The organism is Streptomyces sp. NPDC014891, assembly GCF_043081085.1.
GTDB lineage: Bacteria > Actinomycetota > Actinomycetes > Streptomycetales > Streptomycetaceae > Streptomyces.
On record NZ_JBIBWF010000002.1, the window covers coordinates 1 to 57,211 of the forward strand.

The window sequence follows — 57,211 nt, forward strand, 5'->3', positions numbered from 1 at the left end:
CGCGGCTTCTCGATGGCGCTGGGACGGCTCGGCGACCCCCGGGACGGCCGCTGCGTGATGCTGGAGTGCACCGACGAGCAGGGCGAGCTGCGGGCCGTGCTGTCGTTCGTGCCGTGGGGTCCCAAGGGGCTGTCGCTCGACCTGATGCGCCGGGACCGCGACTCCGAGAACGGCCTGATGGAGTTCATGGTCATCGAACTCCTCCAGCGGGCCAAGGAGATCGGGATCACTCAGGTCTCGCTGAACTTCGCGATGTTCCGGTCCGTCTTCGAGCGTGGCTCGAAGCTCGGGGCGGGGCCCGTGCTGCGCATGTGGCGTTCGCTGCTCAGTTTCTTCTCCCGCTGGTGGCAGATCGAGTCGCTGTACCGCGCCAACGCCAAGTACCGACCGATCTGGGAGCCCCGATTCATGCTCTTCGAGAAGAGTGCGGACCTGCTGCGCATCGGCCTCGCGGCCGGCCGGGCGGAGGGGTTCCTGGAGGCGCCGGGGCTGCCGAAGTGGCTGCACCGCCGGCACCTGGAGAGCGGCCGTTGAGCCGCGCCCTCCGGGAGTTCGCCCGCCGCGAGTGGGGGCCGCTGTTCGGCACGGTGCGGACGGCCCTCCTCGCGAAGCGGTGGCGGGCGGTCCCCATGACCCTCGCCGCCGTCTGCCTCACCGCCCTCTTCCAGCTGGTGCAGAACCAGGACTGGGGCTATCAGCCGGTCCAGGACATCGGCTCGGTGCGGGCCGAGGACCCGTTCTGGCTGGCGCTGCTCCGGACCCCGCCGTCGCTGTTCGTCCCCGCGCTCGACCTGCCCGTGTGGGGCGCGCTCGCCCAGGTGCTGCTGGTCTTCGGGATCTCCGAGATCTGCCTCGGGCGGTGGCGGACGCTCGCCGTCGCCTATCTGGCCACGCTCTGCGGGACGCTGTACGCGCGCCTGGGCATCGCCCTCGGCCCGGACGGCCCGTTCGGGCTGCCCGCCGCCGACGCGCAGGTCGTCGACACCGGGCCGTCGGCGGCCGTGGTCGGCCTCGCCGTCTACGTGTGCTGGCGGTACGGGGCCCGGTGGACGGGCGCGCTCGTGGTCGTGGCGATGGTGGTCGAGGTGATCGTGAAGCCGAACCTGGCGGGCAAGGAGCATCTGGCGGCCATCGCCGGGGTCCTCGTCCTGATGGGGGTCCAGGCCTGGCGCGGGCGAGGTCAGGAGGGCGTGGAGCCGCCCCGCCCGGGGACCCGCTCCTGGAAACCGCCGATCAAGTCCTGAGCACGGCGCCGGATCCTGGTCCAGCGCTTGTCGTGGCGGTAGGTGCGGATCCTGGAACGGGCCCGGGCCCGGTGGCGGCGCCCGTAGAACCGGCGGGCCCACCAGGAGCCGGGGCGGGCCAGCCGGACGGCGCCGACGATCGCCACGAACGGGATCAGGGTGCCGATCACCGCCATCCGGAACTTCCCCTTCACCAGGGTGATCAGGATGAGGAGGAAGTTCAGCGCGAGGGTCAGGACGAAGGTGAGCCGGTCCTGGCGTTCGTCGGCTGTCATGTCGTCGACGCCCAGGGGCGAGAAGCCGCTCAGGGTGAGTCCGACCAGGGCCGCGGTGAGGACGACCACCTCGACGCTCTTGCGGCCCTCGTCGGACCAGTACACGTCGTCGAGATGGAGGATCAGCGCGAACTCGTCCAGGACGAGCCCCGCGCCGACGCCGAAGACCACGGCGAAGAGGGCGGCGCCGAAACCGTGCCGGTCGCTGCCGACCGCGCCGAAACCGCCGATGACGGTGAGGACCACGCCGGGCACGACGTGATGGATGTGGAGGCCGCCGGAGGAGACGTTCCCGAAGGGCCCCTTCCCCGCCCGGATGAGGCGGACGATGGTCCGCGTGACCAGGAACGTCACGATGAACGAGGTCAGCGCGAGGAGCATCGGGAGCTTGCCCGGCTCGACGATGTTGCGGGAGAACCAGTGACCCATGCCACCCCGTTCCGGAATACGCGAAATGCCCGGTACGCGCAATCTACCGTCCGGAGGCGCCGATTACCCTGCCCGGATGGACGGCCTGCGTTTCGCCTTCGGCACCCTCACGGTGTTCCCCGCCCGCATCACCCGCTGGGACCGGGACGCGGCGCGCGCCGGCATGCTCTGCGCCCCGCTGGCGGGTCTGGTCGTCGGGTTCCTCGCCGCCGGGCTGGGCGGCGCGTTCCTCGCCCTCGGCTCGGGGCCGCTGCTCGCCGCCGTGGTCTCCACCGCGGTGCCCGCCGTCCTCACCCGCGGCCTCCACCTCGACGGCCTCGCCGACACCGCCGACGGCCTCGGCAGCGCCAAGCCCGCCGAGGACGCGCTGCGCATCATGAAGCAGTCGGACGTCGGCCCCTTCGGCGTCATCGCGCTCCTCCTCGTCCTCCTCGGCCAGGTCGCCGCCCTCTTCGAGCTGTACGGGGAGGGCTGGGCGCACGGCGCGGTCGGCACCGCCCTGGCCGCCACCGTCGCCCGCCTCGCCCTCACCCACGCCTCCCGCCAGGGCGTCCCGGCGGCCCGCCCCGAGGGCCTCGGCGCGATCGTCGCCGCGACCGTCCCCGTCCGGTCCGCGACGTTCTCGACGGCGGTCGTCCTCGTCCTGCTCGCGGCGACGGGCCTGCTGTTCTCCCCGTACGACGCGGTCCGCAACGTCCTCGCGGCCGGCGCCGCCCTGGGCGCGGCGGCGGCCCTCCTGCGCCGGTGCGTACGCCGGTTCGGCGGGGTGACGGGCGATGTGTTCGGAGCGGTGGAGGAGACGGCCGTGACGACGGCGCTGGTGGTCCTGGCCCTCGGCTGAACCCCTGGCCGTGGGCCGCCGGGTCAGCGGGCGGGTTCCGGGAGGTCCGGGAGGGTGCCCCAGGGGTGGGCCCCCGTGCCGGGGACGGCGCAGTGCACCGGGGTGACCGGCCGGACGCCGGGCGGAGCCGCGTACACCAGGTGGCAGTAGTGGGGCGCGACCGGCAGGTCCAGCGTCCGGTACGTGTCCCAGGGGCCCTCGAACGTGACGAGCAGGTCGGCGAACTCCTCGTAGCCCGGGTCCGGATGGGCGCCGTGGTTGAGCACCAGGGTCGCGGCCCCGGCGGACCGGGCCGCGACCGCGAGCCGGCGGTAGTGGGCCAGGGCGCCGGGCGCGGTGGAGACCTGGTCGAGGAAGGCGCCGTCGGTGCCGTACCAGTCGCGGTGGCGGAGCAGGTCGGTGACGACCTCGGCGTGCGGGCGCCGCCCGTAGTCGGTGTCCGCGTAGCCCAGGAGCCGCACCCCGGCCGCCCGAAGCCGGTCGGCGGCCGCCGCGAACGCCGGGTCGGGGGCCTCGCCCGCGCCGCTGGCGGGGTTGACGACGACGCCGTACAGCGACGGCGCCGCGTCGACGAGGGCCGACCAGGCCTCGGGCCGGTCGGCCGGGTGCTCGTAGAACGGCACCAGGAGGAGGTGGTTCACGGGGTCCCTCGGAGGCGGTGGGCGGTCAGACGCGGTGGGCGGTCGGCCGGACCAGCAGGACGCAGGTGAGGACGGCGAGCACGGCCGCCGCTCCCCCGGCGGCCACCGGGCCCGCCGCGGGTTCCAGCGTCTGCGTCGCGACCGCGAGGAGGCAGACGGCGGCCGCGCTGAGGACCGCGCCGAAGGCCTGGAGCAGCAGCCCCAGCCAGAGCACGGTCCCGACCAGGAGCAGCGCGACGAGCCGCGGGCCCGTCGGCCAGGGCGCCCCGGGCCAGGCCAGGGTGACGGCGAGGGTGAGGGCGACGAGGACGGCGAGATATCCGCCCAGGCAGAGGACGAGGGTGCCGGTGACCGCGCGGCGGAACTCGCGCGCGGTGGACTGGGTCCGCAGCCGGGTCAGGCTCTCGCCCCGGAAGCGGTGCAGCAGCCACTCGGCGGGCCCCATGGAGAGGGTCAGCGCGATGACGGCGCCCGCGCCGCTCACCGGTGTGTCGCCGAAGCCCGCCTGGAGCACCAGCAGTCCGCTGCCCAGACCGAAGAGGCCGTACGGCAGGGAGGCCGCGCGCGGGGGTCCGCCGCGTCCCGCCGCGTGCCGCCGTGCGCCCGGTGCGAGGACGAGCCCCGCGAAGGCGACGCTCGCGGTGAGCGCGGTGAGGAGGAGGCCGGCGCGCAGGAGGTCGGGCAGGTCCCAGCGGAAGGCGGGGACGGCTCCCGCGAGCGGCGCCAGGGCGCAGAGCAGGGCGCGTTCGCGGCCGAGGACGAGGAGCACGGTCGCGGCGGCCAGGTAGAGCGCCTGCCCGGCGGCGAACAGGGCCGCCGGGGTCTCGCCGGGCGGGGCCGCCGCGAACGCGACGGCCGTGCCGGCGAGGGCGCCGGCCGGGGCCCCGAGGAGCAGGGTGCGGGCGGCCGCGCGCCGGTCGCCGAGGCCGAGCCAGGTATACGCGCGATGGGCGAGTGCCTGGTTCCAGACCCAGCCGGTGACGGCGCCGGCGAGCAGCGGAACCGTTCCGCCCGGAAGCCCGGACCGGCCCGCCTCCCCGGCGAGCAGGGGGGCGGCGAGGACGTACGCCAGCCCGGGGAGGGCGAAGACGAGCCCGCGCAGGAGGCAGCCGGCGAGCCCGGTGTGCCAGGCGCCGCCGGGCGGCGCCTCCGGTGCGGGGTGGCGCCGCTCCACGCGCGCGTAGAGGTCCTCGGCGAGCGCGAAGGAGTCGGCGCGGCCGTAGGTGAGGCGGATGTGGTCGTCCGTCATGCCGTCGGACTCCAGGACGGCGGCGATCTCGTCGGGGTGCACGGCGACCGCGACGAGCCCCCCGAGCCGCGCGGCGAGCTCGTCGAGCGGATCGTCGGCGAGGCCGCCGGGCGGTGCCGGGGCCACGGCGGGGTGCGCCGGATCCCCGAGCGGGTGCGGCGCGCCTCCGGCGGACCTGGGCGGATGCCCGGCCGAGGTCGCGGTTCCCGCGGAGGCCGGCGAGTGGTCGACCGACGGGGTCGGGCCTCCGGCGGGGCCGGCGGGTCCCCCGGCGGAGGCCGTCCGGTCGCCGTGGCCAGCCGACGGCCCGGGGACCTTCGACCGCCCGGCGGCGGGCGCCGTGGTCGACCCCACCGGGGTGGCCGGACTCCGGTCGGACGTCGCGGGCGCCGGTCCGGGGTGGGTCGGTGGTGGGCCGGCCGGGGTGTCCGCGCGTCTCGGGCGCGGGATCGCCGGCAGCGGTGTCTCGGTGCGCGGGGGCTTCAGCCACAGGGAGCCGCTCATACGGGGGTGCCTCCCGCCACGAGGGCCGGGGTGGCGATCCGGCGCGGGGCCGGGAGCCGGGCGGGCCAGAGCTTCGTACGGATCCGGGGACGGGCCGCCGGGCGCACCCGGTCACCTGCCAGTTCGCGGTAGATCTGGCGGAAGCCGTCCACCGAGCGGTGCAGGGTGAACCGGTCGACGACCCGCTGCCGGGCCCGCCGGCCGAGTTCGGCGCGGCGGGCGCCGTCACGGAGGAGGGCGGTGACGGCGGCCGCCATCACGGCGGGTTCGCGGGGCGGCACGACGATCCCGGCGTCGCCGACGGCCTCCCGCACCCCGCCGACATCGGTGGAGACGGTGGCGCGCCCGCAGGACATGGCCTCGATGAGGGAGAAGGGGAAGCCCTCGCTGATGGAGGAGAGCATCACCACGCTGCCGGCCGCATAGGCGCTGGGCACGTCGGAGATCCGGCCCTCGAAGGTGACGCCGTCGGTGACGCCGAGTTCGGCGGCGAGCTTCTCCAGCCGGGTGAGGTAGTCCTCGTTCCCGGCGGGCACCGGACCGAACAACCGCAGCCGCAGCGCCGGGAGTTCTGCCCGGCAGACGGCGTACGCCCTGATCAGGGTCTCCAGGTCCTTGATGGGGTCGACGCGGCCGCACCAGCTGAGCGTGGGGGTCTCGGGTTCGGGTCCGGCCTCGGGGAAGAGGGCCGGGTCGACGCCGTTGTAGACGGTGCGGATGCGGTCGGCGGGGGCGCCGCCGCGCTCCTCCCAGCGCCGGTTGTACTGGTTGCAGGGGGTGATGAGGTCGGCCTTGCGGTAGCCGAGGGTGTTCAGCTCCCGGTAGAAGCCGAGCATGAGGGCCTTCACGGGCCAGCGTTGCGCCTCGGTGCGGTACCCGAGGTAGCGCTCGCGGAGGTAGATGCCGTGTTCGGTGAGCAGGAAGGGCACTCCTTCGAAGTGCTGTGCGGCGAGCGCCGGGAGGGTGGCGAGGCCGCTGGAGACGGCGTGGGCGACGCCGTCGCCGGCTATCCGGGCGGCGAGCGGCCGCAGGGCGTGTTCGAGCAGGTCGGTGGCGGTGAGGGCGTCGTGGACGGTGGGCCGGGCCGCGAGGGTCGGCAGGTGCGGCATCGTCCAGATCCACATCAGGGAGCGCAGGGCCGCCTCGGAGCGCAGGGCCTGGGTCAGCCGTCCCTGCCGGGCGAGTTCGGCGAGTTCGTACAGGCCGGCGCCGAAGTCGCAGCCCGCCTCGGGGTCGAGGAGCGCCAGCAGCAGGCGCTCGTAGGCATCGAGGAAGCGGCGGCGCGCCGGCCCCCGCAGGGGCCGCCGCGCGGCGGCCAGGAGGCCGGGCGCGGTCGGTCCCTGCGGGATTCCCCAGAGCGGGAAGGCGGTGTGCCGGGTGACGTTGGGCGGCAGCTCCCAGGTGACGGGTTCGCGGCCGCTGCCGGTGAGGGCGAGGATCTCGAAGTCGACCTCGGGCATGCCGCGGACGAGCTGGTCGCACCAGGTGCTGACGCCGCCGTGGACATGCGGGTAGGTGCCTTCGGTGAGCATGGTGACGTGACGGCCACTGCTCGACATGTGCGGTTCCCCCCAGAACGTGCCGGTCAGGCGGTCGGCAGTGTGAGTGTGACGCTCGTCTGGAGCGCTTCGGGCGCGGTCCAGGCGGACCGGGTCCCGGCGTACGGCGTGCCGAAGGCGGCGGTGCCGAGGACGAGGCGCTTGCGGGTGCCCTCGGGGGCGGTGACGGGCGCGCTGACGCCGGCGGGTGCCTTGACGGTGACCGCGGTGCCGATGCGGTAGGCGGTGACCTTCCCGGCGGCGAGGGCCTGGTCCCAGGCGGCGCGGCGGGTCAGCTCGGTGCCGACGTCCCGCTGGGCCGGGTTGACGAGGGGCGCGCTGGGGGCGAACAGGCCCCGGTAGTCGGCCAGCACCCGGTCGAGGACGGGGTAGAGGAGGCGTTCCTCGGCGAGGTTCGACTGGTGCACGTAGTGCGGCCGGGGGTCGTTGCCGAGGACGTGGGAGAGGGCGGTGCGGGCCTCCTGCGGCACGATGTGGTCGGCGTAGCCGGTGGCCGTGGGGAGCGGGGCGGGCAGGCAGGTGGAGGCCGGGTTGGACTCGCAGACGCCGCTGCCGCCGTCGGCGCGGGAGGTGTAGATCCAGTTGTACTCGTCGGCCATCTCGGCGGCGGTGCCCACGTTGTAGTACACGTTCATCGGGTGGCGGGGCACGGTCTTCGCGGCGCCGGAGCCGGTGCCGACCGCGCGCTGCCGGGGTTCGCGGGAGTTGTCGCTCGCGGTCCACTTGACGCCGTTGTCGGCGAGGGCGCCGGCCAGGTGGGGGTTGTCGACGGGCTGCTGGGGCAGGGTCCTGAGGCCGGAGTGCTCGCCGGTGACCAGTTCGGAGCGGTCGACGGCGATGCCCTTGCGAACGGCCCAGTCGTGGTTGTCGCGGATCTGGGCGGACAGTTCGGCGCGGCTGACCCAGAGGGTGTTGCCGCGGGTGTCCTTGGCGCACTGCCAGGGGACGACGGTGTTGTCCTGGACGCAGCCCAGGAAGGGGTGGGTGTAGGTGTGGTTGATCCACCGGTACTGGGCCCGGTCGGCGACGAGCCGGTCGGTGAGCGGGTCGGAGCCGCCGTGCTCGGTCTTCCACTGCTCGCCCTGGCCGCCGTTGTAGACCATGTCGAGGGTGAAGCCGGAGGACTTCTGCCAGGCGGCCGCGTACTGGGCGTCGGCGACGGTCATCCGGATGGGGTTCGCGCCCTCGCCGTCGTCGCCGACGCAGTCGAAGTCGCCGGGCGTGCAGTCGAGTCCGGTGTCCCAGCGGGCGTCGGGGGCGAAGACGTCGTCGACGTGCACGGAGAGGTAGTTGCGGCTCTGGCCGAGATGGACGCCCTGGGTGAGCCATTCGACGATACCCCGGGCGAGGGCCCGGAACTGCCGCTGGTACTGGTTGTAGGCGAAGGTGACGACCAGTTCGCGGCGCCCGTCGGCGGTGTACTCGCCGACGATGCTCGCCCGGCCGCCGGCCGCTCCGCCGACGGGGACGTCCACGTAGCTGGTGTAGCCGGCCCGGGGGCGGCCCGCGTAGCCGTAGCTCTCGGCGATGGCGGGGTCGTTGTCCTCGAAGGTGAGGGACCCGGCCAGGTACCGGAAGGGGCCCGCCGTCCCGGCGGCCGTGATGCCGGCGGTGGTCCCGTCGAGGACGCCGGACCACCCGCCCTGGTCGGTGTAGTCGAGGCCGACGCCGGGGTGCGACCAGGTGTAGGCGTCGACCTGCGGGATCCCGAAGGTGCGCTCGTACGTCTGGAGGGCGGTGTGCTCGGCCGAGCCGGCGCCGAGGGCGCTCTCGTGGGGCAGGACCACGCCCTGGTACTTGGCGCGGGGGCGGCCGTCCACCGTGTCGCTGAGGAAGGACGTGCTGAGGACCGGCCGGTTCGGGTCGTTCAGGTCGATCGTGCGGTACGGGACGCCGGCGCCCTTGAGCTCGGCGGCGATCGCCCCGACGGCGCTGCCGCCGTCGTCCACGACGAGGACGGTCAGGTCGATCCGGGGCGCGGGGGCCGCGAGGGCCTGCGCGGACGGGACGACGGTGGCGAGCAGCGCGGCGGCGGCGAGGGCCGCGACGCGGGCGGTGCGGGGCGCGGTGCGGGTGCCGCCGCGGGTGCGGCGGGCGCTTCCGGGCATACGGATTCGGCCGGAGTCCATCAGGTGGTGTCCCCCCTCGGCAGGTCCCCGCGCACCGGGGGCCGGGGCGGCGAACCTGTGGAGATGATGCAGATGATGCGAAGACGAGCGGGTCGTCCTTGCGTGACTGAGGTGAGTGTGGAGGAGCACTCCGGGCCGGAACGGTAAACATGAAAGAGACACCACGGATGAGTGAACCAACGCCGCCGTGAGCGAACCGGGCGAGCGAGCGTAGGCTCGTTCTCGGCGCTCTCCGGGCCGAAATACGATGCGGCGGGCACGGTCGGCCCATCCCTCGACCGCCACAGAACTCAATGGAAGCGAGATTTCACCACCGTGACTGCTCTCACTCTCAGCACTGCCGGCGCGGCGACGCTGCGCGCCGACGCCCTGGTCGTCGGCGTCGCGAAGTCCGGGAAGACGCTCGTCGTCGCCCCGGGCGCCGAGGCCGTCGACAAGGCCTTCGACGGCCGGCTCGCCGCCGTCCTGGAGACGCTGGGTGCCTCCGGTGCCGAGGGTGAGGCGACCAAGCTGCCCGCCCCCTCCGGCCTCAAGGCCCCCGTCGTCCTGGCCGTCGGCCTGGGCTCCGCCCCCGAGGACGGCGAGGCCTACGCCGCGGAGACCCTCCGCCGGGCCGCGGGTGTCGCCGCCCGCGTCCTGACCGGCGCGAAGAAGGCCGCGTTCGCGCTGCCGATCGAGGACGCCGAGGACGCCGGCGCCATCGCCGAGGGCGCCCTGCTCGGCGCGTACGCCTTCACGCAGTACCAGGACGCCGGCAAGGACGCGAAGAAGCCGCTGGGCGAGGTCGCCCTGCTCGGCGCCAAGCCGCGCGACAAGGCCCACAAGGCCGCCGCGGAGCGCGCCCTGGCCGTCGCCGAGGAGATCAACCGCGCCCGCGACCTGATCAACATGCCGCCGAACGACCTGACCCCGGCCGCCTTCGCGGCCGCCGCCCAGGCCGCCGGCAAGGAGCACGGGCTCAAGGTCCAGGTCCTCGACGAGAAGGCCCTCGCCAAGGGCGGCTACGGCGGCATCCTGGGCGTCGGCAAGGGCTCCGAGAACCCGCCGCGCCTGGTCCGGGTCGCCTACACCCACGCGAAGGCGGAGAAGACCCTCGCCCTGGTCGGCAAGGGCATCACCTACGACTCGGGCGGCATCTCCCTCAAGCCGGCCGGCCACAACGAGACGATGAAGTGCGACATGAGCGGCGCCGCCGCCGTGTTCTCCACCGTCGTCGCCGCGGCCCGCCTCGGCCTCCAGGTCAACGTCACGGGCTGGCTCGCCCTCGCCGAGAACATGCCGTCCGGCTCCGCCACCCGCCCGGGTGACGTGCTGCGCATGTACAGCGGCAAGACCGTCGAGGTCCTGAACACCGACGCCGAGGGCCGGCTCGTCCTCGCCGACGCGCTGACCCGCGCCTCGGAGGAGCACCCGGACGCGATCGTCGACGTGGCGACCCTGACCGGCGCGATGGTCCTCGCGCTGGGCAACCGCACCTTCGGCATCATGGCCAACGACGACGAGTTCCGCTCCTCGATCCACGAGATCGCGGAGGAGGTCGGCGAGGCGTCCTGGCCGATGCCGCTCCCCGCCGACCTGCGTAAGGGCATGGACTCCCCCACCGCCGACATCGCCAACATGGGCGAGCGGATGGGCGGCGGCCTGGTCGCCGGTCTCTTCCTCCAGGAGTTCGTGGGCGAGGGCATCCCGTGGGCCCACCTGGACATCGCGGGCCCGGCCTTCCACGAGGGCGCGCCGTACGGCTACACCCCCAAGGGCGGCACCGGCTCCTCGGTCCGCACCCTGGTGAAGCTGGCCGAGCGCACGGCGGCCGGCGAGGTCTGAGCGGCCGTGTGACGGCGACGGCCCCGAGGACTCCGGTCCTCGGGGCCGTCCCTTCGCCCGCCGTTCGCCCGCCGTTCGCCCGCGACGAAATCCGTACGTCCGCACCCGGTGATTACCCCCGGGTACGGACGATCGGCCGATCTCACACACCGGCCCCGCGTCCCGCCATCCGTCAACAAGTGCGAAGATGGGTTCTCGGCAGGACAGGGCCCCCACCACAGGGCCGAAAAATAGCGGCCGCACACCAGCCGACCGACCGGTCCTCACCCGAAAGGGGAACGAGGGGACCGGCGACGAGCGCACATGCATGGAGGACGTGACGTGGCGAACGACGCCAGCACCGTTTTCGACCTAGTGATCCTCGGCGGCGGTAGCGGCGGTTACGCCGCGGCGCTGCGCGGAGCGCAGCTGGGCCTGGACGTCGCACTGATCGAGAAGAACAAGCTCGGCGGCACCTGCCTGCACAACGGCTGCATCCCGACGAAGGCCCTGCTCCACGCCGGCGAGGTCGCCGACCAGGCCCGCGAGGCGGAGCAGTTCGGTGTCAAGGCCTCCTTCGAGGGCATCGACATCAAGGCCGTGCACAAGTACAAGGACGACGTGATCTCGGGCCTGTACAAGGGCCTGCAGGGTCTCGTCGCCTCCCGCAAGGTGACCTACATCGAGGGCACCGGCCACCTGTCCTCCCCGACCTCCGTCGACGTCGACGGCCGCCGGGTCGAGGGTCGCCACGTCCTCCTGGCCACCGGTTCCGTGCCGAAGTCCCTCCCCGGCCTGGAGATCGACGGCAACCGGATCATCTCCTCGGACCACGCGCTGACCCTGGACCGCGTCCCGGAGTCCGCGATCATCCTGGGCGGCGGCGTCATCGGCGTCGAGTTCGCCTCGGCGTGGAAGTCCTTCGGCACCGACGTCACGGTGATCGAGGGCCTGAAGCACCTGGTCCCGGTCGAGGACGAGAACAGCTCGAAGCTTCTTGAGCGCGCGTTCCGCAAGCGCGGCATCAAGTTCAACCTCGGCACCTTCTTCCAGTCCGCCGAGTACACCGACAACGGCGTCAAGGTCACCCTGGCCGACGGCAAGACGTTCGAGGCCGAGGTCCTGCTGGTCGCCATCGGCCGCGGCCCGGTCTCCGCCGGTCTCGGTTACGAGGAGCAGGGCGTCGCGATGGACCGCGGCTACGTCCTGGTCGACGAGTACATGCGCACCAACGTGCCGACGATCTCGGCCGTGGGCGACCTCGTCCCGACGCTCCAGCTCGCGCACGTCGGCTTCGCCGAGGGCATCCTCGTCGCGGAGCGCCTGGCCGGCCTGAAGGCCGTCCCGATCGACTACGACGGCGTGCCCCGGGTGACGTACTGCCACCCCGAGGTCGCCTCCGTCGGCATCACCGAGGCGAAGGCCAAGGAGATCTACGGCGCGGACAAGGTCGTCGCCCTCAAGTACAACCTGGCGGGCAACGGCAAGAGCAAGATCCTCAAGACCGCGGGCGAGATCAAGCTCGTCCAGGTCAAGGACGGTGCCGTGGTCGGCGTCCACATGGTCGGTGACCGCATGGGCGAGCAGGTCGGCGAAGCACAGCTGATCTACAACTGGGAGGCGCTGCCGGCCGAGGTCGCGCAGCTCATCCACGCCCACCCGACGCAGAACGAGGCGCTCGGCGAGGCCCACCTGGCCCTGGCCGGCAAGCCTCTGCACTCCCACGACTGACGCTCACGTCATCACAGGGCGCGACGACCACTTTCCGCAATTCGTTAGGAGCAACTGAAACCATGTCGGTTTCCGTAACCCTGCCGGCGCTCGGCGAGAGCGTCACCGAGGGCACCGTCACCCGCTGGCTCAAGGCCGAGGGTGAGCGTGTCGAGGCCGACGAGCCGCTGCTCGAGGTCTCGACCGACAAGGTCGACACCGAGATCCCCGCCCCCGCCTCGGGCATCCTGGCCTCCATCAAGGTCGCCGAGGACGAGACGGTCGAGGTCGGCGCCGAGCTGGCCATCATCGACGACGGCTCGGGCGCCCCGGCGGCCGAGGCCGCTCCGGCCGCCGAGGCCGCTCCGGCTCCGGCCGCCGAGCCCGCGGCCGAGGAGGCCCCGCAGGCCGCCCCGTCCACCGAGGCCCAGGAGCCGGCTCCGGCGCCGACGGCCGAGGCGGCCGCCGGCGGCGGTTCCGCCGAGGGCACGGACGTCGTGCTGCCCGCGCTGGGCGAGTCCGTCACCGAGGGCACCGTGACCCGCTGGCTGAAGTCGGTCGGCGAGACCGTCGAGGCCGACGAGCCGCTGCTCGAGGTCTCCACGGACAAGGTCGACACCGAGATCCCCGCCCCGGCCTCCGGCGTTCTCCTGGAGATCGTCGTCGCCGAGGACGAGACCGCCGAGGTCGGCGCCAAGCTCGCCGTCATCGGTGCCGCGGGTGCGGCTCCGGCCGCCGCCCCGGCCCCCGCGGCTCCGGCTCCCGCCGCCGCTGCCCCGGCTCCCGCCGCGCCGGCTCCGGCCGCCGAGGCTCCGGCCCCGGCCGCCCCCGCCGCCCCGGCTCCGGCCCCCGCGCCGGCCGCCCCGGCCGCTCCGGTGGCCGCCCCGGCGCCGGTCGCCGCCGCGCCGTCGATCGCGCCCGCCGTCGTCACCCCGGTTCCGGCGACCCCCGCGGCCGCCCCCGCCGAGGACGGCGCCTACGTGACCCCGCTCGTCCGCAAGCTCGCCACCGAGAACGGTGTCGACCTCGCGGCCGTCAAGGGTTCGGGCGTCGGCGGCCGGATCCGCAAGCAGGACGTCCTCGCGGCCGCCGAGGCCAAGAAGGCCGCCGCCGCCCCGGCCCCGGCCGCGGCTGCTCCGGCCGCCAAGGCCCCGGCCCTGGAGGCCTCCCCGCTGCGCGGGCAGACCGTCAAGATGACCCGCATGCGCAAGGTCATCGGCGACAACATGATGAAGGCGCTGCACGGCCAGGCCCAGCTGACCTCGGTGGTCGAGGTCGACATCACCAAGCTGATGAAGCTGCGCGCCCGCGCCAAGGACGCGTTCGCGTCCCGCGAGGGCGTCAAGCTGTCCCCGATGCCGTTCTTCGTGAAGGCGGCGGCCCAGGCGCTGAAGGCCCACCCGGTCATCAACGCCCGGATCAACGAGGACGAGGGCACGATCACCTACTTCGACACCGAGAACATCGGTATCGCGGTGGACTCCGAGAAGGGTCTGATGACCCCGGTCATCAAGGGTGCGGGCGACCTCAACATCGCCGGCATCTCGAAGAAGACCGCGGAGCTGGCCGGCGCCGTGCGCGCCAGCAAGATCACCCCGGACGACCTGGCCGGTGCGACCTTCACCATCTCCAACACCGGTTCGCGCGGCGCGCTGTTCGACACGATCATCGTGCCCCCGAACCAGGTCGCCATCCTGGGCATCGGCGCCACCGTGCGCCGTCCGGTCGTCATCAACCACCCGGACCTGGGTGAGACGATCGCGATCCGCGACATGACGTACGTCGCGCTGTCCTACGACCACCGTCTGGTGGACGGCGCCGACGCCGCCCGCTACCTGACCTCGGTCAAGGCGATCCTCGAGGCCGGCGAGTTCGAGGTCGACCTCGGTCTGTAGGCGGTACGCCGAAAGGCATGCACCGGGGCAACGTAACGAGCCTCACCTGCGGCGCCCCCGTCCGGAAGTGTTTCCGGACGGGGGCGCCGCCGTATTGTCTTTAGAGTCAACACTCCCCGAGGAGCCGCTTCATGACCGTCCCCGTCGTCCACTCGCTGCGCGAGCAGATCCGCGAGCACATCGTGGAGGGGATCGTGAGCGGCCGCTGGAAGCCGGGAGAGCGGATCGTGGAGCGCCGGATCGCGACCGAGCTGGAGGTCAGCCAGACGCCGGTGCGCGAGGCGCTGCGGGAGCTGGAGTCGCTGCGGCTGATCGAGTCGGCGCCGAACAAGGGCGTCCGGGTCCGCAACCTGACCGCCGCCGACCTGGAGGAGAGCTACCCCGTCCGGGCCGGTCTGGAGCAGATCGCGGCCGAGCTGGCGGCCGGACGGCTCGCGGCGGACTGCTCGGCCCTGGAGCCGCACGTGGCCGCCCTGTACGAGGCGGACGCGACCTCCGACGGCACGGCCCAGGTGCGGCACACGGTGGCCTTCCACCGGGAGCTGGTGAAGGCCGCGGGGAACGCGGTCCTGCTGCACACCTGGGAGACGCTCGGCATCGAGGTCTTCACGGCCCTGTCGATCCGCTGGCTGGGCACGGTCCAGAAGTCGTACGCGGAGGAGCACCAGGAGCTGGTGGAGGCCTTCCGGCGGGGCGATCCGAACATCGGCGCCCTGGTGAAGGCGCACGTGCTGGGCTGCGCGCCGCGCGCCTGACCCCCTTTCCCGTCCCGGACGGATGAGCGGGCCCACCCATGGGTGGGCCCGCTCATCCATGCCCGCTCATCCGTGCGCACACCTCCTCAGAAAGCGGCCCCCACCTGCGGAAACAAGGCACCGGGTGCCCTGTTTCGCGGCACCCTGTGCCGACTTTCTCGATCTGAAGAGGTTTTCCCCTTCAACCCTTTGATCGATCATCGATCGCCGGTTTACAGTCTTCGGCGGGCCGCTACCCGGCCCTTCGCCCTGTCCTGCCAGACAAGGCACCCCATCTCCACCCCATCTGTCCGGAAGGCGGCGATCATGACCGATCCCGTAGGCAAGACTCCGAGCGAGCTCGACCAGCTCCCGGACCGTGACACCGAGGAGACCGCCGAGTGGGCGGCCTCCCTGGACGCCGTCACCAAGGCCGCCGGCCCCCACCGGGCCGCCTACCTGATGCGCCGCACCCTGCAGCACGCCGAAGGCGCGGGCCTGGCCCTGCCGAAGCTGCTGGAGACCGATTACGTCAACACCATCCCGACCTCCGCCGAGCCGACGGGCGCCGCCTTCGACGGCGACGAGGCCATGGAGCGCCGGATCACCGCCTGGAACCGCTGGAACGCGGCCGCGATGGTCAGCCGCGGCTCGAAGTACGGCGTCGGCGGTCACATCGCCACGTTCGCGTCGGCCGCCTGGCTGTACGAGACCGGCTTCAACCACTTCTTCAAGGGCAAGGAAGCCGACGGTTCCGGCGACCAGCTCTACATCCAGGGTCACGCCGCCCCCGGCATCTACGCCCGCGCGTTCCTGGACGGGCGCCTGAACGAGGCCCACCTCGACAACTTCCGGCAGGAGTCCGGCGGCAACGGCCTGCCCTCCTACCCGCACCCCCGCCGCCTCCCCTGGCTGTGGGAGTTCCCCACCGTCTCCATGGGCCTGGGCCCGCTCTCCGCGATCTACCAGGCGCGCTTCAACCGCTACCTGACCAACCGCGGCATCAAGGACGTCTCCGCCTCGCACGTGTGGGCGTTCCTCGGCGACGGCGAGATGGACGAGCCCGAGTCGACCGCGGCCCTCGCCCTGGCCGCCCGCGAGGGTCTGGACAACCTGACCTTCGTCATCAACTGCAACCTGCAGCGCCTCGACGGCCCGGTCCGCGCCAACTTCAAGATCGTGCAGGAGCTGGAGGCCCAGTTCCGCGGCGCCGGCTGGAACGTCGTGAAGTCGCTGTGGGGCAACGCCTGGGACGAGCTCTTCGCGCTCGACACCACCGGCGCCCTCGTCCGCCGCCTCCGCGAGGTGCCGGACGCGCAGGTCCAGACGTACCAGACCCGCGACGCCGCCTACATCCGCGAGGACTTCTTCGGCAAGGACCCGGCGCTCGTCGAGATGGCGAAGCTGCTGTCGGACGACAAGATCCTGGAGTGCTTCCACCTCTCGCGCGGTGGCCACGAGCCGCGCAAGGTGTACGCCGCGTACAAGGCCGCCGTCGAGTTCAAGGGCGCGCCGACGGTCATCCTCGCGCAGACCGTCAAGGGCTTCACCCTCGGTGAGGGCTTCGCGTCGAAGAACGCGAACCACCAGATGAAGAAGCTCACGAACGACGAGTTCAAGAACATGCGTGACCTTCTCGAACTGCCGATCTCCGACGCGCAGTTCGAGGACGGCCAGGTGCCGTACGGCCACCCGGGCGCCGACTCCCCCGAGGTCCGCTACCTGCAGGAGCGCCGCGCGGCGCTCGGCGGTCCGGCCCCGGCCCGCCGCACCCACGCGATCGCCCCGCTGCCGGCCCCGGCCGAGAAGGCCTTCACCGCCTTCGACAAGGGCTCCGGCACGCAGTCGATGGCGACCACGATGGCCTTCGTCCGCCTGGTGAAGGACCTGATCCGGGACAAGGAGACCGGCAAGCGCTGGGTCCCGATCGTCCCCGACGAGGCCCGTACCTTCGGTATGGAGTCGCTGTTCCCGTCGCTCGGCATCTACTCGCCTAAGGGCCAGACGTACGAGCCGGTCGACCGCGACCAGCTGATGTACTACAAGGAGGCCGTCAACGGCCAGATCCTCAACGAGGGGATCACCGAGGCCGGCTCGATGGCCGACTTCATCGCCGCTTCCACCGCGTACTCCACGCACGGCGAGGCGATGATCCCGTTCTACATCTTCTACTCGATGTTCGGCTGGCAGCGGACCGCCGACCAGATGTGGCAGCTCGGCGACCAGCTCGGCCGCGGCTTCCTCGTCGGGGCCACCGCGGGCCGGACGACCCTGACCGGTGAGGGCCTGCAGCACGCCGACGGCCACTCGCCGGTGATCGCGGCGACCAACCCGGCGGCGCTGACGTACGACCCGGCGTTCGCCTACGAGGTCGCGGCCATCGTCAAGGAGGGTCTGCGCCGGATGTACGGCGAGGCCGCCGAGGGCGAGGACCAGAACGTCTTCTACTACCTGACGGTCTACAACGAGCCCATGCCGCAGCCCGCCAAGCCGGCCGGCATCGACGAGGGCATCGTCAAGGGCCTCTACCGCTTCAACACGGCGGAGTCCGCGGGCCTCGACCTCCCGGCGAACGCCTCGCGCATCCAGCTCCTCTCCTCCGGTACGGCCATCCACTGGGCCCTGGAGGCGCAGAAGCTGCTCGCCGCCGAGTGGGGCGTGGGCGCCGACGTGTGGTCCGCGACCTCCTGGACGGAGCTGCGGCGCGACGCGCTGGAGGCCGACGCCGCGCTGCTGCGCGGCGAGGAGCAGGTGCCGTACATCCGCCGGGCCCTGGAGGGCGTCGAGTCCCCGGTCCTCGCGGTCTCCGACTACATGCGCCAGGTCCCCGACCAGATCGCGCAGTGGGTCGAGCAGGACTGGTCCTCGCTCGGTGCGGACGGCTTCGGCCTGTCGGACACCCGTGACGCGGCCCGCCGCCACTTCGGCGTCGACGCCCAGTCGATCGTCGTCGCGGCCCTCGCGCAGCTGGCCCGCCGCGGCGAGGTCCCGGCCTCGGCCGTGAAGGAGGCGCGCGAGCGCTACGGCCTGTAGCACCCGGCACGTCCCCCGAGGGGCCGCGTCCGTACTTCCGGTACGGGTGCGGCCCCTCGGGCGTGGCAGGGTGGACGCCATGCGCGCCGCCCGGCTGATCAAGATGGTCCTGCTGCTCCAGTCCCGTCCCTCGATGACGGCGGCCGAACTCGCCGCCGAGCTGGAGGTGTCGGAGCGGACCGTCACCCGCGACGCCCTCGCCCTCTCGGAGGCGGGGGTGCCGGTGTACGCGGACCGGGGCAGGGCCGGCGGCTACCGGCTCGTCGGCGGCTACCGGACCCGTCTGACGGGGCTCGCGCGCGGCGAGGCCGAGGCGCTGTTCCTGTCCGGACTGCCGGGGGCGCTGCGGGACATGGGGCTGGAGGACGCGGCGTCGGCGGCCCGGCTGAAGGTGTCGGCGGCACTGCTGCCCTCGTTGCGGGACGCCCCGGACTCGGTGGCGCAGCGCTTCCTGCTCGACGCGCCGGGCTGGTACCAGGAGCCGGAGAGCCCGGAGATGCTGCCGCCGATCGCGGAGGCGGTCTGGGACGACCGGATGGTGTCGGCGCGCTACCGGCGCGCGGACCGCGAGGTGGAGCGCGAGCTCGCCCCGTACGGTCTCGTCCTCAAGGCGGGCGTCTGGTACCTGTGCGCGCGCTCCGGGACGGCCTTCCGGACCTACCGGGTGGACCGCTTCTCGGCCGTCGCGCTCTCCGCGGAGCACTTCGTACGGGACGAGGAGTTCGCCCTGCCGGACTTCTGGGCCGCGCGCGCGGCGGAGTTCGCCCGGTCGATCCTGCGCGCCGAGGTCGTCCTGCGGCTCACGGAGGCGGGGGCCAGCCGGCTGCCGTACGTGACGGACCGCGCGGCGGCCGGGGAGGCGCTGGCGGCGGGGACGCGGGAGGCGGACGGGCGGGTGACGGCGACGCTTCCCGTGGAGAGCGAGGACATCGCCTTCTCCCAGCTGCTCGGGCTCGGCGCGGAGGCCGAGGTGCTGGCCCCGGCCTCGCTGCGCGCCCGGTTCGCGTCGGCGTCCCGGTCCATGGCCTCGCTGTACGGGCGGGAGGCGCAGGACGGGGAGGCCGGGGAGGCGTCCGGGCCGGCCGACGACGAGGGGCCCGGCCGGTGATCGGCGCCGACCGGCGGTCGGCCGTGCTCCTAGCGGTAGTCGTCGACGGAGGCCGCCTCGTCCGTCTCCTTCGCGATGATGAAGCCCCACGCGTCCGGTCGTGAGCCGTCCGCGTCGCTGAAGCCGTACTCCTTCGCCATCTGTCCGCTGGAGAGGGAGCGGCCGTTCCAGCGGGCCCGGTCGGGGTCGGCGGCGAGGGCGGCGACCGCGCGGCCGACGTAGACCGGGGACTCGGCCACGGCGAAGTCCGGGAGCTTCTCGGCCGCGTCGCGCCAGTTCTCCTCGGTCACTCCGAAGTGGTCCAGCATCTGCTCGGAGCGGAGCCAGCCGGGGGTGAGGGCGACCGCGGTGCCGCCGGCCTCGGCCAGCTCCTTGCCGAGACCGAAGGCCATGCGGATCGGAGCGTTCTTGGCGAGGTCGTAGAAGACGTTCTCGCGGTAGCGGGTGGCGTTGTACTCCTGCGTGCCGTCGGTGATCTCGATCAGGAGACCGCCGGGGTGGCGGAGGAGGAGCGGGACGGCCGCCGCGCTGGTGATCAGGTGCGTCTTCACGCCCAGCTCCAGCATCCGCAGGCCGTCGGCGAGCCCCACCTCCCAGATCTTCTTGCCGAAGCCCGCGACGACCAGGTGCTCGCCGCCCCACACGTCGTTCACCAGGACGTCGAGCCTCCCCCGCTCGCGGTCGATCCGGTCGACCAGCGCCCGCACCTGCTCGACCTCCAGGTGGTCGGTGGGGACCGCGATGCCCTCGCCGCCGGCGGCCGTCACCAGTTCGGCGGTCTCCTCGATGGTCTCGGTCGACCGGCCGACCTCGCTGATCCGCTCCCGGGTGGTCCGCCCGGTGACGTACACCGTCGCCCCGGCCGCGCCGAGCTGGACGGCGATGCCCCGTCCGGCGCCGCGGGTCGCCCCGGCGACCAGGCAGATCCGTCCGCGCAGGCTCCGGGGACCGTTCGTCTCGTTCTTCTCCGTCGTCATGCACACCAGATTCGCAGGGAAAGGCGACATCTTCTGTCCGGTTTCATTTCGGGCTTTCCGGGTGCGTCGCACCCGGCGAACCACGATGCTGGTCCCGTGATGGACGAGACGGAGTTCTGGGAGATCATCGACGCCAGCCGCGAGGACGCCGAGGGCGACCCCGAGGAACAGGCCGACCTGCTCGTGGAGCGGCTGACCCGGCTGGACCCGGACTCCGTGCTCGACTACGCGCGCCACTTCGAGGCCCGCTACAACCGGGCGTACCTGTGGGACCTGTGGGGTGCGGCGGCGGTGCTCTTCGACGGGGCGGGCGACGAGGCCTTCGACTCGTTCCGCTGCTGGCTCATCGGCCAGGGCCGGGAGGTGTACGAGGGCGCGGTGCACGATCCGGACGCGCTCGCGGAGCTGCTCGGCGACTTCGACGTGGAGATCGACGGGGACGGCGAGGAGATCGGCTTCGCGGCGGACGAGGCGTACGAGCGGCTGACCGGCGGCGAGACCCCGGACCTGGGGATCCCGATGCCGGGCGGGGAGCCGCTGGGGGCTCCGTTCGACCTGGAGGACGACCAGGTCCTCGCGGCCCGCTTCCCCCGGCTGTGGGAGCGGTTCGGGACGGCGTAGCCCGGTACCGGGGAGGGTGACGGGCGCGGTCCCGGCCCGGCCCGGCGCCCGGCCGCGGAGGCGGGCGGGGCCAGGAGGCCCCCGGGACCCCGCGGACGGTGGTCGTGGTGGTGCGTCCCCCGGGGACGGTCGCGCGGGCGTCCGTCAGAAGTGCGTGCCGCCGTCGATGCGGACCTCGGTGCCGGTGATGAACCGGCCGTCCTCCGACGCCAGCATCGCGACGACCCCGGCGACGGTCTCGGGGCCGGCGAAGCCCTGGCCGAGGGCGGGGGCGAGCTTGGCGAAGAGGGACCAGTCGGCGTCCTCCGGGATGCCGGGGCCGACGCTCTGGCGGCTGGCGCCGGTGCCGTCGGTCATGCCGGAGGAGATGGAGCCGGGCTGGACGGCGGTGAAGCGTATGCCCTGCTTGGCGTACTCGGCGGCGAGCGCGTGGGTCATGGACTGGATGCCGCCCTTGCTGGCCGCGTACGCCGCCATGTAGGGGTGCGCGAACATCGCGGAGGTCGAGGAGAAGTTCACGACGGCGGAGCCGTCGCCCTCCAGGAGGGCCGGGATCGACTCGCGGATCATCAGGAACGTGCCGGTGAGGTTGATCCGCACGACCTGCTCGAAGGAGTCGAGGCTCGTCTCGTGGGTGTGCGAGGAGCGCAGGATGCCGGCGGCGTTCACGAGGACGTCCAGGCCGCCGAGCCTCTCGACCGCGGCGGCGACACCGGCGCGCACGGATGCCTCGTCGGCGACGTTCACGACCACGGTGGTGAGGCGGCCGGCCGCGTCGCCGGCCTTGGCGACGGTGTCCTTCAGGCCGTCCTCGCTGATGTCGGCGGCGACGACCCGGCCGCCCTCGGCGAGCATGCGCAGGACGGTGGCCTGGCCGATGCCGGAGCCGCCGCCGGTGATGAGCGCGCGGCGTCCTTCGTAACGGGTCAGCTGGTTCATGGCGGCAACCTCTCGATGTCGAGCTTCCGGGAATCCCCGTTCCGGGACGTGGAGGGTCCCGGAGAATGCCGCCACCGTACGCCCAAGTGGCACGGTTTGCCATATCTGCACGTTGTGCACCATCAGCGGGCGCGGGCGTACGCTTCGTACGGTGAGCACCAAGCCCGAGGGGTCCACGCCCCCCACCCGGACGCTGACGGAGCGCCGCAAGGCCGCCACCCAGCTGGACATCGCGCGCGCCGCCGCCGAGCTCTTCACCGAGCACGGCCCCGACGGCACCACGGCGGAGGACATCGCCCTGCGGGCCGGGGTCGCGCTGCGCACCTTCTACCGGTACTTCCGGTCCAAGCAGGACGCCGTCGCCCCGCTGCTCGCCGGCGGCGGCGACCGCTGGCGCGAGCTCCTCGCCGCCACGGCCGCCACGGAACCCGGCGCGGGACTGCCCGCGGCCCTGGAGCGCTCGATCGCCGCCTCCCTGACCCCCGCGGACCCGGCGACCGAGGAGGGGCTGCGCTGGACCCGCGGACTGCTGCGCGCGGCCGCGGAGGACCCGGCCCTGCGGGCCGTCTGGTACCGGGTCAACCAGGAGTCCGAGGAGCGGCTGCGCGAGGTCGTGGCCGGACTCGCGGGGCCGGCGGCGGACCCCCTGGAGGTGCGGCTCGCGGCCGCGGCGGCCACGGACGCCATCCGGATCGCCCTGGAGAGCTGGGCCGAGACCGACGCGCCGGCCCGGGGCGAGGGCGCCCCCGCGGAGCTCGCGGTCCGGTGCCTGCGCGAACTGATGGGCGGGATGCGGCTGCTCGGCCCCGCCCTCGGAGACCCGGCGACCGCCCCATGAGGACGTCGTGCCTCAGCGGAGGGCCGGCGACCGCCCCATGAAGTCGTCGTGCCTCAGCGGAGGGTCAGCGACCGCCCCATGAGGACGTCGTCCACGTACTCCCCGGCGAGGAACAGCTCCCCCGGCAGCACGCCCTCGACCGCGAAGCCCTCGGCGTCGTAGAGCGCGCGGGCCGGGGCGTTGTGCCCGAGCACCCGCAGCGTCATGCGGACGGCTCCGTCCGCCCGCGCCCTGTCCATCGCGGCCCGCAGCAGCGCCCGTCCCACGCCGTGGCCCCGCGCGGCCTCGGCGACCACGAGTCCCTGGATCTGCCGCACGTGGGCGGTGGCGGCGAGCGGGGTCGGCGGCACCACCCGGATGTAGCCGACGAGGACGCCCTCCCGCTCGGCGAGGAGGTAGTCCGCGGGCAGGTGCCGGTCGTCGAAGAACGGTCCGTACGGCGGGACGGGGGCGGGCAGCACCGCGTGCAGGGTCGACCAGGCGGCCCGGTCGAGCGCCCCGAGGGCGGCGTCGTCCGCGCGTTCGGCGGTACGTATCAGCGTCTCCGGCACGATCATGGCGGCCACTGTGCCACGCGCCCGCCCGGAAGGGCAGGATGGTCCCCATGCAGCCTTCCGCCACTCGCAAGCGCGTCGCCGTCACCGGCGCATCCGGGCTCATCGGCTCCGCCCTCGTCCGCTCCCTGCGCGCCGACGGCCACGACGTCCTCCGGCTCGTCCGGAGGCCCGCCCGGACCGCCGACGAGGTCGAATGGGACCCGAAGCGGCTGTACGTGGACGCCGCCGGGCTCGTCGGCGTGGACTCCGTCGTGCACCTCGCCGGCGCCGGGGTCGGCGAACGCCGCTGGACCGAGGCGTACAAGCAGGAGATCCGCGACAGCCGCGTCCTCGGCACCACGGCGATCTCCCAGGCCCTCGCCTCCCTCGCGGAGCCGCCGGAGAGCCTGGTCTGCGGCACCGCGCTCGGCTGGTACGGCGACACCGGCAGCCGCGCGGTCGACGAGAGCGCCCCCGCGGGAACGGGCTTCCTGCCCGAGGTCTGCGTGGAGTGGGAGGCCGCCGCGGCCCCCGCCGAGGAGGCCGGCATCCGCGTGACCTACGCCCGCACCGGTCTGGTGGTGGCCCGCGAGGGCGGGGCGTGGGGGCGGCTCTTCCCGCTCTTCCGGGCCGGTCTCGGCGGCCGGATGGGCGACGGCCGCCAGTACTGGTCGTTCATCTCCCTCCACGACGAGGTGGCGGCCCTGCGCCACCTCGTCGACACCCCGGAGCTGACGGGCCCGGTGAACCTGACCGCCCCCGAGCCGGTCACCAACCGCGAGGTGACGGCGGCGATGGGCCGGGTCCTGCACCGGCCGACCCTCCTCACGGTGCCCGCGCCCGCGCTGAAGGCGGTACTCGGCGACTTCGCACAGGACGTGCTGGGGAGTCAGCGGGTGCTGCCGGGGCGGCTGTTGGAGACCGGATTCGACTTCGCGTTCCCGACGATCGACGACTCGATCCGGGCGGCGGCCCGCTGAACCCCGCCCCGCCCGCCCCGCTCCCGGCGCCGCTCCCCCTCCTCCGCTCCCCCTCCGTGCTCCCCCGTGCCGCACGCACCCCGGTACGCGCGGCTGGCACGCGTGGGAGCGCTGCCTAGGCTCGACGAGAACGGCGAACTCGGGCATTCCGGAGGCCGGTTGGGGGCATAGGCACCCCACCGGCCGCGCCGACCTGGGGAGGGGCACGTGCTCAACAGCGCAGACAGCGCAAGGACCGCACAGCGTACGGACGTCGACGGCGCGCAGACCGTCGACGTCGTCATCGTGGGAGCCGGGGTCGCGGGACTCACCGCGGCCGGACGGCTCACCGACGCCGGGCTCTCCGTGGCCGTCCTGGAGGCGGAACCCCGCATCGGGGGCCGGATGGCGACCGAGACCGTCGACGACTTCCGGCTCGACCGGGTCGGACCGCTGCTCACCCTGTCGTACGAGGAGCTCCGGACCCTTCCGGGACTCGACGGCCTGGTGCTGCGGCCGTTCGCCCCGGGGGTGCTCGTGCACAGCGACGGCCGGTACGCGCGGTGGGGCGCGGCGCACCCCCGCCGGACGGCCGTCGGCCCCCGGAACACGGGGCACCGGAGCGTGGGGGGAGCGTTCAGCGTGGCGCGCGCCCTCGCGAGCGCCCCCCGGCATCCGGCCGCGTCGCTCGACCAGGCGCGGCTCGGCGCGTCCCTCGTCCGGCTCGCGGCGACCCCGACGCAGCGGATCCTGGCCCGCCCCGAGCGGACCGCGCGCGAGGCGCTGGCCTCGCGGCTGCCCGCCAGGACCGTCCAGGGCGTGCTGCGGCCGCTGCTCGCGGCGCTCCTCGGCGATCCGGACCTCGGCATGTCGAGCCGGCGCGCGGACCTGGCGCTGCGCGCCTTCGCCCGGGGCCGCCTCGCGGTGCCCGAGGGCGGGGCGGCGGCGCTGCCGGAGCGGCTCGCGGCGGCGCTGCCGCCGGGCACGGTCCGGACCGGGGTCCGGGTCACGGACGCGTCGATCTCGCGGGTGACGACGGCGGAGCACGGGGTGTTCCGGTGCCGGTCGGTCGTCCTCGCGACGGGGGCGCGGACGGCGGCCGGGCTGCTGCCGGGGCTGCGGACGCCGGACTTCCACGCGGTGACGGTGCTGCACCACACCGCCCCCGCCGCGCCGACGGCGGATCCGACCCTGCTCCTGGAGGCCGATCCGGGAGGGCCGGTGGCCCACACGGCGGTGATGAGCGCGGTCGATCCGCAACGGGCGCCGGAGGGCCGGACGCTGGTGACCTCGACGATCCTCGGCACGCCGCCGGACGACACGGAACGGCGGGTCCGCAAGCACCTGGCCACGCTGTACGGCCAGTCGACGGACGAGTGGGAGCTGCTGGACATGCGCCACACGCCGGACGCGATACCGGCGATGCCGCCGCCGCACGACGCGCGGCGCTCGGTCCGCCTGCTGGCGGGCCTGTACGTCTGCGGCGACCACCGCGCGACGAGCACCCTCCAGGGCGCCCTGGTGTCGGGGCAACGGGCGGCCCGCGCCCTCCTGCGGGACCTGGGCCTGGGAACGGGCGACGGGGAACGGGAGGAGGAGGCGGCGTAGGGACGGGGCGGCACCGGACCCGGGAGCGCCCCCGGCGGAGGCGGGCCCGGGTCCGGGTGCGCACCCGGACGGAGGCGGGCCCCCGTCCGGGTGCGCCCCCGGCGGAGCGGGAAGCCGGACGCGCCCCCGGGCGCGGCGGCCGCACACCGCCCCGCGCGGGGGGCGTCAGCCCAGGGCGGCCACCCGGTCGCGGTAGGTGCGGGCCGCCGCCGCGTCGCGGTACGGCTCCAGGCGCCGCTCGAAGTCCCGTACGTACTCGACCGCCCTCGCCGACCGCATCTCCGAGGCCTGCTGGGCGGCCTCCGCGCCGAGGGCGCACGCCTGGTCCAGTTCCCCCAGGGCCAGTCGCGAGGTGGCCAGGACCACCCGGCAGAAGAGGCGGCTGCGGGCGAAGCCGGGCGCGCGGAGCTGGAGGGCGCGTTCGGCGTGCTGGGCCGCCGGCCGGTACTGCTGGAGGTCGCGGTGGCAGTGTCCGAGCTCGTCGGCGAGCTGGGCCTCGTCGAACGTCCGGGCCCAGTACGGCACCTCGTCGCCGGGCCGGGCCGCCTCCAGGGCCCGCTCGGCCCGCACCAGCGAGGCGCTGCACACCCGTGCCTCGCCGAGGACCGCGTGCCCCCGCGCCTCGACCGCGTGCAGCATCGCCTGCACGACGGGCGGCGCGGCGGGCCCGACGCCCTGCTGGGCGACACGGGCGAGCTGCACGGCCTCCCGCCCGTGGCCGAGGTAGACGGCCTGGCAGCTCATGGTGAGGAGCACGTACGAGCCGTATGCCCGGTCCCCGGCCGCCTGGGCCAGTCGCAACGCCTGGACGAAGTAGCGCTGGGCGAGGCCGTGCGCGGCGATGTCGTAGGACGTCCAGCCGGCGAGCCGGGTGAGGTCGGCGGCCGCGGCGAAGAGGCGCCTGCCCACGGACTCGCCGTAGGTGCCGCGCAGCATCGGCTCCGCCTCGTGCTCCAGGTAGCGGACGAGGGCCTGGCGGGCGTGCCCGCCGCCGTAGGCGTGGTCGAGCGTGCGGAAGAGCTCGCCGACCGAGCGCAGGGCGGCGACGTCCCCGCTGGAGACCCGCTGGCCGGGCCCCCGGTCCGTGCCCCGCTGCCGGGGCACGGAGAAGCGCCCCTGGGCCGGCACCCGGGGGTCGTGGGCGAGGCGGGTGTCGTGGGCGGCGCGCGGGTCGTGGGCGGCGCGCGGGTCGTGCGCGAGCCGGGCCTCCGCCGTCGCCGCCGCGGCCGTCGCGGTCACCGGCGACGACGCGGTCCGCGGGCCCTGCGGCGCGTCGCCCCGGGCCACCCGGTCGTCCGCGCGGCCGATCAGCCAGTCGCGGCTGGGCACGACGAGGCCCGCCGGGGTGAAGGCGATCTTGCGGAGCTCGGCGTGGCTGCCGGAGTCCTTCCGCCAGAGCCCGCTGACGATGTCGACCGCCTCTTCGGGGGTCGCCGCGAACTCCAGCCCGGCGTAGACCGGGGCACAGGCGTCGAGGCCGAGGTCCTGGGCCGAGAGCCGGCGGCCGAGGCGACGGGTGAAGACCTCGGCGATCAGCGCGGGCGTGGTGCCGCGCGGCTGCTGGCCGCGGAGCCAGCGGGTCACCGACGTCTTGTCGTACCGCAGGTCGAGACCGTGTTCCAGACCGAGCTGGTCCACCCGTCTCGCCAGGCCCGCGTGCGAGAACCCTGCTTCGGCGATGAGCGCGGCGAGCTGGCGGTTCGGGATGCGCTGCGGTGGTCGTTCCGTCATCAGCTGTGCGGTCTCCTGCCTTCCGGGTCCGGACGGCAGCCCCGTCGGACCCTCATGGAACGGCGCGAATTTAGCGGTCCTCACCGCCCTAACCGCCACCTTCGCCCCACATTCATCCGATCGTGTGAGGATTGATGGCATCGCTGACGTAGGCGCTCCCGGCCACCTGGCGGAGGGCACCCCCGTCCACCTGCGGGAGAGCCGCCCCCGTCCACCTGCCCCAGGCCCTTTCCCGGCACCGCCGTACAGTGGCATGGGCGCGAATGACGCATGGTGCCGCGCCGGCCCGGGATGATCCCCGGATTCCGGTCCCCGGCACCCAGGAGGAGGCTTGGCCGTGAGTGACCTGCGATTCGTCCGCCTGGGGTTCGGCGGCGATGCCGTCGACTACCGGGTGGCCTGGGACAAGCAGCGCGAGGTGCACGCCGCGCGGTTCGCCGACGAGATCGACGACACCTGTCTGCTTCTGGAGCACCCCCCGGTCTACACGGCGGGCCGGCGCACGACGGAGAGCGAGCGCCCGCTCGACGGGACGCCGGTGGTGGACGTGGACCGCGGCGGCAAGATCACCTGGCACGGCCCCGGTCAGCTCGTGGGCTACCCGATCCTGAAGCTGCCCCGCCCGGTGGACGTCGTCGCGCACGTGCGCCGGCTGGAGGAGGCGCTGATCCTCACCGCCGCCGAGTTCGGCGTGGAGACGAGCCGGGTCGAGGGCCGCAGCGGCGTCTGGGTGCTCGGCGACCCGGTCGAGCAGCGCCCGGCGCTCGGCGGGCTCTCCCTGGACTTCGACCCGCGGCTGAACGACGAGGAGTTCGACCCGCGCCTGAACGGCCCCGAGTACGCCCCGTCCAACGCCGGCCAGCGCCGCGAGGACCGGAAGCTCGCCGCGATCGGCATCCGGGTCGCCAAGGGCGTCACGATGCACGGCTTCGCCCTGAACGTGAATCCCGACAACGCCTGGTTCGACCGGATCATCCCGTGCGGCATCCGGGACGCGGGCGTCACCTCGCTCGCCAACGAGCTGGGCCGGGACGTGAGCATCGAGGAGGTGCTGCCGGTGGCCGAGAAGCACCTGCGAGCCGTCCTGGAACACGCGGACCTGAGGCCGCGCGAGATCGAGCGCCCGGTCGAGCCGGCCTCGGCCTGAGGGGCGCCCGCAGGAATGCAGGGCGCTGGCCAGAGGTTGGCCAGACGTAGTAAGGCATGGGAAGCAACGGCGTACCCTGGTGTGCGCCGAAGAATCGAAGCTACAGGAGCCGATGTGTCCGCAGTCGCACCCGACGGACGCAAGATGCTGCGCCTGGAGGTCCGGAACGCCCAGACCCCCATCGAGCGCAAGCCCGAGTGGATCAAGACGCGGGCGAAGATGGGGCCCGAGTACACGAAGATGCAGGGCCTCGTGAAGAGCGAGGGCCTGCACACGGTCTGCCAGGAGGCGGGCTGCCCCAACATCTTCGAGTGCTGGGAGGACCGCGAGGCCACCTTCCTCATCGGCGGGGACCAGTGCACCCGGCGCTGCGACTTCTGCCAGATCGACACGGGCAAGCCCGAGGCGCTGGACCGGGACGAGCCGCGCCGCGTGGGCGAGTCCGTCGTCACGATGGACCTCAACTACGCCACGATCACCGGCGTCGCACGCGACGACCTGGAGGACGGCGGCGCCTGGCTGTACGCCGAGACCGTGCGCCAGATCCACCAGCAGACCGCGGAGCGCGCCGACGGCCGCACCAAGGTCGAGCTGCTCGCGCCCGACTTCAACGCCGTGCCGGAGCTGCTCAGGCAGGTCTTCGACGCGCGCCCCGAGGTCTTCGCGCACAACGTGGAGACGGTCCCGCGGATCTTCAAGCGGATCCGTCCGGGATTCCGTTACGAGCGCTCGCTCGACGTCATCACGCAGGCCCGCGACTACGGTCTGGTCACGAAGTCGAACCTGATCCTCGGCATGGGCGAGACCCGCGAGGAGATCAGCGAGGCGCTCCAGCAGCTGCACGACGCCGGCTGCGAGCTGATCACGATCACGCAGTACCTGCGCCCCTCCGTCCGGCACCACCCGGTGGAGCGCTGGGTGAAGCCGCAGGAGTTCGTGGAGCTCAAGGAGGAGGCCGACGAGATCGGCTTCTCCGGCGTCATGTCGGGGCCGCTGGTCCGGTCCTCGTACCGGGCGGGTCGCCTCTTCCAGCAGGCGATGGAGAAGCGCAGCCGAGCCGGAGCGTAGGTTGCGGATCCGCCCGAGGTACGAGGGCGGGCACGCGGCCGGAGCGGTGGCGAGGCGGAGCTCGACCGGCAGCGCGGAGAAGCGCGGCGCGGTGGACCACGCCACGCAGGCCGTGTGAAACGGAGCACAAGTGATTACCGGCCGGTAATGGCCGATTCGGACGCGGCCCGTACGGCCCCGCAGCTCAGCGGGGAGGTACGGGCCGCGCCACCGTTTCCGGGGCCGCCACATGGCCGCATCAACGTTTCATCAGTGTTTGACCACCGGGTCACGCCCTGGTAACACCAGTCTGTGAGCCTGGATTCACTCAGCGCCACCCACCGCTCACCGCCCCGCTCGCACCCCCGCCTCGTCTCACCCGCAATCGAGGGAGGACCCCGACATGCCGGCCGCATCGACGCACGTCCGCGTCACCGCGATCCCGTCCGTCACCGACGCCCTGAAGGCCGTGGAGGCACTCCTCCTCGGCGCCGGGCAGCGCACCGCCCGGCGCAACGCCTGGAACTCCGTCCTGGAGGACCGGCGCAACGCCAAGGACCGGGTCGAGGCCCAGCACGTGATGGAGGTCGCGTCGGGCCGCACGTCCCGGGCCACGTAAACTTCAGGACATGGCGAGGAAGGCAAACACGGGCAGCGCTGACGCTGCGAACCAGGGGCGGCTCAAGCAGATCGCCCTCACGTACAAGATGACCCGAAAGGCCGACCCGAAGGTCGGACTTGTCGTCGCAGGCGTGGGCATCGTCGTACTCGGTGTCCTCCTCGCGATCGGCTTCCTGATCGGCCACCCGGTCTACCTGGGCATCCTGGGCTTCGTCCTGGGGCTCCTGGCGGCGGCCATCGTCTTCGGGCGGCGCGCCGAGCGCGCGGCCTTCGGGCAGATGGAGGGCCAGCCCGGCGCGGCGGCGGCGGTGCTGCAGAACGTCGGACGCGGCTGGACGACGACCCCCGCGGTCGCGATGAACCGCAGCCAGGACGTCGTGCACCGGGCGGTCGGCCGGGCCGGCATCGTGCTGGTCGCCGAGGGCAACCCGAACCGGGTGAAGCCCCTGCTCGCGGCCGAGAAGAAGCGGATGAACCGCGTCGTGGTCGACGTGCCGGTCACCGACATCATCGTCGGCGACGGCGAGGGCCAGGTGCCGCTGAAGAAGATCCGCACGACCATGCTCAAGCTCCCGCGGGTGCTCAGCGGCCCGCAGGTGACCGCGGCCAACGACCGCCTCCGGGCGATGGGCGACCTGATGAGCAACATGCCGCTGCCCAAGGGTCCGATGCCCAAGGGCATGCGGATGCCGCGCGGCGGAAAGATGCGCTGACGCGCCCGACCGGAGGCGATGGCTTCCACTGACCGCTCATGGGGAAGGCCCCGGACCGTGTGACGGTCCGGGGCCTTCCCCATGCGGTGCCGACGGGGGCCGTACGGCGTCAGAGACGGACCTGTACGGCCCCGGAGAGGCGGTCGTGGAGGCCGCGGCCGTCACGGTCCCAGATGAGGGCGGGAATCGCCAGGCAGACGAGCAGCGAGCGGAGCGCCACCCGCGGGAGGCCGAGGCGTCCGCCGTTCACGGAGACGACCCCGAGGCCGAAGAGCCGCTTGCCGGGCGTCGAGCCGATCGTGCCGACGGTCAGCACGCTCAGCACGAGCAGGATGACCAGGGCCCAGTTTCCGGTGGCCTGGTTGTAGCCGTCGGTGATCAGGCCGTATGCGATCAGCGTGCAGAGGGCCCAGTCGACGGCGAGGGCGCCGAGGCGCCGCCCGGGGCGGGCGATCGAACCGGGGCCCTCCTCGGGCAGCCCCAGCTGCTGACCGCGGTAGCCGAAGTCGACGCCTGCGTCCTCGGCCGCCGCGCGGGGGCCGGAGAGCCAAGATCCGAGTGCTTGCCTGTTGTCCACGCGACCACGGTACTGCGCCCGTTTTCGATCACTTAGGTCCGGGTAGGCGAACCGCGCTGCCAGGTGGCGGGGCACCCAGCCCGGTTAACTTCGACGAAACAATTGGGTCATGCTTGAGAAATCCCGTCTGCCTATGGTCGGGTCCAGCGTGTGCCACCGCACCGGCCGCACGAATCAGCTGCAAACCCCGCCCCTCCCCGGGCCGGGAGTAGGAGGAGTGGGATGTCCGAGACGCACGGGTTCCAGAACGCCGACGAGGTCAAGAAGTACATCCGGGACAACGACGTCAAGATGGTCGACGTCCGTTTCTGCGACCTTCCGGGCGTGATGCAGCACTTCACGATCCCGGCGACGGCGTTCGACCCGTCGGAGGAGCTCGCCTTCGACGGCTCGTCGATCCGCGGCTTCCAGGCGATCCACGAGTCCGACATGTCGCTCCGCGCCGACCTGTCGACGGCCCGGGTGGACCCCTTCCGCCGCGACAAGACGCTGAACATCAACTTCTTCATCCACGACCCGATCACGGGCGAGCAGTACAGCCGTGACCCGCGGAACATCGCGAAGAAGGCCGAGGCCTACCTCGCCTCCACCGGCATCGCCGACACCGCGTACTTCGGCCCCGAGGCCGAGTTCTACGTGTTCGACTCGGTGCGCTTCGAGACCTCCGCGAACCAGGGCTTCTACCACATCGACTCCGAGGCCGGCGCCTGGAACACCGGTGCGGAGGAGAACAACCGCGGCTACAAGGTCCGCTACAAGGGCGGCTACTTCCCGGCCCCGCCGGTCGACCACTTCGCCGACCTGCGCTCGGAGATCTCCCTGGAGCTGGAGAACGTCGGCCTCCAGGTCGAGCGCCAGCACCACGAGGTCGGCACCGCCGGCCAGGCCGAGATCAACTACAAGTTCAACACGCTGCTCGCCGCGGCCGACGACCTGATGCTCTTCAAGTACATCGTGAAGAACGTCGCCTGGCGCAACGGCAAGACCGCGACCTTCATGCCCAAGCCGATCTTCGGCGACAACGGTTCGGGCATGCACGTCCACCAGTCGCTGTGGTCGAACGGCGACCCGCTGTTCTACGACGAGACCGGCTACGCGGGCCTCTCGGACACCGCCCGCTACTACATCGGCGGCATCCTCAAGCACGCCCCGTCGCTGCTCGCCTTCACCAACCCGACGGTGAACTCGTACCACCGCCTGGTGCCGGGCTTCGAGGCCCCGGTCAACATGGTGTACTCGCAGCGCAACCGCTCCGCCGCCATGCGCATCCCGATCACGGGCTCGAACCCGAAGGCCAAGCGCGTCGAGTTCCGCGCGCCGGACCCGTCCTCGAACCCGTACCTCGCCTTCTCCGCCCTGCTCCTCGCGGGCCTCGACGGCATCAAGAACAAGATCGAGCCGGCGGAGCCGATCGACAAGGACCTGTACGAGCTGGCTCCCGAGGAGCACGCCAACGTCCAGCAGGTCCCGACCAACCTGGAGGCCGTGCTCAACGCCCTCGAGGCCGACAACGAGTACCTCCAGGCCGGCGGCGTCTTCACCTCCGACCTGATCGAGACCTGGATCGACTACAAGCGCACCCACGAGATCGCCCCGATCCAGCTCCGCCCGCACCCGCACGAGTTCGAGCTCTACTTCGACCTCTAGGCCGCACCGCGCGAGCGAGGCACGTACGAGGCCCGCCGCCCCCTTTCGAGGGGGCGGCGGGCCTCGCCGCTCTCCACCGGCCGGGGCCGGGCAGCGCCCCTCCGCCGTGTCAGCGCCCGTAGCGGATCATCGCGCGGACCATGCGGCAGGTGGTGTCCGAGGGCGGGTGGATGCCGAGGTGGTCGGCCGTGGTGCGTATCGTCGCGTTCGTGGCCTTCGACGGGACGTAGACGCCGGCGTCGAGGAGGGCGATCGCGAGGCGCATGGCCTTCAGACGGCGGTTGTGCGTCACGTACCACTCGCGGGGGCGGCCCGCGGGGAGCGGCTTCTTCCGGAGCGGCTTCCAGGGTTCGAGGGACGGTGTCCGGATCACGGCGAGAGCCATGGGCTACCTCCTGGCGAACGGCGGGGTGCGGGCCCTCCCCGGGACCCTCACCTTCACCCCCCATTTTAGGGCCCACCACTGACAATCGCCCCTGGCCAGAGGGGGTTTGGGGGGTGGTGGAGAGGGCCCTGGGGGGTACCGTGGGGGCATGGAGATCTGGATCAATCCCGCCTGTTCCAAGTGTCGCAGCGCCCTCACCCTTCTCGACGCCGAGGGCGCCGACTACACCGTGCGCCGCTACCTGGAGGACGTGCCCTCGCCCGAGGAGATCCGCCGGGTGCTCGACCGGCTCGGGCTCGAACCGTGGGACATCACGCGGACGCAGGAGGCCGCCGCCAAGGAGCTCGGCGTGAAGGACTGGGCCCGCGACGCCGGGAGCCGCGAGCGGTGGATCGAGGCCCTCTCCGCGCATCCTAAGCTCATCCAGCGGCCGATCATCACCGCCGAGGACGGCACGGCCGTCGTCGGCCGCACCGAGGAGGCCGTGCGCGACGCGCTCTCCCGCTAGGGGGTTGTCGCCAGGCTTCCGGCTGCCCCCACGGCGCCCTGCACGACAGGCCCCAGGGCCTGTCGGTCCGGAGGGTCCCGCGCGGCGGGCGACGCCCGGGGCGGTCCCGCGCCTTCCGTCGGCGCTACCCTCGCCCGGCAGGACGCAGAAGGCCGCTGACGGCCTCGTGAGCGACGGTGAGGAGCACCCCGTGACCGCATCCGACGGCGGCGGGCCCGGTGTCGACCTGCACCTGGAGCTGAGCGCCGCCGGCGGCCGCCGGGCCGCGCTCGTCGCCGCCCTGCGCGAGGCCGTACGCGGCGGGCGACTGGCACCGGGGACCCGGCTGCCGCCCTACCGATCGCTCGCCGCCGACCTCGGGGTCGCCCGCAACACCGTCGCCGACGCCTACGCCGAACTCGTCGCCGAGGGCTGGCTCACCTCCCGCCAGGGCTCCGGGACCCGCGTCGCCGAGCGGGTCGCCGCACCCGCCCCGCGGTCCGTCCGCCCCACCGCCCCTCCCCCGCTCCCCCACGACCTCGTCCAGGGCAAGCCCGACCCCGCCGCCTTCCCCCGCACCGCCTGGGCGACCGCGGCGCGGCGGGCCCTGGCCGCCGCGCCCCACGAGGCCTTCGGGATCGGCGACCCGCACGGCCGGACCGAACTGCGCCACGCGCTCGCCGAGTACCTCGCCCGCGTCCGGGGCGTCCGCACCGCACCGGACCGCATCGTGGTCTGCTCGGGCGCCGCGCACGCGCTGCGCCTCCTCGCGCGCGTCCTCGGCCCGGCGGACCCGTGGGCCGTCGAGGCCTACGGCCTGCCCTTCCACCGCGGCCTCCTCGCCGAGGCCGGGATCACGACCCTGCCGGTCGCGGTCGACGGGGACGGGGCCCGGGTCGCCGACATCCCCCGCCCGGCGCGCGCGGTCCTGCTGACCCCCGCCCACCAGTTCCCCACCGGCGGCCCCCTGCACCCCGAACGCCGGGCCGGCGCCCTGGAGTGGGCCCGGGACTCCGGCGGACTGGTCATCGAGGACGACTACGACGGGGAGTTCCGCTACGACCGGCGGCCGGTGGGCGCCGTCCAGGGCCTCGACCCCGAACGGACCGTCCTCGTCGGCTCCGTCAGCAAGAGCCTCTCCCCCGCCCTGCGGATCGGCTGGATGTGCCTGCCGTCCGCCCTCGTGGGGCCGGTGGTCGCCGCGAAGGGCGAGCGGGAGCCGCACTCCTCCGCGACCGACCAGCTCACCCTCGCGGACCTCCTCTCCTCCGGCGCGTACGACCGGCACGTCCGGCGGATGCGCCGGCGGTACCGCCTCCGGCGCGACCGGCTGACCGCGCTGCTCGCCGAACGGGCCCCCGCCGTACGGGTCACGGGCATCGCCGCCGGACTGCACGCCGTCCTGGAACTGCCCCCGGGCACGGAACGGGCGGTCCTCGCGGCGACGGCCCGGCGCGGGGTCGCCGTGGAGGGCCTGGACCTCTACCGCCATCCCGACGCCCCGCACCCCGGCGGCGGCGCCGGGGACGGGCTCGTCGTCGGCTACGCCACCCCGCCGGAACGGCTCTACGAACCCGCCCTGGAAGCGCTGTGCGACGGACTCGACGAGGTGCTCGGAGTCTGAGGGCCGTCGCACGCGGCCGACTCGCCCGGGCCGACTCGCCCGGGCCGGGCCTACCCCTGCGCCCGCTCCGCCGCCGACTCCTTCGCGCGGGCCTCCGCCAGCGCCTCCGCCCTCGTCAGGATCTCCGTCAGCCGCAGGCCGAACCGGGCGTCGCAGGCGGCGGGTTCGCCCGTACGGGCCGCCTCGACCAGGGCGTCCACGGCCGCACCGAACGCCCCCACCGCCCCGTCCCAGCGCGGCAGCTCCACCCGGCCCCCGGAGCCGTACAGGGTGAGCGCCGCCTCCGCCGCCTCCGGCGGGGCGCTGAGCGTCAGCGTGGCCGTGCTGCTCGCACCCGAGGTGTGCCGCAGCACCAGGTGGTGGGTGTCCGCCGGACCGCGCGCCGCGGTGATCTCCGTGACGTCGCCCAGGACCGGCAGGTAGACCGACAGGACGTGCGGGCCCACGTCCCACAGCCCGCCCTTCTCCCGGCGCCAGGGAGAGGCCGCGTACGCGCTGCTCGACCCCGCCCCGTACAGCGAGCCCAACCAGTGCGCCTCCCCCAGGAACCAGCCCCCGGCCGCCGCCTGCTCCTCGATCCAGCGCGCCGTCGGCCCGGCGAACCGGAGTGTGCAGAAGACCACCGAGGCCGCCCCCGCGGCCTCCACCGCCCGGGCCACCTCCCGCGCCCCGGCGACCGTCGTCGCGACCGGCTTGTCGAGCAGCACGTGGCAGCCGGCCTCCGCGGCCCGGACCGCCAACGGGGCCTGCACGTCCGGCGGGAGCGCGAACGCCACGGCGTCACTGGCCTCGAACAGCGCGTCCAGGTCCTCGTACGCCCGCGTGCCCGACGCGGCGGCGAGCGCGGCCGCCGCCTCCGGGCGCCGGCCCCACACCCCGCTGAACTCGATCCCCCGGTGCGCCGCCAACGCGGGCGCGTGCGTGTGCCCCGCCCAGGGGCCGGTGCCGAGGAGTCCGATACGGGGCTTCGCGCCCAGCTGCTTCGCCATGCCCCCAGTCTGCCCGGTCGCACCGACGACGGGCTCCGGAAATCCCCTCGCGGCCCTCCCCCCCGACCGGTTAGCGTTTCCGCGCCGGCCGCGGGACTCCGGTGCGACTTCCGGAACCTGCCTATGAAGCAACGTCTTCGCTGTTCGCGCCCTCATTCCCCGGCCGGCGCCCCGCTCCGCGCAAAGGAGGGAGAGCCGTGTCCGAGCTCGTCGCCGCCGAGGACGTGCTCCTCTTCGTCAACGCCGCCGTGACGGCCACCGGCCAGCGCGAGTTCCGCTCCTCCGCCGCCGAGCAGCGCTTCTCGCTCCGCTTCGTCCACGCCTACGTCCGGGTCAACTACCGGCCCGTGTACGCGGCCGCCCTCGCCCTCGACATCAACCACCACAACGCCGCCCTCATCGTGGAGCAGCTGCTGCGCACCGCCGACGAGGCGGGCGGGCCCGAGGCGAAGCGGGCGGAGGGGCGGCTGATCGGGGCGCGGCTCGCGCTGCTGCCCCCGCAGCGGGTCTACCGGCTGTTCCGCGCGCTGCGCGCCGCCGGGGTCAACAACCGGCGCACCCGGGCGATCGTGCGCGAGTGGCTCGCGGCCCGCCCCGACCACGCCCTGGACGCGGTGAAGTACCGCAGCGGCCTCAAGGCCGCCCTCCGGCACGTCCACGGCGCGCCGCCGTCCTCCGAGACCGGGGACTTCCTCTTCGCGCCGGGTCGTCGCGTCCGGTACGAGGACCCGACGCTCGACGCGTTCCGCCGCGCCCGCTACGAGCAGGGCGCTCTGTACGAGCTGCCGTTCACCGTCGCCGAGGGGTTCGCCGCCGCCCACGGCGTCCCGCGCGCGGTGTTCCTGGAGCGGATCGCGCCCCGGATGACCCGGCTCGAACAGCTCAGGACAGAGCGGGCCGCCGACCTCTCCGTGATGCCGCTGACCCGGCTCGCCCTGTACGTCCTCTCGCTGCCGTTCGACGCGCGCACGGCGCGGCGGGCCGAGCTGACGGAGGCGCTGCGGGCCGCGGCCCGGCGCGCGGCCGGCCGGGACGCGGGGAGCTGGGGCCGGGTCACGGCCGTGCTCGACGACAGCTTCTCCTCCTCGGGTTCGGCGGTGAAGCGGCGCCGCCCGCTGGCGGTGGCGCTCGGCTGCCACTTCCTCCTGGAGGCCCTCGCGGCGCCGGGGGCGTACACCCCGCTGTGGACCTCGGGCGGCCGCGACCCGCTGCTCGTCCGGCCGTACGGGCCGACGCCGCTGGGCCTGCGGGTCCTGGACGGCCTGGAGACCGGTCCGGAGCGGCTCGTGATCGTCTCGGACGGCTGGGACAACGCCCCGCCGGGGCTCGCGGGAGAGGTGCTGCGGGTGTGGCGCACGCGGCTGGATCCGGAGCGCCGGACGAGCGTGGTGCACCTGAACCCCGTATACGACGCGGAGGGTTTCGACGTGCGGCGGCTGGCCCCGAGCGTGCCGACCGCGGGGATCCGGGACGCCGAGGACCTGGCGGCGCTGGTGGAGATCGCGCAGTTCGCCGAGGGCCGGACCGGGTTCACGGAGCTGAGCGCCTATCTCGACCGGCGGGTGGAGCGGTTCCTGGCGGGAGCGGGACGGCCGGGGCGGAGCGGACGCGGGGCCCGGGAAGCGGGAGAGGGAGCGGGAGAGGCGGGAGGGGTCGGGGGATGACGGGGATCGACCTGACCGGGCTCGACGTCCGGCCGGCGCAGGTGTGGGGCGGGGTGCGGCTGGTGCCGCTGGTCCGGGCCGCGCCGGTGCCCGGGCTGCGGCTGCACCGGGAGGTGTACGGGGGCCGGGGCGCGGTGGACCTGTCCGACCGCGCCACCTACACCTCGTACATCCCGCACGGGTTCGTCGCCGACTGGACGGGGGCCGGAGCGGCGGCGGGGCCGGGCCGGGAGTCCGCCGCGTACGGGACCGTGCTCGGCGGCGGCGGGCGCGGCCGGGGCGGCCGGGCCGGGCCGCCGGACTGCGTGCCCGTGCGCCGGATCCACCGCATGGCCAAGCGGCGGCGGGACGGGGAGGGGCGCGCCGAGGCGCGGCTCCGCTTCCTGCCGCTGCACCTCGCCCTGGAGGGCTACCTGGCGCTGCACTTCGGCGGGCCGTCGGTCGTCTGGGACGAGTGGTCCCGCGAGGCGGTCCGGCACGGCCTCTCGCCGCGGGCCGAGGCGGCGTACGCCGGGTGGAGCGTGCCCGGGCTGACCGAGGCCCTGCGGGTCTTCGAGGTCCACCCGGGCCAGTGCGGGCTGCTGCTGTACGTGGCCGACGCGCTGGCCGCGGCCTTCGTGGTGCCGCACCCGGACGACTACCGCCTGCTGCACCCGACCCTGGTCGAGGACCTCTACGGGGAGCTGGTCCACCAGTACGCGCACTACGGCGCCCCGGTCGCCGGGTTCACGGCGCGGATCCGGGACGGGGCCGGCGGCGTCCGCACCCTCGCGGAGCTGCGGGCGGCGGCGCTGCGGCAGGAGCGGGACTGGGCGGCGGCGCACGACGGGCTGATGGCGCGGGACCTGCTGGAGACGTCGTACGCCTTCGAGCGGGTGCAGCGGACGGGCCCGTTCGCCCTGCACCGGTTCCTGCCGCCGTTCGAGCGGGGCGGGACGGAGCAGCACATCGGGGAGCTGATCACCGACCACAAGGGCCGGGCGGTGTACCTGAAGACGTTCCGGCTCTCGGAGAACCAGATCCGGAAGGGGTACCTGCTGCGGCGGCTGGCGGACTGCGACTGGCACCTGGGGCGGACCGCGGAGGCCCTCGGCACCTCGTACGCCGAGGTCGTGCGGCGTGTCCGGGGCGCGGGTCTCGACCCGCTCCTGAACGCCCACGTCGTCGCACAGCGGCTCCGCGAAGATCGGGAAAGCTGAGTAACACGGGGTTCACATTCGGGCAACCGACGGGAAATCCCGTGTTGCGAAGCTGCGACCGGACACAGACACCGCAGCTTCTCGCAGCGCCGCGAGCCGCCGCGACACCCGCAGCAGCACGCTCAAAGGATGAGGCCCGTGACCTTCAAGGCTGAGTACATCTGGATCGACGGCACCGAGCCGACCGCGAAGCTCCGCTCGAAGACGAAGATCCTCGCGGGCGAGGGTGCCGCGCTGGAGGAGCTGCCGATCTGGGGCTTCGACGGTTCCAGCACGAACCAGGCCAAGGGCCACGCCTCGGACCGCGTCCTCAAGCCGGTCTTCGTCTGCCCGGACCCGATCCGCGGCGGCGACGACATCCTGGTCATGTGCGAGGTCCTCAACACGGACATGACGCCGCACGAGTCCAACACCCGCGCCGCGCTGGCCGAGGTCTTCGCGAAGCACGCCGCGCAGGAGCCGATCTTCGGCATCGAGCAGGAGTACACCTTCTTCGAGGGCAGCCGTCCGCTCGGCTTCCCGGAGAACGGCTTCCCCGCCCCGCAGGGCGGCTACTACTGCGGTGTCGGCGCGGACGAGATCCACGGCCGCCCGATCGTCGAGGCGCACCTGGAGAACTGCCTCAAGGCCGGTCTCGGCATCTCCGGCATCAACGCCGAGGTCATGCCCGGCCAGTGGGAGTTCCAGGTCGGCCCGCTGGCGCCGCTGGAGGTCTCGGACCAGCTGTGGATCGCCCGCTGGCTGCTCTACCGCACCGCCGAGGACTTCAACGTCTCCGCGACGCTGGACCCGAAGCCGGTGAAGGGCGACTGGAACGGCGCGGGCGCGCACACCAACTTCTCGACGAAGGCGATGCGCGAGGGCTACGACGCGATCATCACCGCCGCCGAGTCCCTCGGTGAGGGCTCGAAGCCGCTCGACCACGTGAAGAACTACGGCGCCGGCATCGACGACCGCCTGACGGGCCTGCACGAGACCGCCCCGTGGGACCAGTACTCCTACGGCGTCTCGGACCGCGGCGCCTCGGTCCGCATCCCGTGGCAGGTCGAGCAGGACCAGAAGGGCTACATCGAGGACCGCCGCCCGAACGCGAACGTGGACCCGTACGTGGTGACCCGCCTCCTGGTGGACACCTGCTGCGAGGCCCTCGCGAAGGCCGGCCAGGTCTGATCCGCACCGTCGCGCGCCGGGGGGCGCCCACCGTTCCGGTGGGCGCCCCTCGGCGTGTCCCGGGGAGGTCCGGTCTCCCGGCATGTGGGAAGGACGACACGGGGTTTGGCCGGCGAAGGGGTCGTCGGGGACATTCCCTTCTGGTTCAATAGGGATATGGCCATCACTCAGAACGACACCGCGACGGGTCGTCACGACCTCGAGCCGTTCTGGCCTTCCCGGCAGCACCATGACTTCGACCGGGTGTGTTGCCGCGCGAGGAACGCGTCGGCCCTCTAAAGCCCCGATCGGTACGGTCCGATCCACGGCCTTCGGCCGACGCGCACGACGTTCGACGTACGACTCCTGTCCGTTCGTTCCTCCGCGCGAAAGAGCTGACTTCCCATGGTCCAGACCGCTCACAGCACCCCTGCCGCCGTTCGTCCGAACCGTCATCGGCTGCGTGCCGTCGATCCCAACGAGGTCGTCGACTTCGCCCAGGTCGCCGACTTCCTGCCGCCCGGTGCCACGCTGCTGCCCGCGCCGCCGCACACCCTGCCCACGCTGCCGGGGCGGCCGCCGATGGTCGGGTACCTGGTGCTCGTGCCCGCCGACCAGCAGCCCCGTCAGCCCGTCGCCGCGGCCGTGCCCGCGCCCGTCGCCGCGGTGGAGGAGCAGGGACCCGTCGCCATCGACGGCGTCCAGCGGATCGCCGTCGTGGACGGCCGGGCGCTCGACCTGACATATCTCGAGTTCGAGTTGCTCGCCCATCTGGTGGCGCACCCCCACCGGGTCCACACCCGCGACCAGTTGGTCACGACCGTGTGGGGGTACGGCCACGTCGGTGACGGTCGCACCGTCGACGTGCACGTGGCCCGGCTGCGGCGCAAGCTGGGCGCCGAGCACCGCCACACGATCCAGACCGTGCGGCGGGTCGGCTACAAGTACACGCCCTGACCGGTCAGCCCGTCCGGGTCCCGCTCCTCGCCCTGGACACGAGTCCCAGGGCGAGGTCCACCGTCAGGAACAGCACCAGACTGATGCCGAGCAGCGGGACGAACCACGCCACGACGGCCGTGACCGCGAGGAGCGGGAGCAGCATCGTCACCGGGATCCGCCGCCAGGCGCCGCGGGCCGCGGGGCGGCCGGGGCGGCGGAGCCACCACATGCGGTAGCCCCAGAGGATCAGCAGGACGAGGGCGAGGGCCAGCGCCGCGAGGGCGAGCTGGTTGAACAGGCCCAGGAACACGCCGGTGTGGGCGTCGATGCCGATGCGGGTGAGCTTGGCGAGGAGCGGGTAGTCGGCGAAGGCGAGCCGGTCGACGACCGTGCCGTCCGCCGGGTCCAGCGCCACGGAGTCCAGCTGGAGCGGGAACTGGGTGTCCGTCTCCTTGATCACGTAGCCCTTGCCCTCGGCGGGCAGGACCAGGGAGATCCGCGGGCTGTCGATGCCGGCGGCGCGTGCGGCGTCGAGCGCGCCGTCGACGCCGATGTCCGGTCCCTGGGTGGTGGTGCCGCCGGTGTGGCCGCCGCCGTGGCCCTCGTGTGCGGAGGAGTCCCCGGCCGTGCCGTCGACGGTGGCGGTGAGGGTGGGCGTCGCGCCGCCGAGGCCGTCCTGGACGGTGCCGATGTTCTCGCCCGCGTACCGCGACCAGGTCAGGCCGGTCGCGGACAGGAGGACGAGTCCGGTCACGGCCCACAGGCCGACGCTGCCGTGCCAGGAGAGGGTGCGGCGGCGCGAGGCGGGGCCGCCCTCGGGGACGAACAGGGCACGGCGGTTCCTGCGGCGCCGGCCGAGCCACAGCAGCAGGCCTCCGAGGGCGATGACCCAGAGCCAGCTGGCCGCGAGCTCGCTGTAGTTGCGGCCTATGTCGCCGAGGTGCAGGTCGCGGTGGAGGCCGTCGATCCAGGTACGCAGGGGAAGGGCGCCGGAGCTGCCGTAGCTGGGCAGCGTGCCGCGGACGTCGCCGGTGTAGGGGTCGACGAAGACGGCGAGTGAGGTGTCCTCGGGGACGTCGGGGTCGGCCATCAGGACGCGGGTGGTGGCACCGGGTTCGGCGCCGGGCCAGACGGCGGTGACGGTGCCGTCCGGGTTGGCTCCGCGGGCGATGTCGACCTGTCGGGAGAGGGGCAGGGTCTGCCCGCCGACGGGGACTTCGAGTTCGTGTGCGTACACGAACTTCTCGGCCTGGAAGGAGAGCGCGTAGAGCAGGCCGCTGGCGGCGGCCACGAGGAGGAACGGGGCGACGAGCACGCCCGCGTAGAAGTGGAGGCGGAGGACGAGGGGGCGGAGGGCGCTCCAGGTCCCCGCCTTCCGGCGGGGCGTGGCGGGGGTGTCCGCGGGGGCGGGGGTGTCCGCGGGGGCGGGGGTGTCCGCGGGGGTGGTGCCGGTGGTGCCGGTGGTCCGGGTGGTGTCGGTGGTCCGGGCGGGTGCCGACGGTGGCGCCTCGGTGGTGTCCGGGCGTGCGGGATCGTCGATCGTCATCGCTGTGACTGTCCTTGGAGTCGTTGCAGACAGGGGGGAGGGACCCCCGGGTCAGCCGTGTGCTCCGAGGGTCGTGGCGCGGGGTGCGGTGGGCCGGGGCGGGCCGCGCCGGGACAGGGTGTGGGCGAGGACGACGGTGTGGGGGCGGTGCGCGCTCCGCCGGTGGCACCGGGCGGGGCGGCGCGTGGTGTCGGGGGCCTGCGGACGGGTGAGGAGCAGGCGCAGGGGGGTGAAGGCGTGGGCGAGGGCGGCGCGGGCGAGGGTGAGGAAGGCGGCTTCGCCGTGGGCCAGCCAGAGGCCGCAGAGGAGGGCGGCGAGGAGGTGGGCGGCGAGCATGCCGGAGGTCATGTCCATGGACATGACCGTGTGCGGGGCGGGGATCGTGCCGTGCGCGCCGGTGGCCGTCATGGCATGCATGGCGTGCATGCCGGCCGTGGCGTCCATCCCGGTCATGTCGTGCATGCCGGTCATGTCGTGCGGGATGGCCGGGTGTCCGGTGTCGCCCGCGTGGGCGCCGGCCAGGGAGAACAGCAGGTGCAGGGCGCCCTGGAGGACGAACAGCGCGCCGGCGATCGACGCGGCGCCCCGGCGCCGGCCCGCGGCGGCCCACGCGGCGGCGGCCGTCAGGGCGAAGGCGCCGAGCAGGGCGAGCGGCGGCAGCTGATGGGCGGACATGGAGGAGTGCCCCACCGCGGCCAGGGTGACGCACACCACCGCGAAGAGGGCGGCTCTCAGGGCGCGCAGGGGCGACCGGGCATCCGTCATCGCCCGTCATGGTGCCACCCCGTTCTCCGGCGGACGAGACCACCCTCCCGAACCGGTGACGTTCCTCCCGGGCGGATGACCTTCCTCCCGTGGCGGAATCCTCCGGCAGCGAAAGTCCCTGGTCCCGGGCGGCGTCACCGGGCACGCTCCGATCATGAGACTGCTGATGCTCGGAGGTACGGAATTCGTCGGCCGCGCGGTCGTCGAGGCGGCGCTCGGCCGGGGCTGGGAGGTGACCGTCTTCCACCGCGGCCGGCACGCGGCGCCCGCGGGCGTCGCCTCGCTGATCGGGGACCGGACGACCGGGCCCGAGGGCCTCGCGGCGCTCGCCACGGGGTCCTGGGACGCCGTGGTGGACACCTGGTCGGCGGCGCCGTCCGCGGTGCGGGACGTGGCGCGGCTGCTCGCCGACCGGGTCGGGCGGTACGCGTACGTGTCGAGCCGGTCGGTGTACGCGTGGCCGCCGGCGGCGGGGCTCGGCGAGGACGGTCCGCTGGTGGAGGGTTCGGCCGACGACGGGGACGTGCCCTACGCCGAGGCGAAGCGGGGCGGGGAGCTCGCGGCGACGGCCGCGTTCGGGGAGGACCGGACGCTGCTCGTCCGGGCGGGCCTCATCCTCGGGCCGTACGAGAACGTGGGCCGGCTCCCGTGGTGGCTGGGCCGGATCGCGGAGGGCGGTCCGGTGCTCGCTCCCGGGCCGGCGGACCGGTCGGTGCAGTACGTCGACGTGCGGGACCTCGCCGAGTGGACGCTGGACGCGGTGGCCGCGGGGCTGTCGGGGCCGTACAACCTCGTGTCGCCGCCGGGTCACGTGACGATGGGGGATCTGCTCGACGCGTGCGTGCGGGTCACCGGTTCGGGCGCCGAACTGCGCTGGACCGCCCCGGAGGCACTGGTGAAGGCGGGTGCCGAGCCGTGGTCGGAGCTGCCCGTGTGGCTGCCGCCGGGCGAGACGTACGACGCGATGCACACCGCAGACGTGTCCCGCGCGCTGGGGACGGGGCTGCGGTGCCGGTCCGCGGCGGAGACGGTCGCGGACACCTGGGCGTGGCTGGAGTCGGTCGGGGGCACGGCTCCCCAGCGGCCCGACCGGCCGCGGGTCGGCCTGTCCCCGGAGCGGGAGGCGGAGGTGCTGGCGGCGCTCGCGAAGGGGTGAGCGGGGGGGTGAGCGGGGGGGGTGCCGGCGTGATCGGCACCGGCGCGGGCGGGTGACGGGCGCGGTGGAGTCCGCCGGCGGGCGCGGCGGGTCCAGTGGCGGCCGCGGGGGGTCCCTGCCGGGGCGCGGGGGGCCCGTGCCGGGCGCGGCGGGTCCAGTGGCGGCCGCGGGGGTCCCGTGCCGGGCGCGGCGGGCGGGCCGCACTGCTCGGAGGGGGATGTTCCCTTACGGTCGACACGAGAGCGCTCGTACCGGAGGAGTCGACGTCATGCCCGCCATCCCCGCCGCCTCCGTCGCCAACCTCCGCGACCTGGGGGGTCTGCCGCTCGCCGCGGGCCGTTCGGTCCGCCCCGGGCTGGTGCTGCGCTCCGCCCATCTCGACCGGCTCGACCCGGCGGACTCCGCCGTGGCCGCGCTGGGCATCCGTACCGTCGTCGACCTCCGTACGGTGACGGAGCGCGCGGAGCGGCCGGACCGGCTGCCGCCCGGTGCGCGGGGCCTTGTCGCGGACGTGCTCGCCGACCATCTGGCGACCAGCGGGCTGCCTCCCGCTGCCCGGCTGAAGGAGCTGCTGTCCGATCCGGCGCTCGCCGAGGAGCACCTGGGCGCGGGCCAGGTCCGGGAGGCCTTCGCACGGACGTACCGGACGTTCGTCTCCGGGGAGTCCGCCCGCGCCGCCTACCGCGTCCTGCTGACCGAGCTGGGCGCTCCGGACGCCGGTCCGCTGCTCTTCCACTGCACGGCGGGCAAGGACCGGACGGGGTGGGCGGCGACGGTGGTGCTGTCGCTGCTCGGTGCGGACGAGGGGACGGTGCGGGAGGAGTTCCTGTCGGTCAACACGGCGGTGCGGCAGGCGTTCGCGCCGATGATCGAGGGGTTCACGGCGCAGGGCGGCGACCCTGATCTGGCGCTCGACCTGATCGGGGTCCTGCCGCGGTACCTGGACGCGGCGTTCGACGAGGTGGCGGTGCGGCACGGGTCGATGGAGCGGTACGTGCGGGAGGGGCTCGGGGTCCCGGACGGGGTGACGGAGCGGATCCGCGAGCGGCTGACGGCCCCGGCGGGGTGAGGCGGCCGCGGCGGCCGGACCCGCGGTGCGGGGTGCGGGCCGCGCGGTCGACGGCCACGGGGCCCGCGGGTCGCCGGGTCGCCGGGTCGCGGGGTCGCCGGGTCGCCGGGTCGCCGGGGTGACCATCGGAAGAATCGCTCGTTCTGCTGAACGTGAGCACCCAGGATCTCGTTCCCTCGCCCGTGGGCCCCGTCGACGTCGAGCAGGCCGAGGCCGCGCTCGTCGAGCGCTATCCGCGGCTCGTCCGCATCGCCTACCTCGTGCTTCCGCCGTCGCTGGGCCGCAACCGCCGGGTGCTGACCGCGCACGCCCTCGTCCAGCGCTCGCTGCCGCGCCGCCGGGTGACGGGCCCCGCGGTGCCGGGGCCCCGGCCGGCCGAGGACGCGGTCGATCCCGGGTACGCGTACGTACGGGGCGAGGTGCTGCGGCAGGCACTCGTGGCGGGGCTGCCGCTCCGGCGCCTCGCGCTGCCGCGCCGGGCGCAGTTGCCGCCACTGCTGCCGCACGTGTGGGGGCTGCGGTTGTTCCCCCGGGTCGGGGGCGCGGACGAACTCGCCCTGGACCAGCGGCTGTCCCGGCTCTCCGGTCCGGGCCGCGCCGCGTACGTCCTGCGGGGCCTGGAGCGCCAGGGCGACGCGGAGGTCCTCCGGGTGCTCGCGGCGGCGGGGGTGGCGGATCCGGGTGCGGCGCTGGCGGAGGCGGACGCGCTGGACGACCGGGAGGACGGGACGGCCGGTGCCGCCCCGGAGGGTCCGGACGGCGGAGGGGACCGGTCGGGCGGCCCGGCCGGGGACGAGGCCGCGAGCGGGGACGGGTCCGCGGGGACGGGCGGCGGGTCCGGGGCCGGTCGCGCCGCCGGTCGCCGCAGCGGGGTCGCGCTCCTGGAGTCCGACGAGTTCGACCCGTGTGCGCTGCAGGCGCGGCCCACCGATCTGCTGCGGCGGCGGCAGCACGCCCGGGCCGGGGTCGTCGCCGTCGCGGCGCTCCTGGTGTGCGGGGCGCTGCTCGGGCTGCCCGGGGACGGGTGGGGCAGGAACGGTGCCGCGGCGCCCTCGTACGCCCGCAACCCCGCCGCGGAGGCCGCCCTCGACCCGGCGAGGCTCAAGCGCGTCGATCCGGCCGTCTGGCCCGGTTCGACCCGTCAGGACTTCTCCGTGTGGCCCGCGCGCGGGGCGCTCGTCGGGGACCGCGCGCTGCTGCGGCGGGCGCTGGCGGTGTGGGCGCGGCCGGGTGCGTCGGTGCGGTCCTCCGCCACGCCGGGGACGCCGGTCGGGCCGCCCATGGGGCCGCCCCAGCTGCTCTTCGCCGGGGTGGTCGACGGGGCCCGGGTGGTGCTCCTCCACGACGGGCTGCGGGCCGTGCGGTACGCGGAGCCCGTCGCGGGCACCGCGGGGGCGGCGCTCGACTTCGCGCGGACCGACGGGGCCGACGGCGTCGGCTCGGCCGCGCTCGTGGTGTCCCGCGCGGCCGGCAACGTCCGGTACCTGACGGCGCCCTGGGTGGCGGAGACCTCCGCGCGGAACCTGCTCGCGCCGGGCGAGGAGGCGCGGCCGCTGGGGCGGGACGCCGGCGGGGTGACCGAGCCGATGACCAGTCCCGCGTCGGCGCGCGACTGCACCCGCTGGAACACCCTTCAGGTGCGGGACGGTTCGGGGCTGCGGCTGCTCGCCGACCTGGGGGAGCTCGCGCCCGCCCGGCTCCTGTGGGGGCCGCCGGAGGCTCCGGCCGACGCCACGGGACCGGAGGCGCGGGCGGCCTGGGCGCGGACCGCGTGCCAGCTGACGGCGGTGCGGGCGCACGGCGTGCGGTCGGTGAACGCCTGGCGGTTCGCCCGGCAGCCGCTGCCCGAGGGCGCCGGGCTCGGCACCTGGCTGTGCACGCGGGCGGAGACCTGGCGGGGCACCGGCAGCCGGGTCCTGGCCCAGTTCCTCGTCCCGTCGCCCGCCGTGCCCGCCGCGCTCGCGGCCCGGTCCGAGGGGTCGCCCGCCTGCGGTGTGCGCGATCCCCGGGTGCTGGCGGGGGTGCTCTGGCAGGCTCCGGCCGGCGGCTGGTACGTCCTGGCCGCCGGGAGCCCGGACTTCGCCGCCCTGGAGACCTCGGGCGGGGTGAAGGGGCGGTCCGACGGCCCCCTGCTGGCCGTGAAGGCGGCGGCCGGGGCCCGTGCCGACCTCGGCGGCACCCTGCGGGACGGGACCCGGGCGCGCGCCCTGCGGTGACGGCGGGTCCGCCCCGGGCCGGGGGTGGGCGCGGCGGGCAGAAAGAGCGTGCAGACCTCTGTTGTCCTCCCGCTACCCCTCAGTACATTGACGCCATGTCTAATACGCAGCCTGCGCCGGTGGCGTCGGAGCACGTCGATCTCAAGGCCCGCAAGGTCTCCTTCGACTGGGAGGCGACCCCGCTCCACTGGGTGCCCGGCGATCCCTTCACCACGCACACCATCAACGTGCTGCACCTGCTGCTCCCGGCGGGCGAGCGCTGGTTCGTGCACGTCTACCAGCAGGCCCTGCCGTACATCACCGACGACCGGCTGCGTGCGGACGTCATCGGCTTCATCGGCCAGGAGGCCATCCACTCCCAGGCCCACGACGACGTGCTGCCCCACCTCCGGGAGCAGGGCCTCGACCCGACCCCGTACACCGCGCAGGTCGACTGGTTCTTCGAGAAGCTGCTCGGGGACCGGACCCTGCCGCCGGGGCGGCCGCGCCGCTGGTGGCTGATGGAACGGGTCGCGATGATCGCCGCGATCGAGCACTACACCGCCTTCCTGGGCAACTGGGTGCTCAACGCCGACCAGCTCGACCGGGTCGGCGCCGACCCCACCATGCTCGACCTGCTGCGCTGGCACGGGGCCGAGGAGGTCGAGCACCGCTCGGTCGCCTTCGAGCTGTTCATGCACCTCGACGGCGGCTACCGGCGCCGCGCCCGGACCTGGGCGCTCGCGTTCTCCGCCCTCGTCTTCCTCTGGCAGCGGGGCGTCCGCTTCTTCATGGAGAACGACCCCACCCTGCTCGACGGCAAGGCCTCCCTCGGCCAGTTCGTCCGCAAGGGCCGGCAGGGCGTCCTGCCCTCCACCCCCGACATGCTCCGCTCGATCCCCCGCTACCTGAGCCGCGCCTACCACCCCTCCCAGGAGGGGGACACCGCGCAGGCCCTGGCCTATCTGGCCGCCTCGCCCGGCGCCAACGGAGGCCGCTGATGCCCCGGTTCACCACCGTCGCCCTCGTCGCCGGGGCCGCGCTGCTCGTCCGCCGCGCCGTCCGCAGCCGGATGACCACCGCCCCGCTGTGGCCGATGCCCGCCCTCGACGAACCCGTGTCGGGATACGGCCGGGGCAGCACCGTCCCCCGCAAGGTCCGGGTGGCCGCCCGCACCGCGCCGGCCGAGGGGGTCGTCGAACTGCGCCTGGAGGGACGGGGCCTGCCCGGCTGGCGTCCCGGCGCGCACATCGACCTCGTCCTGCCCTCCGGCCTGGTCCGGCAGTACTCGCTCTGCGGCGACCCGGCCGACCCCGCCGCGTACACGGTGGCGACCCGGCTCATCGAGGCCGGCCGGGGCGGCCGGGGCGGCTCGCACGAGGTCCACGAGCAGCTCCGCGAAGGGGTGGAGATCGAGGTCCGCGGCCCGCGCAACCGCTTCCCGCTCGTCGACTCCCCCGCGTACGTCTTCGTCGCCGGCGGCATCGGCATCACCCCGGTCCTGCCGATGCTGCGCGCCGCGGCGGCCGCCGGGGCGGACTGGCGGCTCCTGTACTGCGGGCGCAGCCGCGCGAGCATGCCGTACCTGGCGGAGATCGAGGGGCTGGGCGCCGCGGGCGACCGGGTCACCGTCGTCGCGGAGGACGAGTCCGGCCACCCCGACCTGGGCTTCCTCGCCGACGTGTCCGCCGGGACCCCGGTCTACTGCTGCGGCCCCGACGGCCTCATGGCGGCTGTGGCGGCGGCGCTTCCGGCGGGCGTCACACCGCGTCTCGAACGTTTCTCGGCCGCCGCGACGACCGGCGGCACGGCTTTCGACGTCGAGCTGCGCCGCTCCGGCCGCACCGTGCGGGTGGCGGCCGACCGGTCCGTCCTGGCGGCGGTCCGCGAGGAGGTCCCCGGCCTCATGTACTCCTGCGGTCAGGGCTTCTGCGGGACCTGCCGGCAGCGGGTCCTGGAGGGCGAGGTCGACCACCGGGACGAGCTGCTCACCGATGCCGAGCGGGGCGACTCGATGCTGATCTGCGTCTCGCGCTGCGCGGGAGAGCGGCTCGTCCTCGACCTCTAGGAGGCGCCGGGAGAGGACGTCACGGCAGGACGAGCCAGTCGAGGGCGAGGGCGCCGAGGAGGCCGGCCACCAGGAGCCAGGTGCCGAGCCTCGTACGGCCGTTGCGGGAGAGCTCGATCACGATGCCGCAGAGGATCATCGCGAGTCCGTAGACACCGACGACCAGGACGGAGGTCCGGCTCGCGAGCCGGATCACCAGGACGACGGCCATGGCGACGAGCAGCACGGAGGCGGCGGCGACGCGCAGCCGCCGCGCCTGCTTGGGCGTGAGGCCCTCGGCGTCCGCGGGGTCGTCGCCCTCCTGGTCGCCGATGTCCTCGTTGTCGATGTCCTCGTCGTCGTCCTCGTCGTCCTGGTCGTCCTCGTCGTCCTCGCCCGCTTCCTCGGCGTGGTCGTCGGGATCGGCCGCTTCCGAAGGGGCGTCCCGCCCGGCCTGGGGTCCGTCCGCGTCCCCGGGCGCGGCCTTCCGGCGTACGGCGTCGGCCTCTTCGGCCTCGGGGGCCTCCGCGGGCTCGGGGGCCTTGACGGCCGGGGTGTCCTGGTCGGAAGCGCTCATGGGGCAGGAGCGTATCGGACGACGTTAGGCTGTTCGTATGACGACCGGGGTACGCCGCAGGATGGGCGTCGAGGAGCGCAAGCAGCAGCTGATCGGGGTGGCCCTCGAACTCTTCAGCCACCGCTCTCCCGACGAGGTGTCCATCGACGAGATCGCCGCGGCCGCGGGGATCTCGCGGCCGCTGGTCTACCACTACTTCCCCGGCAAGCAGAGCCTCTACGAGGCCGCTCTCCGGCGCGCGGCCGACGAGTTGGCGGCCAGGTTCGTGGAGCCTCCGCAGGGCCCCCTGGGGGCGCGGCTGCTGCGGGTGATGGGCCGGTTCTTCGACTTCGTCGACGACCACGGGCCGGGTTTCGCCGCGCTGATGCGGGGCGGTCCGGCGGTGGGCTCCTCCACCACGAACGCGATGATCGACGAGGTGCGGAACGCCGCGTACGTGCAGATCCTCGCCCATCTCGGGGTCGAGAAGCCCTCGGCCAGGCTCGAGTTGGTCGTGCGTTCCTGGGTGTCGCTCGCCGAGTCGACGGCGCTGATCTGGCTGGACGGGCGCCGGGTCCCCCGCGCCGAGCTGGAGTTGCAGCTGGTGCACGACTTCGCGGCGCTCGCCGCGGTGAGCGCCGCGTACGACCCGGACATGGCGGAGATCCTGGTCGGCATCCTCGCGGACGAGCCGGCGGACGGACCCTTCGGGGAGCTGGTGGGCCGGCTCGTCGCGCTGGTCCCCGCGGCGTCGGCCGACGCGCCCTCCGTGCCCGACCAGCGCACGCGGTAGGACGGTTCGGGGCCCGGGCCCCGGAGGTCGGCCGGCCCCTGACCGGCGTCCCGGGGAGTCCCGGCGACCGATCCGGCCGTACGGTGCCCGGCAGGACGGCACAGGTGAGCTTCCGGCAGGCGGACGGCGGCGACGCGGTCCTCCTCGCGGAGATGTCCACGAGGCCGCGGGCCGCCGTGCCGTCGGCGAGGAGCCGGGAGGGCTCGCCGCCGACGGCACGCGTGACGGGGTGCCCCTGAGGGAGCGGTCCCTGTCTGCCGCCCGGGTGGGCGGGGGCGTCACTTCGCCGTGAAGACCGCCACCGTCCGCGCCGGGACCGTGAAGGTGCCCGAACCCGTCTCGTAGGAGGCGGACTTCACGACCGCGTCGGCACCGGCCGCCTGGACCGGGTGCAGGGCGTACGGGGTCCCGGCCAGGCCGGCGACCCGCTGCGTCTGCTGCCGCGGGCTCGCGTTGAGGACCACGACCAGGTCGCCGAGGCGCATCGTGATCACGCCCGGGGTCTCCTCGGGGCCCGAGAGAGGGAAGGACAGGGCGTCCTGCACCTGGCCCGCGGTGGCGAGGGAGAAGGCCGGCTCGGTGGTGCGGATCTTCTGCAGGTCGCGGTAGGCGGCGGAGGCGCCGTCGATCTGCGCGCAGCCGGCGGTGAGGGCCGGGTTCACCAGGAGCGGCTTTCCGTAGCCCCACTTGGCCTTGTTGTCCGCGGCCGGCGGGAGGCCGCGGCCGAAGCCGTTGCCGTCGCGGCAGTCCCAGTGGATCGCGTTGAACCAGTCGCCGCTGTCGTACGAGTTGCGGTCGAGGGACTTGGAGCGCAGCAGGTCCGATCCGGCCTGGGAGAGCGCCGGGCCCTGCGAGAGGGTCGCGGTGGCCATCGCGAGGACCTGCATGCGGGCCCGGTCCGCCGCCGACGTGCCCGCCGGCAGCTTGAAGGCGAGCGCGTCGTACAGGGTCTCGTTGTCGTGGGCGTCGGCGTAGGCGAGGGCCTCGCCGGGTGCGGCGGCGTATCCGGCCGGGGAGCCGTTGTAGTCGACCTGGCTGCCCTTGACCGTGCGGCCGGCGGTGTCGGTGAAGGAGTAGTCGGCGAGGTTGCCGGTCAGGCCGACCTTGATGAGGTCCTGGTAGTGGAGGAGCCGGGCTCGCTGCTGCTCGGGGGTGCCGTTGGCGGTGGAGGTGTTGGGGTCGGTGAAGAGGCCGGAGGCGAAGCCCTGGACGCCGGGGTCCTCGTCGAAGGGGCCGCCGCCGCGGACGGCGTCGCGGGCCCGGTCGGAGAAGGTCGCGACGCCGGTGCCGGCCATGTTCTTCTGGGTGGCCTGGACGAAGCGGGCGTCGTCGGCGATCTCGCCGAAGTTCCAGCCCTCGCCGTAGAGGATGATCGCCTTGCCGTCGACGCCGTCCTTGGCGACGGTCAGCCCGTCGAGGGCCTTGCGGACGGCGAGGATGTTGGCCTTGGGGTGGTGGCCCATGAGGTCGAAGCGGAAGCCGTCGACCTTGTACTCCCTGGCCCAGGTGACGAGGGAGTCGACGACGAGCTTGCCCATCATCGCGTTCTCGGGCGCGGTGTTGGCGCAGCAGGTCGAGGTGGCGACGGCGCCGTCGGCCTGGAGGCGCTGGTAGTAGCCGGGGACGATCCGGTCGAGGACGGACTTGTCGGACTGGCCGGCGGCGACGGTGTGGTTGTAGACGACGTCCATGACGGTGCGCAGGCCGTCGCGGTTGAGGGCCTGGACCATCTGCCGGAACTCGACCGTGCGGCGGGTGCCTTCGGGGTCGGTGCTGTAGGAGCCCTCGGGGACGGTGTAGTGCAGCGGGTCGTAGCCCCAGTTGTAGGCGTCCTGGGCCGCGGCGGCGGCCACGCAGGCCTGCTGCTCCTCGGAGTCGGGGGCGTAGACCTTGAGGTCGCAGGCGGGTTCGGTCCGGTCGGACTTCTTCTCGGGGATGGTGCCGATGTCGAAGGCCGGGAGGAGGTGGACGTAGGAGGTGCCGGAGGCGGCGAGCTCGCGCAGGTGCCGGGAGCCCTTGCTGTCCGCGTCGGTGAAGGCGAGGTAGGTGCCCCGGTGGTCCTTCCTGGCCGTGGTGTCCGCGACGGAGAAGTCACGGATGTGGAGTTCCTGGATCTGGGCGTCGCGCAGCGGGACGGCGGCGGGCTTCCTCAGGGAGTTCCAGCCCTTGGGGGCGAGCTTCGGGTCGGCGAGGTCGACGGCGAGGCTGCGGGCGGAGTCGGTGGTGAGGGCGGTGGAGTAGGGGTCGGTGACCTTGTTGGTGACGATCTTCTGGACGGTGGGGGCCCAGACCTTCACGACGTAGCGGTACGGCTTGCCGGTCCAGGACTTCGGGCCGGTGGCGGACCAGACGCCGGAGGTGTCGTCGCGGCGCATGGGCACGGTGCGGCCGTCGAGTTCGAGGGCGACGGACTGCGCGGTGGGGGCCCAGACGGAGAGGTCGACGCGGCCGCCGCGGAAGACGGGGCCGAGGGCGGCGCCGGTGGCCTTCTTGGCGTAGAGGTCGTCGAGGACGCCGGCGGTCTGGACGCCGGTGGCGGCGAGCAGGGCGCCGTTGGCGGCGCGCTGGGTGGCGATGAGCTGTCCGCGCAGGGAGTCGCGGACGCGGTCGGTGTCGCGGGGGTCGACGGTGAAGGCCGGGTACGCCGACAGGTGCGGGTACTTCGCCTTCTGGGCGTCGGTGAGGGCGGTCTGGTTCAGCCGGAGCCACTGGCCCTCGGTGTTCAGGGCGCCGTCGGTGACGGTGATCCCGCCGTCCTCGGCGTACACGAGCTGCTGGCTGGTGGCCTCGGTGGCCTTGACCTTCCAGACGACGGTGTTCCGGTCGATCCACTGGGCCTCGGCCTTGCCGAGGTCGAGGTTCGGGGCGCCGCCGACGGTGGGGAGGAGGTACTTGGGCTGTCCGGCGAGGGCCCAGACCTCATGGCCGAGGCCGGCGAGGTCGAGGGACTGGTCGGTGGGGAGGTCCTTCTCGTCGCCCTTGTGGAGGATGTACGAGAGGGAGGTGGCGCCCTCGGTGAGCGGGACCTCGTAGACGGCGCCGTAGGCGTCGACGCGGGTCGGCATGAGGGGCTTGGACCAGTCGGTGGGCTGGGCGGCGCCGGTCCAGGTGTGGAGGCCCCAGCCCGTGTAGTCGCCGTCGGGCCGCTGGTAGTGGATGACGGCCTTGGTCGTGTCCTGCGGGGCCGGGGACGGGTTCGTGTCGGACTGGCCGTCCTGGCCCTGGGTGATCCAGACCTCGCCGGTGCGGCCGAGGTCGACGGTGCGCTGCGGGCCGTCGGCGGCGCCGTTCTTCTCGACGGTGTACGCGACGGTGGACGCGCCTTCGGGGACCTTCACCCAGGCGAAGGCGCCGTGGGCGTCGCGGCCGGTGAAGGCGGCCTCCTGGCCGGCGCCCTTGAGGGTCCAGCCGTCGTAGTTCCCGTCTTCGCGCTTGTAGTGGACGACGGCGTAGGTGCGTTCGACGGCGACCGGCTTCTCGGGCGCGGGGGCCTGTCCGGCGGTGCTCGCGGCGGTGGCGCTCGCGGTGCGGCCGGTGCTGTCGACGGCGACGGCCTTGTAGCGCAGGGGGGTGCCGGCGGGGGCGGTGACGTGCTGGGTCACCTTGTAGGGGGCGTGGTCGGCGGTGCCGAGGGTCTGCCAGCGGCCGTTGCCGGTCTGGGCGGCGAAGACGACGCGGTCGAGTCCGCCGCCGCTGACGTCGGCGCTGATCTCGACGGTGCCGGTGGCTCCGGCGGCGGGGGCCCGGAGGCTGACGGACGGCTTCACGGCGGGCGCCGGGAGGGCCTTGTCGGCCTTGAGGACGAGGGACGAGAGGGCGGGGACGGTGACGGTGACCTTGCCGCTCGCGGCGGTCACGGCGCCATGGCCTCCGTACAGGGCGCGGAAGTCCGCCGAACCGACGGGGACGGTGACCGTCTTCGCGGTGGTGGCGCTGTTGGTGGCGACGAGGTACTCGGTGCGCGTCCTCGGGTCCGTACGGGAGAAGGCGTAGACGGATCCCTCGGCGTACCGTTCCTGCTGGACGCCGTCGCGGAGGGCCGGGTTGTCGCGGGTCAGCTTCGACAGCGCGGCGACGGACCGGTAGACGGGGTGGGTCGGGTCGTAGGCGTCGGCGGCGTGGGTGCGGTCGGTGCCGAGCTGGTCGTCGTCGAGGTAGTCGGCGGTCTTCGACGCGAAGAGGGTCTGGCGGGCGTCCTTGTCGCCGCCGGGACCGGTGAAGCCCTGCTCGTCGCCGTAGTAGACGACGGGGTTGCCGCGGGACAGGAACATCAGCTCGTTGGCGAGGGCGGCGCGGCGGACGAGTTCGGTGTCGGAGGCGTTCGGGTTGTCCTGCTTGAGGAAGGTGCCGATGCGGCCCATGTCGTGGTTGCCGAGGAAGGTCACCTGCTCGTAGGCGTTGGCCTTGTCGGTGGTGTACCGGTAGTCCTCGGCGAAGACCTTGGCGAGGCGGTCGGCGCCGGCTCCCTGGGAGGCGAAGGCGCGGGCGGCGTCCTGGAAGGGGAAGTCGAGGGTGGCGTCGAGCCGACCGCGGGTGACGTACGGCGAGGTCACGGCGGTGTCGGCGGAGTAGACCTCGCCGAACATGAAGAAGTCCTCGCGGCCCTGCTTCTTCGCGTAGGCGTCGAGGGCGGTGGCCCACTGGGTCCAGAAGTCGAGGTCGACGTGCTTGACGGTGTCGATGCGGAAGCCGTCGATCTTGAAGTCGCGGACCCACTTCTCGTAGATCCTCCGCATGCCGTCGACGACCTCGGGGCGCTCGGTCCACAGGTCGTCGAGGCCGACGAAGTCGCCGTACTCGGCGGACTCGCCGACCCAGGTGGAGTCGCCCCTGTTGTGGTACATCGTGGGGTCGTTGAGCCAGGCGGGGACCTTGGCGTCCGCCTTCGCCGCGGAGGCGACGGGGGTGTACGGGAAGGAGTCGGCGTCGACCCGGCCGACGGCCTCGCGGTCGTCGAAGGGGCGGCCGTCCCTGTCGAGGTAGGGGTAGGCGCCCTTGGGGCGGTAGCCGTACTTCTGCTCGGCGTAGTCGACGGTGTCCGCGGTGTGGTTGGTGATGACGTCGAAGAAGACCTTCATGCCCTTGCGGTGGGCGGCCGCGATCAGCCTCTCCAGGTCCGCGTTCGTCCCGAAGTGCGGGTCGACCTGGGTGAAGTCGGTGATCCAGTAGCCGTGGTAGCCGGCGGAGGCGTCCTTGCCCTCGCCCTGCACGGGCCGGTTCTTGAAGATCGGCGCCATCCAGATGGCGGTGGTGCCGAGGCCCTTGATGTAGTCGAGGCGCTCCGTGAGGCCCTTGAGGTCGCCGCCCTGGTAGAAGCCCTTGTCGGTGGGGTCGAAGCCGGTCTGCGTCCGGCTGCCGGTGAGGCCGCCCCGGTCGTTGGAGGTGTCGCCGTTGGCGAAGCGGTCGGGCAGGACGAAGTAGAACTGCTCGCGGGTGAGGTCCTGGCGGGACGGTTCGGCGGCGAGCTGCCGGTCGGTCGGCGGGGCCGGGGGCCTGGGCGCGGCGGCCGCGGGGACGGCGGGCACGAGGGCGG

46 protein-coding genes (1 of these 46 cut by a window edge) are annotated in these 57,211 nt (G+C 73.9%); 30 read left to right on the forward strand and 16 right to left on the reverse strand.

Features of this window, described 5'->3' with window-relative positions:
* On the forward strand, positions 1–534 hold a 534-nt coding region (locus ACF09E_RS04660), incomplete at its 5' end, for a phosphatidylglycerol lysyltransferase domain-containing protein (RefSeq protein ID WP_392203873.1).
* The gene (locus ACF09E_RS04665) at positions 531–1,244 is read left to right on the forward strand and encodes a hypothetical protein (RefSeq protein WP_392203874.1); all 714 of its coding nucleotides are present in this window, start codon (positions 531–533) and stop codon (positions 1,242–1,244) included. The genes ACF09E_RS04660 and ACF09E_RS04665, both read left to right, overlap by 4 nt.
* Here the strand turns inward: ACF09E_RS04665 and ACF09E_RS04670 are convergent.
* Entirely contained in the window at positions 1,181–1,948 is a 768-nt protein-coding gene (locus tag ACF09E_RS04670) for a hypothetical protein (protein ID WP_361853840.1), read from the reverse strand. The two genes, ACF09E_RS04665 and ACF09E_RS04670, sit on opposite strands and share 64 nt — an antisense overlap.
* A 76-nt stretch (positions 1,949–2,024) precedes the next feature.
* Here ACF09E_RS04670 and ACF09E_RS04675 point away from each other — a divergent pair, with 76 nt between their 5' ends.
* Complete coding sequence (locus tag ACF09E_RS04675) at positions 2,025–2,789, forward strand: adenosylcobinamide-GDP ribazoletransferase (RefSeq protein WP_392203875.1); 765 nt, start codon at positions 2,025–2,027, stop codon at positions 2,787–2,789.
* A gap of 23 nt (positions 2,790–2,812) precedes the next feature.
* On the opposite strand, the gene ACF09E_RS04680 is transcribed toward ACF09E_RS04675, so the two are convergent.
* From ACF09E_RS04680 to ACF09E_RS04695, 4 genes are all read right to left on the reverse strand, one after another.
* Positions 2,813–3,430: a spherulation-specific family 4 protein gene (locus tag ACF09E_RS04680; protein WP_361853846.1), complete on the reverse strand. Its 618-nt coding sequence runs from the start codon at positions 3,428–3,430 to the stop codon at positions 2,813–2,815.
* Between the two features lie 25 nt (positions 3,431–3,455).
* A complete protein-coding gene (locus ACF09E_RS04685) occupies positions 3,456–4,805 on the reverse strand; it encodes a hypothetical protein (protein ID WP_392203876.1) in 1,350 nt (449 codons plus the stop codon).
* 374 nt (positions 4,806–5,179) lie between these two features.
* Positions 5,180–6,742 carry a GT4 family glycosyltransferase PelF gene (gene pelF, locus ACF09E_RS04690; protein ID WP_392203877.1) on the reverse strand — a complete coding sequence of 521 codons (1,563 nt, stop codon included), beginning with the start codon at positions 6,740–6,742 and terminating at the stop codon, positions 5,180–5,182.
* Between the two features lie 26 nt (positions 6,743–6,768).
* On the reverse strand, positions 6,769–8,871 hold the full coding sequence (locus ACF09E_RS04695) for a hypothetical protein (RefSeq protein WP_392203878.1): 2,103 nt from the start codon (positions 8,869–8,871) through the stop codon (positions 6,769–6,771).
* Positions 8,872–9,186: 315 nt separating this feature from the next.
* Here ACF09E_RS04695 and ACF09E_RS04700 point away from each other — a divergent pair, with 315 nt between their 5' ends.
* From ACF09E_RS04700 to ACF09E_RS04725, 6 genes are all read left to right on the forward strand, one after another.
* Positions 9,187–10,695, forward strand: coding sequence for a leucyl aminopeptidase (locus ACF09E_RS04700; RefSeq protein ID WP_392203879.1), 1,509 nt, complete (start codon positions 9,187–9,189; stop codon positions 10,693–10,695).
* 321 nt (positions 10,696–11,016) lie between these two features.
* On the forward strand, positions 11,017–12,405 hold the full coding sequence (gene lpdA / locus ACF09E_RS04705) for a dihydrolipoyl dehydrogenase (protein ID WP_361862707.1): 1,389 nt from the start codon (positions 11,017–11,019) through the stop codon (positions 12,403–12,405).
* Positions 12,406–12,467: 62 nt separating this feature from the next.
* A complete protein-coding gene (gene sucB / locus ACF09E_RS04710; protein ID WP_392203880.1) occupies positions 12,468–14,279 on the forward strand; it encodes a 2-oxoglutarate dehydrogenase, E2 component, dihydrolipoamide succinyltransferase in 1,812 nt (603 codons plus the stop codon).
* 131 nt (positions 14,280–14,410) lie between these two features.
* Complete coding sequence (locus ACF09E_RS04715) at positions 14,411–15,034, forward strand: GntR family transcriptional regulator (RefSeq protein WP_030314321.1); 624 nt, start codon at positions 14,411–14,413, stop codon at positions 15,032–15,034.
* Positions 15,035–15,340: 306 nt separating this feature from the next.
* Positions 15,341–18,046, forward strand: a complete 2,706-nt coding sequence (gene aceE / locus ACF09E_RS04720; protein WP_392203881.1) for a pyruvate dehydrogenase (acetyl-transferring), homodimeric type — start codon at positions 15,341–15,343, stop codon at positions 18,044–18,046.
* 79 nt (positions 18,047–18,125) lie between these two features.
* A complete protein-coding gene (locus ACF09E_RS04725; RefSeq protein WP_392203882.1) occupies positions 18,126–19,154 on the forward strand; it encodes a helix-turn-helix transcriptional regulator in 1,029 nt (342 codons plus the stop codon).
* Positions 19,155–19,183: 29 nt separating this feature from the next.
* Here the strand turns inward: ACF09E_RS04725 and ACF09E_RS04730 are convergent, their stop codons facing one another.
* Positions 19,184–20,131: an SDR family oxidoreductase gene (locus ACF09E_RS04730; RefSeq protein ID WP_392203883.1), complete on the reverse strand. Its 948-nt coding sequence runs from the start codon at positions 20,129–20,131 to the stop codon at positions 19,184–19,186.
* Positions 20,132–20,230: 99 nt separating this feature from the next.
* On the opposite strand from ACF09E_RS04730, the gene ACF09E_RS04735 reads away from it, so the two are divergent.
* Entirely contained in the window at positions 20,231–20,752 is a 522-nt protein-coding gene (locus tag ACF09E_RS04735; RefSeq protein ID WP_392204422.1) for a DUF4240 domain-containing protein, read from the forward strand.
* A gap of 144 nt (positions 20,753–20,896) precedes the next feature.
* On the opposite strand, the gene ACF09E_RS04740 is transcribed toward ACF09E_RS04735, so the two are convergent.
* Positions 20,897–21,691 carry an SDR family NAD(P)-dependent oxidoreductase gene (locus tag ACF09E_RS04740; RefSeq protein WP_392203884.1) on the reverse strand — a complete coding sequence of 265 codons (795 nt, stop codon included), beginning with the start codon at positions 21,689–21,691 and terminating at the stop codon, positions 20,897–20,899.
* Between the two features lie 151 nt (positions 21,692–21,842).
* Between ACF09E_RS04740 and ACF09E_RS04745 the strand changes: the two genes are divergently transcribed.
* Positions 21,843–22,529 carry a TetR/AcrR family transcriptional regulator gene (locus ACF09E_RS04745; RefSeq protein ID WP_392203885.1) on the forward strand — a complete coding sequence of 229 codons (687 nt, stop codon included), beginning with the start codon at positions 21,843–21,845 and terminating at the stop codon, positions 22,527–22,529.
* A 53-nt stretch (positions 22,530–22,582) separates the two neighbouring features.
* Here ACF09E_RS04745 and ACF09E_RS04750 read toward each other — a convergent pair whose 3' ends face one another.
* Complete coding sequence (locus ACF09E_RS04750; RefSeq protein WP_392203886.1) at positions 22,583–23,086, reverse strand: GNAT family N-acetyltransferase; 504 nt, start codon at positions 23,084–23,086, stop codon at positions 22,583–22,585.
* A gap of 38 nt (positions 23,087–23,124) precedes the next feature.
* Here ACF09E_RS04750 and ACF09E_RS04755 point away from each other — a divergent pair, with 38 nt between their 5' ends.
* Together ACF09E_RS04755 and ACF09E_RS04760 are read left to right on the forward strand one after the other, a co-directional pair.
* Positions 23,125–24,045 carry a TIGR01777 family oxidoreductase gene (locus ACF09E_RS04755; RefSeq protein WP_392203887.1) on the forward strand — a complete coding sequence of 307 codons (921 nt, stop codon included), beginning with the start codon at positions 23,125–23,127 and terminating at the stop codon, positions 24,043–24,045.
* 207 nt (positions 24,046–24,252) lie between these two features.
* Positions 24,253–25,632: an NAD(P)/FAD-dependent oxidoreductase gene (locus ACF09E_RS04760; protein ID WP_392203888.1), complete on the forward strand. Its 1,380-nt coding sequence runs from the start codon at positions 24,253–24,255 to the stop codon at positions 25,630–25,632.
* A gap of 165 nt (positions 25,633–25,797) precedes the next feature.
* Here the strand turns inward: ACF09E_RS04760 and ACF09E_RS04765 are convergent, their stop codons facing one another.
* Positions 25,798–27,363, reverse strand: a complete 1,566-nt coding sequence (locus ACF09E_RS04765; protein ID WP_392203889.1) for a regulator — start codon at positions 27,361–27,363, stop codon at positions 25,798–25,800.
* A 337-nt stretch (positions 27,364–27,700) separates the two neighbouring features.
* Here ACF09E_RS04765 and lipB point away from each other — a divergent pair, with 337 nt between their 5' ends.
* From lipB to ACF09E_RS04785, 4 genes are all read left to right on the forward strand, one after another.
* The gene (gene lipB / locus ACF09E_RS04770) at positions 27,701–28,510 is read left to right on the forward strand and encodes a lipoyl(octanoyl) transferase LipB (protein ID WP_392203890.1); all 810 of its coding nucleotides are present in this window, start codon (positions 27,701–27,703) and stop codon (positions 28,508–28,510) included.
* A 114-nt stretch (positions 28,511–28,624) separates the two neighbouring features.
* Entirely contained in the window at positions 28,625–29,578 is a 954-nt protein-coding gene (gene lipA, locus ACF09E_RS04775; RefSeq protein WP_388799592.1) for a lipoyl synthase, read from the forward strand.
* A 382-nt stretch (positions 29,579–29,960) separates the two neighbouring features.
* The gene (locus ACF09E_RS04780) at positions 29,961–30,176 is read left to right on the forward strand and encodes a hypothetical protein (RefSeq protein WP_073917406.1); all 216 of its coding nucleotides are present in this window, start codon (positions 29,961–29,963) and stop codon (positions 30,174–30,176) included.
* A gap of 10 nt (positions 30,177–30,186) precedes the next feature.
* On the forward strand, positions 30,187–30,891 hold the full coding sequence (locus tag ACF09E_RS04785; RefSeq protein ID WP_361855933.1) for a DUF4191 domain-containing protein: 705 nt from the start codon (positions 30,187–30,189) through the stop codon (positions 30,889–30,891).
* Positions 30,892–31,000: 109 nt separating this feature from the next.
* Here the strand turns inward: ACF09E_RS04785 and ACF09E_RS04790 are convergent, their stop codons facing one another.
* Positions 31,001–31,468: an RDD family protein gene (locus ACF09E_RS04790; RefSeq protein WP_392203891.1), complete on the reverse strand. Its 468-nt coding sequence runs from the start codon at positions 31,466–31,468 to the stop codon at positions 31,001–31,003.
* A gap of 222 nt (positions 31,469–31,690) precedes the next feature.
* Between ACF09E_RS04790 and glnA the strand changes: the two genes are divergently transcribed.
* Positions 31,691–33,115, forward strand: coding sequence for a type I glutamate--ammonia ligase (glnA, locus tag ACF09E_RS04795; protein WP_361855927.1), 1,425 nt, complete (start codon positions 31,691–31,693; stop codon positions 33,113–33,115).
* A 109-nt stretch (positions 33,116–33,224) separates the two neighbouring features.
* Here the strand turns inward: glnA and ACF09E_RS04800 are convergent, their stop codons facing one another.
* The gene (locus ACF09E_RS04800) at positions 33,225–33,500 is read right to left on the reverse strand and encodes a hypothetical protein (protein WP_073917414.1); all 276 of its coding nucleotides are present in this window, start codon (positions 33,498–33,500) and stop codon (positions 33,225–33,227) included.
* 148 nt (positions 33,501–33,648) lie between these two features.
* Here ACF09E_RS04800 and ACF09E_RS04805 point away from each other — a divergent pair, with 148 nt between their 5' ends.
* Together ACF09E_RS04805 and ACF09E_RS04810 are read left to right on the forward strand one after the other, a co-directional pair.
* A complete protein-coding gene (locus tag ACF09E_RS04805; protein ID WP_388799587.1) occupies positions 33,649–34,008 on the forward strand; it encodes an arsenate reductase family protein in 360 nt (119 codons plus the stop codon).
* 190 nt (positions 34,009–34,198) lie between these two features.
* Positions 34,199–35,611 carry a PLP-dependent aminotransferase family protein gene (locus ACF09E_RS04810; RefSeq protein ID WP_392203892.1) on the forward strand — a complete coding sequence of 471 codons (1,413 nt, stop codon included), beginning with the start codon at positions 34,199–34,201 and terminating at the stop codon, positions 35,609–35,611.
* A gap of 50 nt (positions 35,612–35,661) precedes the next feature.
* Here the strand turns inward: ACF09E_RS04810 and ACF09E_RS04815 are convergent, their stop codons facing one another.
* Positions 35,662–36,600 carry a Gfo/Idh/MocA family protein gene (locus tag ACF09E_RS04815; protein ID WP_392203893.1) on the reverse strand — a complete coding sequence of 313 codons (939 nt, stop codon included), beginning with the start codon at positions 36,598–36,600 and terminating at the stop codon, positions 35,662–35,664.
* A gap of 197 nt (positions 36,601–36,797) precedes the next feature.
* Here ACF09E_RS04815 and ACF09E_RS04820 point away from each other — a divergent pair, with 197 nt between their 5' ends.
* From ACF09E_RS04820 to ACF09E_RS04835, 4 genes are all read left to right on the forward strand, one after another.
* The gene (locus ACF09E_RS04820) at positions 36,798–38,264 is read left to right on the forward strand and encodes a hypothetical protein (protein ID WP_392203894.1); all 1,467 of its coding nucleotides are present in this window, start codon (positions 36,798–36,800) and stop codon (positions 38,262–38,264) included.
* Positions 38,261–39,463, forward strand: a complete 1,203-nt coding sequence (locus ACF09E_RS04825; protein WP_392203895.1) for a hypothetical protein — start codon at positions 38,261–38,263, stop codon at positions 39,461–39,463. The genes ACF09E_RS04820 and ACF09E_RS04825 overlap by 4 nt, the downstream gene beginning before the upstream one ends.
* 138 nt (positions 39,464–39,601) lie before the next feature.
* Positions 39,602–40,633, forward strand: a complete 1,032-nt coding sequence (gene glnII / locus ACF09E_RS04830; protein WP_361855912.1) for a glutamine synthetase — start codon at positions 39,602–39,604, stop codon at positions 40,631–40,633.
* 384 nt (positions 40,634–41,017) lie between these two features.
* Positions 41,018–41,569 carry a winged helix-turn-helix domain-containing protein gene (locus tag ACF09E_RS04835; protein WP_392203896.1) on the forward strand — a complete coding sequence of 184 codons (552 nt, stop codon included), beginning with the start codon at positions 41,018–41,020 and terminating at the stop codon, positions 41,567–41,569.
* Between the two features lie 4 nt (positions 41,570–41,573).
* Here the strand turns inward: ACF09E_RS04835 and ACF09E_RS04840 are convergent, their stop codons facing one another.
* Together ACF09E_RS04840 and ACF09E_RS04845 are read right to left on the reverse strand one after the other, a co-directional pair.
* Positions 41,574–43,097, reverse strand: coding sequence for a PepSY-associated TM helix domain-containing protein (locus tag ACF09E_RS04840; RefSeq protein WP_392203897.1), 1,524 nt, complete (start codon positions 43,095–43,097; stop codon positions 41,574–41,576).
* Between the two features lie 51 nt (positions 43,098–43,148).
* Positions 43,149–43,862: a hypothetical protein gene (locus ACF09E_RS04845; protein WP_392203898.1), complete on the reverse strand. Its 714-nt coding sequence runs from the start codon at positions 43,860–43,862 to the stop codon at positions 43,149–43,151.
* A gap of 154 nt (positions 43,863–44,016) precedes the next feature.
* Between ACF09E_RS04845 and ACF09E_RS04850 the strand changes: the two genes are divergently transcribed.
* The 5 genes from ACF09E_RS04850 (at position 44,017) to ACF09E_RS04870 (ending at position 50,350) form a co-directional block, all read left to right on the forward strand.
* The gene (locus tag ACF09E_RS04850) at positions 44,017–45,018 is read left to right on the forward strand and encodes an NAD-dependent epimerase/dehydratase family protein (protein ID WP_392203899.1); all 1,002 of its coding nucleotides are present in this window, start codon (positions 44,017–44,019) and stop codon (positions 45,016–45,018) included.
* 268 nt (positions 45,019–45,286) lie between these two features.
* Positions 45,287–46,087, forward strand: coding sequence for a tyrosine-protein phosphatase (locus tag ACF09E_RS04855; protein WP_392203900.1), 801 nt, complete (start codon positions 45,287–45,289; stop codon positions 46,085–46,087).
* 152 nt (positions 46,088–46,239) lie between these two features.
* Positions 46,240–48,303 carry a hypothetical protein gene (locus tag ACF09E_RS04860; protein ID WP_392203901.1) on the forward strand — a complete coding sequence of 688 codons (2,064 nt, stop codon included), beginning with the start codon at positions 46,240–46,242 and terminating at the stop codon, positions 48,301–48,303.
* 95 nt (positions 48,304–48,398) lie between these two features.
* A complete protein-coding gene (locus ACF09E_RS04865; protein WP_361855866.1) occupies positions 48,399–49,283 on the forward strand; it encodes a metal-dependent hydrolase in 885 nt (294 codons plus the stop codon).
* Entirely contained in the window at positions 49,283–50,350 is a 1,068-nt protein-coding gene (locus ACF09E_RS04870; RefSeq protein ID WP_392203902.1) for a PDR/VanB family oxidoreductase, read from the forward strand. The genes ACF09E_RS04865 and ACF09E_RS04870 overlap by 1 nt, the downstream gene beginning before the upstream one ends.
* 19 nt (positions 50,351–50,369) lie before the next feature.
* Here the strand turns inward: ACF09E_RS04870 and ACF09E_RS04875 are convergent, their stop codons facing one another.
* Positions 50,370–50,906 (reverse strand): hypothetical protein, encoded by a 537-nt coding sequence (locus ACF09E_RS04875; RefSeq protein WP_392203903.1) that lies wholly within the window; start codon positions 50,904–50,906, stop codon positions 50,370–50,372.
* Between the two features lie 37 nt (positions 50,907–50,943).
* On the opposite strand from ACF09E_RS04875, the gene ACF09E_RS04880 reads away from it, so the two are divergent.
* Positions 50,944–51,678 carry a TetR/AcrR family transcriptional regulator gene (locus tag ACF09E_RS04880; RefSeq protein ID WP_392203904.1) on the forward strand — a complete coding sequence of 245 codons (735 nt, stop codon included), beginning with the start codon at positions 50,944–50,946 and terminating at the stop codon, positions 51,676–51,678.
* A gap of 278 nt (positions 51,679–51,956) precedes the next feature.
* On the opposite strand, the gene pulA is transcribed toward ACF09E_RS04880, so the two are convergent.
* Positions 51,957–57,211 carry the 3' portion of a pullulanase-type alpha-1,6-glucosidase gene (pulA, locus tag ACF09E_RS04885; protein ID WP_392203905.1) on the reverse strand. It continues 46 nt past the right edge of the window, so only the last 5,255 of its 5,301 coding nucleotides appear in the window; its start codon lies beyond the right edge, outside the window — the gene reads right to left on this strand; its stop codon occupies positions 51,957–51,959.

Excerpts from the sequence above, each read along its gene's own strand:
- ACF09E_RS04735 (WP_392204422.1), top strand. The coding sequence starts at position 20,231 with ATGGACGAGACGGAGTTCTGGGAGATCATCGACGCCAGCCGCGAGGAC.
- ACF09E_RS04715 (WP_030314321.1), top strand. The coding sequence starts at position 14,411 with ATGACCGTCCCCGTCGTCCACTCGCTGCGCGAGCAGATCCGCGAGCAC.
- pelF (WP_392203877.1), bottom strand. The coding sequence starts at position 6,742 with ATGTCGAGCAGTGGCCGTCACGTCACCATGCTCACCGAAGGCACCTAC.
- ACF09E_RS04825 (WP_392203895.1), top strand. The coding sequence starts at position 38,261 with ATGACGGGGATCGACCTGACCGGGCTCGACGTCCGGCCGGCGCAGGTG.
- ACF09E_RS04750 (WP_392203886.1), bottom strand. The coding sequence starts at position 23,086 with ATGATCGTGCCGGAGACGCTGATACGTACCGCCGAACGCGCGGACGAC.
- ACF09E_RS04865 (WP_361855866.1), top strand. The coding sequence starts at position 48,399 with ATGTCTAATACGCAGCCTGCGCCGGTGGCGTCGGAGCACGTCGATCTC.
- ACF09E_RS04670 (WP_361853840.1), bottom strand. The coding sequence starts at position 1,948 with ATGGGTCACTGGTTCTCCCGCAACATCGTCGAGCCGGGCAAGCTCCCG.
- ACF09E_RS04780 (WP_073917406.1), top strand. The coding sequence starts at position 29,961 with ATGCCGGCCGCATCGACGCACGTCCGCGTCACCGCGATCCCGTCCGTC.
- ACF09E_RS04755 (WP_392203887.1), top strand. The coding sequence starts at position 23,125 with ATGGTCCCCATGCAGCCTTCCGCCACTCGCAAGCGCGTCGCCGTCACC.
- ACF09E_RS04800 (WP_073917414.1), bottom strand. The coding sequence starts at position 33,500 with ATGGCTCTCGCCGTGATCCGGACACCGTCCCTCGAACCCTGGAAGCCG.
- ACF09E_RS04855 (WP_392203900.1), top strand. The coding sequence starts at position 45,287 with ATGCCCGCCATCCCCGCCGCCTCCGTCGCCAACCTCCGCGACCTGGGG.
- ACF09E_RS04675 (WP_392203875.1), top strand. The coding sequence starts at position 2,025 with ATGGACGGCCTGCGTTTCGCCTTCGGCACCCTCACGGTGTTCCCCGCC.
- ACF09E_RS04845 (WP_392203898.1), bottom strand. The coding sequence starts at position 43,862 with ATGACGGATGCCCGGTCGCCCCTGCGCGCCCTGAGAGCCGCCCTCTTC.
- ACF09E_RS04740 (WP_392203884.1), bottom strand. The coding sequence starts at position 21,691 with ATGAACCAGCTGACCCGTTACGAAGGACGCCGCGCGCTCATCACCGGC.
- ACF09E_RS04730 (WP_392203883.1), bottom strand. The coding sequence starts at position 20,131 with ATGACGACGGAGAAGAACGAGACGAACGGTCCCCGGAGCCTGCGCGGA.
- ACF09E_RS04785 (WP_361855933.1), top strand. The coding sequence starts at position 30,187 with ATGGCGAGGAAGGCAAACACGGGCAGCGCTGACGCTGCGAACCAGGGG.
- ACF09E_RS04835 (WP_392203896.1), top strand. The coding sequence starts at position 41,018 with ATGGTCCAGACCGCTCACAGCACCCCTGCCGCCGTTCGTCCGAACCGT.
- ACF09E_RS04840 (WP_392203897.1), bottom strand. The coding sequence starts at position 43,097 with ATGACGATCGACGATCCCGCACGCCCGGACACCACCGAGGCGCCACCG.
- ACF09E_RS04805 (WP_388799587.1), top strand. The coding sequence starts at position 33,649 with ATGGAGATCTGGATCAATCCCGCCTGTTCCAAGTGTCGCAGCGCCCTC.
- ACF09E_RS04765 (WP_392203889.1), bottom strand. The coding sequence starts at position 27,363 with ATGACGGAACGACCACCGCAGCGCATCCCGAACCGCCAGCTCGCCGCG.
- ACF09E_RS04850 (WP_392203899.1), top strand. The coding sequence starts at position 44,017 with ATGAGACTGCTGATGCTCGGAGGTACGGAATTCGTCGGCCGCGCGGTC.
- ACF09E_RS04880 (WP_392203904.1), top strand. The coding sequence starts at position 50,944 with ATGACGACCGGGGTACGCCGCAGGATGGGCGTCGAGGAGCGCAAGCAG.
- ACF09E_RS04725 (WP_392203882.1), top strand. The coding sequence starts at position 18,126 with ATGCGCGCCGCCCGGCTGATCAAGATGGTCCTGCTGCTCCAGTCCCGT.
- glnA (WP_361855927.1), top strand. The coding sequence starts at position 31,691 with ATGTCCGAGACGCACGGGTTCCAGAACGCCGACGAGGTCAAGAAGTAC.
- ACF09E_RS04815 (WP_392203893.1), bottom strand. The coding sequence starts at position 36,600 with ATGGCGAAGCAGCTGGGCGCGAAGCCCCGTATCGGACTCCTCGGCACC.
- ACF09E_RS04875 (WP_392203903.1), bottom strand. The coding sequence starts at position 50,906 with ATGAGCGCTTCCGACCAGGACACCCCGGCCGTCAAGGCCCCCGAGCCC.
- ACF09E_RS04870 (WP_392203902.1), top strand. The coding sequence starts at position 49,283 with ATGCCCCGGTTCACCACCGTCGCCCTCGTCGCCGGGGCCGCGCTGCTC.
- sucB (WP_392203880.1), top strand. The coding sequence starts at position 12,468 with ATGTCGGTTTCCGTAACCCTGCCGGCGCTCGGCGAGAGCGTCACCGAG.
- aceE (WP_392203881.1), top strand. The coding sequence starts at position 15,341 with ATGACCGATCCCGTAGGCAAGACTCCGAGCGAGCTCGACCAGCTCCCG.
- ACF09E_RS04695 (WP_392203878.1), bottom strand. The coding sequence starts at position 8,871 with ATGGACTCCGGCCGAATCCGTATGCCCGGAAGCGCCCGCCGCACCCGC.